Below are 56830 nucleotides of genomic sequence, written 5' to 3'. Positions count from 1 at the left end.
TGCTGACATTTCGCTGCTTCTCGATTGCATCGAGGCTATCGAAGAACGACGGCATCGTCTTGAGCATGAAGTCCACCGCATCGTTGTACTTGCGGTTCTGCATCATCCGGATGTTCACGCAGATCTGTTGCTGCTGATCCTTCCAATCGCCCTTGAAATTGAAAACGACCCGGGTCGCGAGAGTCTTCAGGTCGGTGCCGATTCCGCAGGTCTCGGCAACCAGATAATTGGGTGGCACCGGCGTCAGCGGGGCGGAATCCGGCAACCCGAAGGAATTCACGATGCCCTGGATCTGGACCATCGTCTCCTGGTACTCCTTGATCGTCTGCGCCCAGTCCCGTGCCCACTGGGTGTTCTCCTTGACGAACTGGTACTTCTCCTGGAAACGGGCCTGGTACGTATTGATCTGATTGAGGATGTGCTGCCACAGCGCAGGACCCGTTTCCTGCACCGGGCCGATGGCGCCCGCATTGGTCGCTGAGAGGGCCAAGGCAACGCCGAGCACCTTGGCCATCGGCTTGAGTACCTTGCGGGCGCTGGCCCGACGCTTGACGTTGTTCATGGGAAAACTCCTGTTGTTCTGATTGACGTCCACTTGCCTGTCTCCTGCTCGCACGGCCATCAGGCCGCGTCGGACCGGGGTTCCTTTCCCGACCCCTTCCGGTTCTTGTAGAAATCTTCCAGCCACTGCTCCGGGCTGAGCTCGTCTACAGTGACGCGATTGCGGACCGCGGCCGTCTGCAGGACCCGATGCATGACATCGATGTTGTCGGTCGAAGCCGAGATCACCGACAGGATGTCGTCCATGCCGCGCAGGTTGAGCTGGCACACGCTGGAGGCATGGCCCTGCTTGACCAGGAAGCAGCGCGAGCGCTCGTCCAGTGCAGTCACCACCCTGAACTCGGCCTCGGTCAGCTTCAGGCCGTCCATGTAGTCGCTCTTGCTGGCATTCGGGTTCGGCAGCAGGATCAGGGTAGCGGTCTGCTCGATCAGGGCGGCGGAGATATCGCTCTTCAGCGCATCTTCCGGGCTCTGCGTAGCGAAGATGCCGAGACCGTTCTGCTTACGGATGGTCTTCTGCTTGTTCTTCGCGAACTCCTTCAGGCCACCTTCGCCGTCCAGGATCTTCCAGAATTCGTCCATCACATAGATCAGCGGACGACCGTCGATCAGCGACTCCAGGCGGTGCAGCAGGTAATTGATCACCGGCACGCGCACTTCAGGATTGTCGATGATGTCGGTGTAGTCGAAGCCGATGATGTTGGCCTTGCTCAGGTCAACGGTATCGATCGGATTATCGAACACCCAGCCCAGCGAGTTGCCCGAGGTCCAGCGGCGCATGCGCGCGTAGAGGCCATCGTCGCCCATATTGGGCAGGCTCTTCTGGAAGTTGGTCATGCTGCGCAGGTGCATCGGCGTATCGAGCATGCTCTCCACCGCGCGGTAGATATCCTCTTCCTCACGGGCGCTGTACTCGCGCTTGCCGGCCAGCACCTTGATCAGGTCAGCCAGGAACTGCAGGTTGGCTTCGTTGTTCTCGCACTGGAACGGGTTGAAGCCGGTCGGTGCGCCGTTCTCCAGGGCCAGATAGTTGCCACCGCAGGCGCGCACGAAGATCTCCGCGCCGCGGTCCTTGTCGAAGAAGAAGATGGTCGGCGACGGCTCGTACTTCTGCACCTGGCTGAGCAGGAAGTTGATCAGCGCGGTTTTACCGGTACCGGACTTGCCGATCACCATGGTATTGGCGATCGCCTTCTCACCCAGCGAATTCTCCGAGGGATGGGTCGCATGGAAATTGAAGTAGTACGGCTGGCCATTGGTGGTCTGCAGCGTGGTGACGCAGTCGCCCCACGGGTTGTTGTGCTGCTTACCGGTGGCGAAGTTGTGCAGCGGCGACAGGCCCAGGAAGTTCAGCGAGCTGACATTGGCCAGGCGTGTGCGATAGCGCCAGTTGCCCGGCAGCTGCGAATAGAACGACGAGGTAACCGCCAGGTCTTCCTTGGTCGATACGAACCCGGCGTTGGACAGCTCGGCGCGGGTCGAGGCGACGTTCTGCGAAAGCTTGGCCTGCGTGTCGCCGTAGACCGCCATGATGAAGTGGTATTCACCCAGCACGAAGTTGCCCGACGACAGCTGATCCATGGCCTGGTCCAGCTCGACGATCTGGCTGACCGCCTTGTCGCCGGAGGAGATCATCATGCCCTTGGTGCGGTCGAGCACCTTCAGCGCATCCTGGCGCCCCATCGGGCTGAACGAATGGGTGATGACGTATTCGTAGTCGAGGTACTTCAGGCCGTTGAGGATGCCCGGGTAAGTCCCCTCGGCATACTCCTTGATGTTCAGAATGGCGCCGTAGTGATTGGCACCGTTGGGAGTATTGATCGCAAAATCGCCGGTCTTGGCCGAGAACATGTGGCGACTGACCGGCAGGTAATCCTTGATCGGTGCCGACAGCACCGGCACCGGCTCGTCGATGCGATTGATCAGGTAACCGAACAGCTCCAGCGTTTCCGAGAACACCACGCCATTCTTGGCTTCGTACATACCCAGGCGATACGGCGCGTAGTCGCGGATCACGGCCTCGACGTTGCCGGCCAGTTCCATCAACTTCTCGACCGCCTGCTCCTGCTCGGCGCGCAGCTTCTCCACGTTCGCCGACTTTTCGACGAAGCGTTTGCCCGCCACCACCGGGCGATAGATCATGGTCAGGTACAGCTCGTTCTGCATGATGCGCTGCGAGGACAGCATGCCCATGTACTGGTCGGAAACGTCCTGGTTGAAGCGCTGCCTGTAGTTGCTCTTGCCCTTCAACGTGCGACGGCGACGGATGTCGTGCACCCAGAAAGCGACGTTGACAAAGTCAGGCGCGCGCAACGTCTGCAGCAGACGGTTGAACGTGTTGTGGCGATGCTCGAGCTCCCACTCCTCTCGGCCGACAAACGGCAGCCCTTCCAGATGCCAGGTCAGCAGGTAGTCGCCGCCCGTGGTCTTGACCACGTTCGGGGCGACATGCGACGACAACGGGATGAACTCACTGATGGAGGTGTCAGGGCTGAACATACGACTGCTTCCAAAGAGGTACTGCCAAGAAGTTTCAAGAGACCTGGCGGGCGCGGATGCCCGCCAGGCCGGATCCGGACCTCAATCCATTCGGGCCGGCTTGTTGCGGTAATGGTTGGGGTTGAGCACCCACATGCCATCGTGCTCCTGCACGTTGCGCACCTTCAGCTTGAACATCAGGCGCAGGCCCAGCAGACGGAAGATCATCTCGTCACGCTTGGCCATGTGCCGCATGATGAAGACCGCCACCGGAATGGTGAGCAGGAACCAGAAGTTCGTGTACATGCTGAGCAGCAACAGCCCGCCTGCCACCATGAAGAATGGCAGGTAGGGAACGCCCAGGAACATCGCTGGACGCGTGCAGCCGCGGAACACGACGTTCTTATGCACTGTAGTACTGGATCACGTGGTTGATCAGGTAGGAGGTGCTGGTGCCACCACCGCACTTGCCGTCGCTGCCATCACCCAGCAGCATGCGCGCGATCTGGCCTGCGGCGCCGATCAGCACGCCACCGATCAGGATCGGGGCGACGTCAGCGATGCGCTTGTGCGCGAAGGCGATCTGGTAACCAGCGAAGATCACCGCGATGGTGACCACGGCGATCGAGGCGATGTTCAGCAGGCCGTTGATGTTGTTGAAGAAGCTGCAGACCTTCTTGTCGGTGCCGCCAAAGTCGGTGGCGCCGTTGGCGAAGACTTGCGGGGCAAACAGTGCGCCGACGAACAGAGTGGCCATCAGCAGGGTCTTCAGCGTGCGCTGGGCCTGGACGAGGTCGAGATTGGATCGCTTCATGGATTGATTTCCTTGTTGATGGACTAACACAACTGAATCGACCAGCCGGGGGACTGGCCGTACCACGACTTCGTCAGAACACGAAGGCCGCATCCCCTGCGGGAATCTGCTGCACCGGTGCGGACTGTGCCGGTGCGTTATATGAACTGCCATTGCCGGCCACTGGCTGATTGCGCTCATTCCAGGGCCGCAACATCACAGGGCCCTCGTTGCTGCCACCTGCAGCACCTGGCAACTGCTGCGGCATGGCCATCGCCTGCGCCGGACCCTGCTGAGGCAGCTGCTGCGGCATGCCACCGGCCTGTTGCTGCGGATAGGCGGCCCCTTGGGTGGGCTGCGCCTGCGGCTGCATCATCCGATCCACCGAGCCCAGTACCACTTTGGAAAGCGCCTGGTCGGCGATGTTCAGCAGGCTGCCCCGCGCCATTGCACCGGTGGACGGATACACGACATACGCACGTGCCGGGTCTTCCGACGGCACGTACACCGGGCCACTCGCCTGCGCAACGATGCGCGCCTGCGCCGGCGAAGCGAGCTGCGGGTGATGCTCGACCTTCACGCTGCGGCGTTCGCCGCGACTCACCACGTCGATCGGTGCAACACCATTGCTGGCAAGCTGCTGCCCACGGCGCATCGAGTCATAGACCTTCTGCACATAGCCATGGCGGAAGCCAGTCTCGAAATTGCCCGAGTAGTAGCAACTGAATGACTTGCCCCAGTCACCACCGGAGCGCTTGTAGCACTCGGCGAGGATCCGAGAACCCGCTTGCAGGTTCGGGCATTGCTGGAAGGCCTTCTCGTAGGAATCCAGACCGTACTTGCCGAGGTTATAGCGGTTGACCTGGGCCAGCCCGATGGAGAAGTTGTAGCCTTTCTCTTCCAGCATCCGAACCGTCGCCAGTGCCTCGTCCAGCGCCTTGGGCTGGCGCACCAGAGCGCCGCCGACTACGCCGATGGCATAAGGGTTGCGTGACGATTCAACGTTGATGACGTGCTGCATCACGTCCATCGACACCGCCATCTCCGGGCACGCCATCATCTCCAGTCCTGGCAGCATCCTTCAGCCCTCCTGCCCCTGGGCACGCCCAGGATTGAAATCGATACCGGTGATGTAGCGCGAACCGGCGTGCGCCTTGATATGCACGACGATGTCGATGGTCATCATCAACAGTCGCTTGATCACGTTGAACTCCAGGCCCGAACCTTCGGTGGAGGCCTTCACCATGAGGGCCAACTGGTCCCAGGTCTGCTCCGGACTGCCTGCATGGCAGCTGGTGATCGAACCCGGGTGGCCCGATGCGCAGTTGCGGATGAAGTAGAACGCCTCGTCACCGCGCAGCTCGGCCAGGATGATGCGCTCGGGCTTCATGCGCAGGCAGGCTTCCATGCAGCTCTTGGCACTGACATTGCTGGTGCTCTGCCCACCCTTGGAGTACAGCAGGTGCACCACATTGGGTTGGGTCAGAAACAGCTCGCGCGCGTCCTCGATCGTGACCAGGCGTTCGTTGTCCGGAATATGATTGACCAGCGCTTTCATGAAGGTGGTCTTGCCGCTACCGGTCGCACCGGATACCACGATGTTCTTGCGGTACATCACCGCACGCCGGAAGAACTCTGCGTACTCGCGCTGCTGACGCAGCTCCAGCAGCTCGCGATCCTGCTCGCTGATGCTGCCATCGCTTTCCAGGATCTGGTTGAAGAACCCATCTTCGTGATACTGGCTGAGCGACTTGGTGTGCTTGGACGGCAGACGGATGGTGATCGACACCTTGCCTGCATCGCACGCCGGCGGAATCACGAACTGGGCACGCTGGCCGGTGGGAAACGTGAGCGAGACCACCGGATCGGCATCGGTGATGCGCTGGCCGGTGTTGCTCTCGTTCACCACCGCCGTGCAGAACTGCCGGGCCCGCTCGAAGGTCAGGCTCGGCACATCCACCCGCTGCCACCCCGCCCGGGTTTCCAGGTACAGCTCACCGGGACGGTTGATGCAGATTTCCGTCACTTCCGGGGAAGTCATGTACTCGGCGATGCCCAGCACTTCGTACTGATAGCGCAGGAAATCGCTGGAGACGAGGGCAAGGGGTGACACTTCAGCGTCCATGATCGTTCGTTGGGTTACCGGCGAGGATGCAGCACGCTCGTGAAGTCGACGTCCTTGGCGACGTACACATTCACGATGGTGCCTTGGTTGATGGTCACGGTCGGCGGGCGACGTTGGCTGAGCGACTCGTTGGCCAGGCGTTCCATGGTGCGCGCGGTGGCGCTCTCATAGGGCGACTGGATGGTCATGCCGTTGTTGGCCACCGTGGTGGTCTCCGGGCCATGTTCGGCGGCGGCATACTTGAACGCATCAGCCAGCAAGCTGATCATCAGCGCCGAGGCGATACGACTACCCCAGTGCGCGCTGTACTGGCCCGGATGACCGGCGCCACCCAGCTGATCCACGCCCGGGCTGGACATGGCCACGTCAATACCGTTCGGCGTGGTGATGCGGTCCCAGATCACTTCCACCCGCTTGCCGGTAGGACCACCGCCATAGGCGCCATAGATCTTGGAGCCCTTCGGCAGCAGCAGATTGCGGCCGTTGATCGAGTACACCGGCTCTGTCACCAGGCACGAGGTGTAGCCCGCGATATCAGTGATGATGCGGGTTTCCAGTACACAGCGCAGATAGGTTCCTCGCACCAGCAGCGCATCGGGGCTGCGGATGTAGCTGGCATTGGACACGTCATCCACGTCGGGGCCACGACGCACGCGCGCTGGCGCTGCATTCTGCTGCCCGTTCATCTGCTGCAGCATTGCCCGCGTGTATTCGTCCATGCCCGCCTGCTGCGAGCGCTCCTCATCCTGTGAACTGCCATTGCCAACGAAACCGTCGGCACTGGCACCCATCCGACGTTCGGCAAGCGTCGGACCACGAGGGCCCGCGGAGCGATCTTCCAACGTCACTGGCGGCTCAGGGCGGCTCGGCCCCAATGGGGGCGGCGGCAACATCGGAATCGGATCAACGGGCTGCATTGCCTGCGCCGGACCCGGATCGGTCTGGACAGCATCCGGCAGTGTTGGCGTGCTCGCGCGCGCAACATCCGGCACCTTCGGCGCATCGTCCTTGTCTTGGCCCTTGCGGAACAGCAGGAAGCCCATGGCAACAAGCAGCACCACGATACCGCCCAGGAACAGCAGCGCCTTGCGGTTCAATCGCTGCTCTTCAGCCGAGCGCAGCTGCGGCGCGGCCGCGTCCAGATCCGGTGCAGGCTCAGCCTGGGTCGTGCCGAAGTACGGATTCGTCTGCGCCTCCGGAGCAGCCTGTGCACCGTACGGACTCTGGCTCTCGTCGCGTCCGTTGTTCGGGTCGTTTCCGGGAGTGTTCTGCTGGCTCATTTCTTCACGTTCCTTCGCAGGCCGACGACGAAGTCGCCGTGGCGGATGACCAGGTACGGGTAGGTCCCGTGCACGATCAGCGTATTGCCTTCAACCGTGGTGTTGACCACGAAGTCTTCACCGTATTCCGTTTCACGACCGAACACGGCCGGGAAGATACCGGTCTTGTACTCGGGCGAATTCGGTAGTTTCAGGTAGGTGAAACGGCTGTCGTCGTAGGCGTTGACCGGGATCAGCCACCCCATCTTCTTCGCCTTGCTGGTCGAATAGGAGTAGTTGAAGTTGTACTGGCGGTCCTTGGCCAGTTCAGAGCTCAACAGCGGCTGCGCCTCCTCTTCCACCGCTTCCTGCGCGACGCCGAACACGGTGTCGTTCGGGTAGGTGAAGGCGATCTTGTACTGCACGCCAGCACGACGGGCCTGTTCCAGCTGGCGCCAGTCAGTGGCCACCACCTTCAGCTCGAAGATGTAGGAATGGGTCTCGGTGCGCACCATCATGTTGGTGTCGACGTCGACGTTCTTCGGCTTGAGATAGAACACGTTCTCGCGACGGGTCAGTTCCCAGCCGCTGCTGAAGCCGGTGCTGTAGTCGAGGATCTTCTCGTTCGGGCTCAACTCGATCTGGGTGGTCAGGCCCAGGCCGGTGCGAACCGGATAGATGCGGTCCTTCTCGTACTCGTAATGGTCCACCGCCTGCGCCATCGCCGCTGCTGAAAACAACAGCGACAACATCGACAGCAGCGCCAGTGCGCTTCCCCTGATATTTCGACTACTCATCGGTTGCTTGCTCCATCAGCAGTTCCGGTGGAATTGTTCGGCGCCGGCCTCATGGCCGGCTGTCCGGGCATGGCCTGCCCCGGCATTGCTTGCCCCTGCACCGGCTGACCCGGCATGGGCTGCCCCTGTACGGGCTGACCCGGCATCGGCTGGCCCGGCGTCGGGCCATTGGCCGGGACGGCGACCGGCTGGCCGGTGGCCGGATCGATCATCGTGGCCGCGGCCGGGTTGTTGGGATCGTAGACACCCTGGGCCTGCTGCGCGGCCTGTGCAGCCTGCTGCGCCTGCGCCTGCATGGCGCCGTCATCCGGCACCGGGACGCCACGGGAATAGTCGTTGTCGACGCGATACTCGGTGACCTGGAAGGCCAGCGGATTGAGGATGCGATCCTGCTCGGACAGCGCCAGGTTCTGGTTGTAGCCGAAGCGCATCGTCACCAGCTGGTTGTCCAGGTAGGTGGCAACGCCAGTGCGCTTGTCCAGCAGGCTGCGCTGGATGCGCACCGAAGCGCCGCGGAAGCTGCCGTTCGCTTCGGCGCCCAGCGGCGTGATGCTGAGGATCTTGACCCGGATGGCACGCTCGCGGCCATACATGACGAACGGGTTCTGCGGGTTGTTGCCGGCATAGCGCACGCGCATGGACTGCGCCACCGGATCGGTGGACATCACGAACACCAGTTCCCAATCGCGCAGGCCCATCACCGCCGAGTCGTACGACTCGCGCGCCAGTACGTACTGGGCCACATTGCTGCGATTGATCGCTTCGTTGCTGGTAATCGTCTCGCCCTGGAAGGTCCCGCTCAGGCGTGCGACCGTCGCGGTACCCGTGTACGCATCGGCCATCACCAGGAACGGCACCTTCTCCTTCAGCGGCAGCATGTAGTAGTAGCCGCCCGCCAGTGCGAGCGACATCAGCAACGAGCCCGTGGCGACCCACCAGGCACGGCGCTCGCTGCGACGCGCCATGTCGGCCACGGTGATCTCGTAGCTGACCGCCTTGGCGACCGACTGCTCGACCTTGGGACTGTTGCCGGGATCCTTCTTGCGGAACATGGATTCTTCCGTACTGCTGAAACATCAATGGGCATGGAGCCCCTGCGACAGGCGCGGGGAGCGGCACGTTCGATGGTTTCGAGGTGGACTCAGGTGCCGCTGCTGGAATCAGCGCCCTGCGCCGACGCGGTGGGCGTCGAGCCAGCGCTCTGCACAACGATCTGGTTGCCAACAATGGAGACGGAGATGCCTTGCGCCGAATACGCCGAAGTCAGATCGATCACGGCCTGCTGCGCATTGGTGGTGTCGATCTTCGAGACCGCGCCATACAGCGTGAAGTCCGAGCTGAGGCGGTAGTCCAGTGTTCGTCCGGAATCCTTGGCCCAGCGCTCGAGCATGGCTTTGAGCGTGCCATCCATCGGCGAGGCCTGGTAGACGTAGCTGGAATACAGCGGGATCTCGGTCGTCGCCACGGCAAAGCGGTTGACCGGCTTCCAGCGCCCACCGAAATCGGGGGCGGACTTGGTGGCACACCCTGCCACCATCAGCGCCGCAACTGCGGCGATGGAGATTTTCGCGATAAACGCCTGATTCATACGGGCTTCACTTTGACGTACGAAAAAGCAGTCCCGAGCGTTGGTTCCCTGGCCGTCCGGCGCTGCATGGCGCACGCCGGAATCGGGGAGACGCGCTGGCATGCAGCACACCTGCCCCGGCTCCCCTGCAGCCCGAAAGCTGCCAACCAGGTCGCGGGGCCGCCAGACGTTGCCGACGACACACCCGCACACCCTCACCAACGTCGAAACCATCCTTGTTTCCATGGCACAAACTCCTGGCCACCCTGCGTTACAACTTTTGCCATCCAGCACACACTTCTGGATGACGCACACAGAGTTACACAACCACGCGTCAATTCCATGTCAGACAAGTCTGAAAATCCATGAACAGATGCCGAATTTTTGACTCAGCTCACGGTTTCACGTCGGTGAATATGAATCTACGTCACAAATTTAGCGACGTGAATTAGACGTTAAGCATCGGAACGTCGACCTTCGGCAGCAGCCGCGATGTGAAATAGCGATCCTTGTAATAGCGGATCTTGTCGCACTTCACCGGATGCGGTATGCCCTCGTAGAGGAATACTTCCTTGTCCGGCCCCATCGCCTTCAGCTCCTGCGGCAGCATCAGTGCACGCCGCTCTTCGGTGAAGTTGTGGGTCTTCTCACGGGCATGGGTGACGTTCTTCTTGCGGACGGTGGTGTAGCCCAGCATGTCCGAGTAGTCGTTGGCGTCCTGCTGCTCGCGCGGCGCGTACAGGATCTGCAGTGCGTGGTTGGTGATGATCGTGCGTGACACTTCCCGGCCGTAGGTGGCATCAAGCTGGGACATGCTCTGGATGATCGGCAGCAGGCGGATGTTGTAACCGGCCATGTAGGACACCGCCGAGGCGATGATCTCGACCTTGCCGATGGAGGTGAACTCGTCCATCAACAGCAGGCACTGGTACTTCAGGTCCGGGTTGGACTTGGGCAGTTCCTTGGTGTTGAGGTTGATCAACTGGCTGAAGAACAGGTTGATGATCAGCCGGCTCTCGGCCAGCTTGTTCGGCTGGATGCCGATATAGATGGTCATCTTCTTCCTGCGCACATCGGTCAGCAGGAAGTCGTTGCTGCTGGTGGCCTTGTCCAGCACCGGATTGATCCAGGGATTGAGCGGCTCCTTGAAGGTGCCCAGGATCGAGGCGAAGGTCTCATCGGCCTGGGACAGCATGTTGGCGAATGCCGAACGTGCGTTGCCACTGAGGAATGACCGCTCCGACAAGGCCTTGAGGTACTTCTTCAGGTCTGTGCCGTCGCCCGATGACAACCGGTAGACAGCGCCCAGCGTCGGCGTGCCCGAGCCGCCCGGGAATCCGCTGCTGCGCTCGTCATCCCAGTTCTCGAACAGATACAGGGTGAAGGCCATGAACGCATTGCGCGCCTGGCTGACCCAGAATTTCTGGTCCTCGGCACCATCCGGATACAGCATCGCGGCGATGCTCATCAGGTCCGAGACACGGAACGCCGGGTCATCGGACACATAGCTGAGCGGGTTCCAGCGGTGCGTGCGCCGATCTTCGGCGAAAGGATTGAACAGGTAGATCTCCTGCCCTTGACTGGCACGCCAGCCACTGGTCAGGTCGAAGTTCTCCTGCTTGATGTCCAGCACCACCAGCGATTCGCCGTACTCCAGCAGGTTCGGGATGACGACGCCCACGCCCTTGCCTGAACGGGTGGGCGCTGCAAGGATCACGAACTGCTGGCCGTCCAGCCGCACCAGCTTGCCGCCATGGCTGCCGACCACGATGCTCTGGCCGGTCTTCTTGAACATGCCGTGCGTGGACAGGTCGGCGCCGGTGGCAAAGCGCGCGTCGCCGTGCAACGAGCGCTTGTCCTTCTTCAGCAGCAGCACCAGGCCGGTCACCAGCAGGACCAACAGCGGCAGGCCGAAGCCGAGATAGCCGGCCCACTTGATCTTGCCCACGAACGGCGCGACCTGCGGCTGGCCAATGGCGTGGTAATACTGGTAGTACGTGTTCCAGGTGAACAGCTTGGTGTCCAACCCCAGCAACAACAGGGTCAGGTAACCGGAAAACACGAAACCAAGCAGCAGGGTCGCCAGCGTGATGATGGCGATGAGCAGATACTTCTTACTGGGCAACACCCGGATCCTCCATGATGCGCACAAGGGCGCGACGGCCTAGCGGCGGCGCCAGCGCGACGCCTTCTTCCGCAGGTGGTTTTCGTTCTCCAGCCCGGGCTCTTCGCCCTCTTCACGCACCAGTGCCTGCAGGCGTTGGCGCGCTTCGGCCACCGACATCAGGTCGGTCAGACGATCCCCATCGTCGGCGACGACCGCATGGCCGACCACATCGCCCGGAGCGTACACCGGCGCGTAGGACACCGCTACCAGCTGATAGCGGCCGCGCGTCTCCAGCACATGCCTGAATTCCTGCATCGACATCCTCCTTGTTCCAGCACTCCGCAGCCCCTGTGTTTCGCATCATGCCGACGTCCATGTCGTCATTACATGCAGGACGCCGACATCAATGCGCCGAACCTGCTTTCGTACCGAGCCCGTGCCCGGCTTGCCGCAACCCCACGGATCAAACGCTGATTTACCCTCAGCATGGCTGCTGCTGTTGCGGTGCAGCAGTACAATGCACGGCTCCCCGCCCCCATCGCGCCCCCGCATGAGCCCCAACTCTTCCCTGGCTGCGCGGCTGACGCCCCGTCAGCGCACCCTGATCATCCTTGCCCTGTCCCTGGGCGGCTTCGCCATCGGTACCAGCGAGTTCGCCAGCATGGGCCTGATGCTGGAGATCAGCCGTGGCCTGTCGATCAGCGAAACCCAGGTCGGCCACCTGATCAGCGCCTATGCCATCGGCGTGGTCGTCGGTGCGCCGATCCTCGCCTTCGTCGGCGCCAGCTTCCCGCGCCGCAAGCTGCTGCTGGCACTGATGGGCTTCTATGCTGTCGGCAACCTGGCCAGCGCACTGGCACCGAACTACGGCACGATGCTGATCGCGCGTTTTGTCGCCGGCCTGCCGCATGGCGCCTACTTCGGCGTGGCGATGCTGGTGGCCGCCGCGATCAGTCCGGCCGGCCAGCGCGGCCAGGCGATGTCGCGCGTACTGCTGGGCCTGTCGATCGCGATCCTGGTCGGCAATCCGCTGACCACCTGGCTGGGCCAGCAGCTGAGCTGGCGCACCGCCTTTGCCCTGGTCAGCATGCTGGCCATCGCCACCGTGGCGATGATCGCGCGCTTCCTGCTGCCCGACCCGGACGAGGTGCGCACCTCGCCGATGCGCGAACTGCGTGCCTTCAACACCACCCAGGTGTGGCTGGCACTGGCGATCGGCGCGGTCGGTTTCGCCGGCATGTTCTGCGTGTTCACTTACCTCGCGCCGACCCTGGTGCAGGTCACCGGCGTGGCCGAATCGTGGATGCCGCTGGCCGTGGGCGTGTTCGGCATCGGCGCGATCATCGGCAACATCGCCGGTGGCTGGCTGGTCGACAAGTTCCACTTCAAGGCCGCTGCGGTGGTGCTGCTGTGGTCGATCGTGATGCTGCTGCTGTATCCGCTGGCCGCGCAATCGGTGTGGACCATCGGCCCGATGATCATCACCGTCGGCACCATGGGTGCGCTGGCTGCGGTGCTGCAGACGCGCCTGATGGACGTGGCCGGCGAAGCGCAGACCCTGGCTGCCGCCTCCAATCATGCCGCCTTCAACACCGCCAATGCGCTCGGCCCGTGGCTGGGCGGCATGGCGATCAGCGCCGGCTTCAGTCCGGCCAGCACCGGCTATGTGGGCGCGGCCACCGCCATCGGCGGCCTGCTGCTGTGGTGCGTGGCGGTGATGCTGGACAAGAAGCGCAAGAGCGCCGTCGCCGGCAGCCTCTGAACATCGCGCCGGATCGTCAGTCGCTGCCCGTGCGGCGGCGGCGATCCGGCCGCAGCAACGCGGTATCGCCGGCCGCCAGGGTCGGCCGCGCCAGCTCACCACGCTGCACCCGGTCCAGCACCCGCTGCGAATTGGCCGCGCAATCGATGCCCTCCGGCCGCGCCTGGATATCTTCGATCAGGGCCAGCAGGTGCGCACGGCTCTCTGACAGCCGCAACTGCAGCGCTTCGATGTCGGCCACCTTCTGCTGCAGCATCGTGATCAGTGCCTCGTGCTGCCATTGGCCCATGTCCGGCGGCAACAGCGCGCGGATCTCTTCCAGGCTGAAACCGGCGCGCTGCGCACCGGTGATCAGTTCCAGCAGCAGCACCGCCTGCTCCGGATAATCGCGGTAGCCGTTGGCCTGGCGCTGGACCACCAGCAACCCGGCCTCTTCGTAGAAGCGGATGCGCGACGCTGCCAGGCCCGTGCGGCGGGCCAGCTCACCGATCTTCACCTGCCTGAACCCTCGACATGGAAGCCTGTTGACCTTCAATCAAACTTGAAGGTTAGCGTAGCCCCATTCCCCTGTCCTGGAGCTGTCCGATGTCGCTGTTCTCGCCCCTGGCACTGCCCTCCGGTGCCGTCATCCGCAACCGCATCGCCAAGGCGGCGATGGAGGAAAACATGGCCGACGCCGACCACGCTCCCTCCGAAGCGCTGCTGCAGTTGTACCAGCGCTGGGCCGACGGCGGCGCCGGACTGATCATCACCGGCAACGTGATGGTCGATGGGCGCGCCATGACTGGGCCCGGCGGCGTGGTACTGGAGGATGATCGCCACCTCGACCGCTTCACTGCCTGGGCGGACACTGCCCGCTCGCGGGGTGCGCAGATGTGGATGCAGATCAATCACCCGGGGCGGCAGATGCCGGCCGCACTCGGTCAACCCGCGCTCGCGCCGTCGGCCGTTGCATTGCAGATGGGCGCGCTGTCCAAGCAGTTCGCACCGCCGAAGGCGATGACCGAGGACGACATCGACTCGGTGATCGCGCGCTTCATCCGCAGTGCCGAACTGGCCGAGCGCGCCGGTTTCAGTGGCGTGGAGATCCATGCCGCGCACGGCTACCTGCTCAGCCAGTTCCTGTCGCCGTTGTCGAACCGGCGCGAGGACCACTGGGGTGGCAGCCTGGAAAACCGTGCGCGCCTGCTGCTGGAGATCGTGCAGGGTGTACGCGCGGCGGTGGCGCCCACATTCGTGGTGGCGGTGAAGCTCAACTCCGCCGATTTCCAGCGCGGCGGTTTCTCGCCCGAGGATGCGCGCGCCGTGGTGGAGATGCTGGCTCCCCTCGGCGTGGATCTGGTCGAACTGTCCGGCGGCAGCTATGAAGCACCGGCCATGACCGGCGCCGCACGCGACGATCGCAGCGTGGCCCGCGAAGCGTACTTTCTCGAATTCGCACGCGATATCGCCACGGTGGCAACGATGCCGTTGATGGTCACCGGCGGCATCCGCCGCCGCGAGGTGGCAGAACAGGTACTGGCCAGCGGCGTGGCCATGGTCGGCATCGCCACCGCGCTGGCGATCGAGCCGGATCTGCCACAGCACTGGCAGCAGGGCCGCGACCCGGCGCCGACGTTGCGCAACATCAACTGGCGGAGCAAGCCGCTGGCGGCCAGCGCGCACATGGCCGCAGTGAAGTATCAGCTGGGCCGGTTGAGCCGGCGCCGCCCTACCGCACCCACGGTTTCACCGGCGTGGGCACTGCTGCTGGCACAGGCGGTCGCAAAGTGTCGGACCCGCCGCTACCGGCGCTGGATCAGCGCCCGCGCCATCGCACATTGAGCCGCGCGGTCTTCTCATCGCCGCAGCGATGCTCCACCATCTGCAGCGCCGGCGGCAGTCCGCCGCCGGTCGCAGCATGGAGATGGAACCCACGTGGCAGCAGGATCAACCAGGAACCGCGAGAAGCTGCTCGATGACCTGCTCTCGCTGGGCCGCAACTGGGCACTTGCCATCGCCATCGCCGGTGCCGGGGCCGCCGTCCACTACAACGAATCGGTCTACGAGGCCGGGCTCTGGCGCGGCCTGTTGCCCACGCTCTGCTTCCTGGTTGCGATCATCTGGATCGTGCTCAGCATCATCCGCTTCGACCTGACCATCCAGCAGCACTTCGAGCGCAAGCTGTCGCGCTGGCTCAGCCGCCTGCTCTACGTGGTGCTGCTCGGTACCGGCATCACCGCCGTGTTCTTCGTCACCGAGCTGGCAGAGAACAATCATATTGCGCGGATGTGCGACTCGGTAGCCAACGAACCCGGCAGCCGCATCCACAGGTCGGCCGAATGCCAGCGTTTGTATCAGCACCGCGCTGCCTACCGGCAACGGCTGGAATCGGCCGAGGGTGAGTTCGACTGAGGCCTGCGTAGGCCCTGCATCGCGTGCGCAAAAAACACATGGCGTGGATATGTGATCGGGCACAGTGGCTGCGCCTCCCTTGCAGCAAACGAACGCCGCCGACATGCGCCACCCGCCCGCCCCTGCCCGTCACGATGCCATCGCTCTGCAGGCTGGCGTGCTCGGCAGTGTGCTGGGCGTGACGCTGTTCAAGGCGATCGCACTGTCAGCACTGGCGAGTGACTCTTTGATGGTGATCGGGCTGTGGCTGCTGACCTGCGCGCTGCTGGCTGCCTGGGCACTGGCCGCCTGCCTGGCCTGCCTTGCGCTCAGCCGGCGCGTATTCGTGCTGATGCTGGCGCTGAGCATGATGCTGATGATCTGCGTCGCCTGACAGCAGCAGGCGCCGGACTATCGCGCATTTGTTATAGAATAACAAGTGTGATTGGTCGGATTGTCTGCGCCCGGTGTCACGGATTTGAATTCCATGGCCAGCCCGGCACCACCCGAGACCCTCCCATGAACCTGCAGCCCCTGCTCCGCACCACCCTCGCCGCCATCACCCTGGCCTCGCTCAGCGCCTGTGCAACCTATGACGACAGCAACATGCATCAGGCCTGCCAGGAGTCGCCGCATCTGAAGGACCTGCCGCGCGAAGTGGCTGCCCGCGAGAGCCGCTGCAACAAGAGCATGGAAGTGTGGTCGAGCGAGCGCAAGGGCAGTGACAGGCCGATCGACCTGAGCGGCAAGAAGAAGGATCTGTAACCGCACCCGGCGCAGCCCACATCGGCTGCGCCTCCGCCCTGTACGTCAGTCAGCCTCCGGCAGTCCGAACCCGCGCTGCAACGCTTGGCGCAACCCTGCCTGATCACCTCCCGCATCGCAGGCCCACGCGACAATTCCATCGGGCCTCACCAGTACCGCCCCCAGGCCGAGCGCATCGTCCACCGCCGAGGCAATGCGGGTGAACGGCTGTCGCCAACGGTCGACGGGATTGTACGAAGCGCCGTTCTCATCGAGCACAAGCAACACCCCCTGCCCCGTCCTCAGCACCTCTCCCATGCGGCGGCCATCGGCCAGCAGGAAATCCGGCACGCTGCGACCGGCCAATGGATGGCCATCGCCCAGATCGAGCTGTTGCGACACGCCCCAGACCCGTTCGGCCAGATAGGTGGCGCCATCGCGGGTGCCGGCCAGATCGGCCATGACCGCCGCCAACGCGCGCGAACCGGCTCCAGGACGCATCAGCGCAACCTGCGCGCGCGACCAGTCCAGTACGTTGGCGCCAATTGGATGCCGTTCCGCGTGATAGCTGTCCAGCAGCGCCACGTCAGCGTCACCGCGTATCACGCTGGCCAGTTTCCAGCCCAGGTTCATCGCATCGCCGATGCCCAGATTCAGGCCCTGCCCTCCCAACGGGGAATGCACGTGCGCAGCGTCGCCTGCCAGCAGCACGCGGCCGTTGCGATAGGCGCTGGCCTGGCGCGCACCGTCGGTCCAGGTGCTGTGCAGATGCAGCGCGGTGATGGTCACGTCGCGGGCAGACACACGTCGCAGCAGCGATTGCGCTTCATCCAGCGCGAGAGGTTTTCGATGCCCGGCACCGCCATCGAAATCGGCAAGCGCGAGCACACCGGGGGGATTGAAATTGCACATGCCCTGCGCGGTGTACTGACGGCCCGGGGTCAGCACGCCGGGATCTTCCAGATCGACCTGCAGCGAATGACCGGTGAATTCGGGATCCGTGCCGATGAAACTGAAACCGCATTGCTTGCGCACTGTGCTGCGGCCTCCATCGCAACCTACCAGCCAGCGACCACGTACCGCCCCGTCAGCGGTCTCGATCTCCACTTCGGTTGCACAGGCGCGCACCGCCTGTACCGCACGCCCGCGTTCGATGCGCACGCCCAGCGTGGTCGCACGTTCGGCCAAGACCGTTTCCAGGGCCTGCAGCTCCACCGCCATCTGGCTGCCCACCGGCGACGGCAGGCGCCAGGTCCACCGCGTGCGGTCGACGTCGTCCAAGGCAAACGGTATTCCGGCGAAGTGGCCGCCCAGCGCCCGCGGCTGCGCGAGCCAATGGGCGGTGCCGGGCGGCGGCGCCCCCTTCTCGGGCTTGAGCACCTGTGTCGCGGCGACCGCGTCCAACAGGCCGCGCCGATCCAATGCCTCCAGCGTAGGGGCGTTCAAGCCGCGCAGCCCGAATGGCAAGCGCTTCAACGGCGAACCGGCGGATCTGGCCTGTTCCAGCACCAGCACTGAACACCCGGCCTGCGCCAGTTCACAGGACAGGAACAGGCCCACCGGGCCAGCACCGGCAATGACGACGTCGTACAGCATGGGGAATCCTTGTGAGCGCCGGGTCGGCGCTCTGGCGGGTCAAATGTTACACTGGGTGTACGTTTCCACAAGTGAACCGCCCATGACCCCGCCTCCAGGTCGTCGCGAACAGCGCAAGGCCGAGACCCGACAAGCGATTTCGGACGTCGCCACCGAGCTGATCATCCGGCGTGGCTTCGAGGCCGTCTCCATGTCCGAAATCGCCGAAGCCGCGGGCGTCTCACGCAAGACGGTCTTCAACTACTTCGCCAGCAAGGAAGACCTGGTGTTCGATCGCGATGAGGAGGCGCGCATGCTGCTGCGCGAGGGCATGATGGCGCGCAGCGGCATGACCCCGCTGGCGGCCTTCCAGTCACTGGTGCGCGAGTTGCTGGAGGCTGGCCATCCGCTGCTGCGCATCAATGCCGGCGCTGCCGCCTTCTGGGGCACCGTGGCGGAGAGCCCGGTACTGGTCGCGCACGCGCGACGGCTGCAGGCGCAGTTGACTGACGACCTGGCGCGATTGATGGCCGACGCTGCCGGCCGGCCAGAACATGACGCCGAAGCGCGATTGGGCGCGGCCATGCTGCTGGCGTCGATGGTGGCGGCCTATGAGAAGGGATTGGCAAGCCAACTGCAGGGCGAGGACCCGCGTGAGGCCATGCTGCAGCTGATCGTGCGCGGCGCCACCGGGGTACTGGTGGCCTTGGCGGGCACCCCGTACACGGACCCCGGCGCGCGTCCATAACGCATTCGGGGGATAGGTCACGAAGTGTTGCAAATGCTAATCTTTCTCATTTGCAGACGCGCCCCCTCTCCCGATGCCTTTTCCAACGCCCCTGCAACGCGCCTTGTGCCTGGCACTGACCCTGCCCCTGGCAACCCTTGCCCATGCTGTCGAGCCCTCCACTGCCGCGCCAAAGGACCTGGACAAGGTCGAAGTTCGCGGACGTGCACAGACCCTGTACCGGGTGGACGATGCTGCGGTCGGCACCCGCACGGATACACCGCTGGAGCTGGTCCCACAATCGATCCAGGTCATCCCGCGTGAACTGATCGACGATCAGGCCGCGCGTCAGGTGACCGACCTCTATCGCAGCATCAGCGGCATCAGCTACTTCAGCTATGCCGGGGTGACCCTACGCGGCTTCCGCCAGGAGAACGTGCTGTATGACGGCCTGCGCGGCGACCCGTATGCAGGTTTCTCGGTCCCGCAGTTGTTCAACATCGAGCGCGTGGAAGTGCTGAAGGGACCGGCAGGTGCGCTGTATGGCGGTGGTGATGCAGGCGGCGTCATCAACTATGTAACCCGCAAACCGAAAGCCAGTGCCGGACGCAACATCGAGATCCAGCTGGGCGACAAGAACTTCCGTGCCGGATCGATCGAGGGTACCGGGCCGTTGAATGCCTCCGGCAGCGTGCGCTATCGCGCCGGGCTGTATGCCGACAGTGAAAAGGGCGTGCGCTGGAACACCGACAGCGAAAGCGTGATCGGCGACGCCTCGCTGGCCTTCGACATCGGCCAGACCGGCGAGCTGGTGCTGCAGTTCACCGACATCACCCAGAACCTCGGCGGCAACCGCCTGCGCGGCGTGCCGGTGAATGATGCGGGCACCTTCCTGACCGACCGCCGCTGGAACCACAACGAGGCCAGCGACTTCCTCGACATGCGCGCCAAAGTGGCGCTGGCGCAGTACCGCTTCGCACCACGTGACAATCTGGATGTGGACTTCGCCGCTCGCTGGTTCAGCAACAACGAGCACCAGATGTACCACGAGCCGATGGGCCTGATCGATCGTGACCGCGATGGCGTGGCCGAGTGGATGACCCGCCAGCTGCGCAACCAGATCCGCGACAACGAAGCATTCACTGCCAACGGCAATGCAGTCTGGCGGGTGACCACCGGCGCGGTTGAGCACAAGGTGTTGTTCGGTGCCGATGTGTACCAGCTGGATGCGGATTTCACTGCACAGACCGCCAACAGCGCCGACCTTGCCCGTGGAGCGGGGCCGGTGCGCGGTATCGACCTGTTCAATCCCGTGTACGGCGCCAGTACCTGGCACGACTACAACCTGGCGGCCCTGCCCTGGCGCAGCACGTCCACCCGCAGCAAGCGCTATGGCGGCTATCTGCAGGACGAGCTGGCACTGGGCACACGCTGGCATGTGCTGGCCGGGCTGCGCTGGGATGGCTTCAAGGACGACGACCGCATTGCCGGCAGCAGTGTGGACGGCAACGATCTCAGCTGGCGGCTGGGAAGCACGTTCACCGTGCGCGAGGGCCTGAATGTCTACGCCAACGTGGCCAGTGGTTTCGTGCCGCAGAGTGCCGCCAACCAGAATCCGGCCGCTGGCGGACCGTTCGATGCCGAGCGCAGCAAGCAGTGGGAAGTGGGCATGAAGTCCCTGCTGGCCGACCGTGTGACCTTGAACATGGCCGCCTACCGGATCGACCGCAGCAATATCGTGCAGGCCACCGGCGAAGTGATCGGTGGCGTGAACCAGTTGGCCGCGCTCGGCCTGGTGCGCAGTACCGGCATGGAGCTGGATCTGCTGGCCGACCTCAGCGAGCGCTGGGTGCTGAATCTGACCTACGCCTACAACGATGCGCGGGTGAAGGATGCAGGCCCGAATGGCATCACCAACGCTTCCGGCGACCGATTCGCCAATGCGCCGCGCAACAAGCTGGGAATGTGGACGCGCTACGACCTGCCGTCGATCAATTCGGCCATCGGCTTTGGTGCTGACCATGTGGGTGAGCGCGTCAGTCTGGACGGGCAGACGGTCAAGGCCTACACCGTGTTCGACATGAGCTGGAAGACCACATGGAAGCAGTGGCAGTTCCAGGCCAACGTCAAGAACCTGTTCGACAAGGTGTACGCGGCCAGTGGCTTCATCGAACGCAACGGGCATTTCCCGGGCGAGCCACGGCGGGTGTATATGCAGGCGGCTTACAGCTTCTGACGCAGGGCTGGGAGCGGTGATGATGGGGAGGTGGCACCCCACCTCCCCTGTGGGTGTCAGTGCGAGCAGGCCACCAGCATCGAACGGGTGGCCATCTGGGTGGAAGTGAAGCCATTCTTGTTGCCCACCGCGATGGCGTTGCCGTCGTCGCCATCCTTGCTGAAGACTACATAGCCGCCTGGGCACATCTGTCCGGCCTTCTCGTAGCAGCCACTCCAGGCACTGGAGCCGCTGCAGTCGATGGAGACGCCGCGCCGGCCATCAGGGGTAACGGTCATCTTCGCGGTGGTACAGCCACTCAACGCGGCCACGAGCAACAACGGAACGAACAACTTCATGGGTACTCCAGGGGTTGGGGGGCAGCGAGTGGCCGCCAAGGCTGGAGTGCCTGGATTGCGCGAACCTTGCGCCGACAGCGTGTTTCCTGCGTCACCACAGCCGTGCGGAAGATCGGGAAGGCACGCCATGTTCACGCAATGTTCCTGTAATACGGTGCCGGCGCGTGCCGAACCGCCCTGCCACGCCCTTCCTGCCCAAGCCCTGCCGATGCACATCCTGCTGATCGAAGACGAAGCCGAACTGGCCGCCACCCTGAAATCCGCCCTGCAGCGCGAGCGCTACGTGGTGGACCTGGCCAACACGCTGGCACTGGCCCGCGAAGCGGCCCTGTGCGGATCGCACGATCTGGTGCTGCTGGACCGCACCCTGCCCGACGGTGACGGGCTGGGATTGATTTCCCTGCTGCGTGAGCGCAACCCAGGGGTGCCGATCATCGTGCTGAGCGCGCTGGGGCAGCTGCCGGACCGCATCGCCGGCCTGGATGAGGGCGCGGACGACTATCTGGCCAAGCCCTTCGCACTTGAGGAACTGTTCGCCCGCATCCGCGCTGCAGGGCGCCGGCCGAGCGGCATGCAGGTGGAACTGGTCAGCATCGGCCGGTTGGTGTTCGACCCGGCATCGGGTGAAGCCAGTGTGGGCGGGCAACGGCTTGAGCTGCCGCGCCGCGAGATCCGTGTGCTGACCGCGTTGGCCCGGCGCCTGGGGCGCACCGTGCTGCGCGAGTCGATTGAGATGGCAGTGTATGGATTCGATGACGGCATCCATTCCAACACGCTCGACTCGCACGTCTCGCGCCTTCGCCGCAAGCTGGCCGATGCCGATGCAGGAGTAGAGATACACGCCATCCGCGGCGTCGGCTATCTGATGCGGGAAGCCAAGTAATGGCGCGTCGTCCCTCGCTGAAGCGCCCGTTGATCGTCAAAACGCTGATCTATCAGCTGCTGGCGTTGCTGGTGGCGTTCTTCGCGCTGCTGATGGTGCTGATACGTGCCGACAGCGGTGGCTACTACACCATCCAGACCTTCGCGCCGGTGGCGGCCGACGCGGTGCACCGCGACCGCAATGGCGACCTCTACGTGCAGAACACGCCGGAACTGGCCGAACTGCTGAAGGTTGTTCCCGGTGCATGGTTCATCGCCGAGGATGAGCACGGCCACCACGTTACGTTCGGGCCTGTGCCGCCGGCCTATGCCTCGCTGGTTGGCGCACTGGATGGCATCCCCTTTGGCGACCTGCGCGGGCGCGACCGCAGCGATGGCCTGGCCGTCGTGGTCCGCCAGCACAGCGGGCCGGCCGGCAAGCTGACCATCATGGCCCATGGCGAAACCGATACGCTGACCTGGCAGATGGCGTTGGCGGCACACATCATCACCCTGCCGATCTTCCTGCTGCTGGGCCTGGCCACCATCGTCCTGACACCGATCATCGTGAGACGAGCCCTGGCCGGGGTGGAGCGCATCGCCCAGGAAGCCCGCAACATCTCCGCCAGTCGGCGCGGTGTCCGCCTGACAGAAACCGCGGTGCCGGTGGAGATCGCTCCGTTGGTGACGGCGGTGAATGAAGCACTGGAGCGGCTGGACGAGGGGCACGAGCGGCAACGCCGCTTCATCGCCGCCGCCGCGCATGAGCTGCGCACCCCCATTGCGATTCTGAGGGTGAAGGTCGATGCGGCCGACGACGCCACCTCGCGCAACCTGGCCGTGGAAGTGGCACGGTTGGCGACGCTGGCAGAGCAGTTGCTGGATCTGCACCGCATGGACGAAGACGGGCCGAAGGAAACCATCAACCTGGCGCGGGTGGCCAAACGGGTGGCCGCCGATCTGGCGCCGCTGTTGATCCAGTCGGACAAGACCGTAGCCGTGGCGGTGGAATCGCACTTCCCGGTGTTCGGCGAGACCGGCGCAGTGGAGCGGGTAATCTCCAACCTGGTGCTGAATGCTGCCGAACATGGCGGACGCCAGATCATCGTGCGCGTTCAGGGCAGCTGCCTGGAGGTCGAGGACGACGGCCCCGGCATACCGGTCGACCAGCGCGAACGGGTTTTCGAACCCTTCCAGCGGCTGCGGCCGCGGCAGACAGGCGCGGGCCTGGGGTTGAACCTGGTGCGCCAGGTGATCGACCGCCACGGCGGCCACGTCACGATTCTGGATGCGCCTGGCGGTGGTGCATTGATCCGTGTTGAGTTTCCACTGCACCCGGGCGTAACCAGCGCGTCACCGCTGGAGCACTGAACACACCGCGTGCACCTGTGTAACTGGCACCTGTCCATGCGATGCCGGTAGCGAGGACAGGCAAGGTTGCGGCAATGTTCGCTGCACAGCATCGGGGTGTGGCACCTGCCGTGCCACCGCGTTCCGATCTGACAGGAAGCCTGCATGTGACCCAGGGAGCTCCTCCACCATCCTCTTCCACGCGCACTGTGCCACCGCGGAATTCGCCGGGCCTTACCGCTGCCGCGTGGAATCGCCGCCCGCGTAGTGGCCGCGCGCTCGGCCTGGAACATTGGCCGCTCTGGCTGCGGGAAGTTCCCGAAGCCGAGCGCGCAGGTGTATTGATGCGGCTGTTCGGCGCCTTGTTCCTGCTGCTGCCCGGCATTGCACTGGTCGCTTCAACGTATCGGCACGCGAGCGCAGCGGCGGCCGCTGCCGTGCTCCTGTTCGTTGCCGTGCATGCCGCGCTGCATGGGTTGGCGGCATGGCGCGCGGCAACCTCGCGCCCGATGCCACCACTGCTGCGCGCTCTGGATGATCATGCCGCTGGGATAATGATTGCCAGCGCGCTGTTGATCGCCATCGGTGCAGGAATGACGAAGCTGCCTGTTCCAACATTCTTCTGGTTGTTGGCCGGCGTGGTGAGTCAACTCTTCGCTGCGCGATTGTCAGGTCACCGGCTGCGCAACGCACTGCTGGTTCTCGGTAGCGCCCTGCAGTTCATCGCCGTAGCATTGCTCGCCCTTCTTGCCGCACGCTGACACAGCGACAGCCCCGCAAGGTTCACGCAACCCAGCGCATCGAGACTCGACGGCCAACCCCGTCTGCCACGCCAGACGTGTGTCTCTACTGCCGCGAGGACCCGCGATGACCTGTCTCTACTGGATGCTGCGACGATGAGCGCCGCACCACGCAAGCGCCGCCGCGCGCTCATGATTGCTACCGCCCTGCTGTTCAGCGCACTGATTCTGTTCGCATGGTTGCGGCCCGCACCACCTCCGCAACTGCAGGTTGCGCCGGTCGTTCGCGGCAGCATCGAACAGGTGGTGGAAGCCACTGGCACGCTGAAGCCCTCGCGACTGGTAAGCGTGGGCGCGCAGGTCTCCGGCCGCATCGACACCCTGCATGTGAAACTGGGCGACAAAGTGAAAGCCGGCGATCCCATCGCCGATATCGATTCGCGCACGCAGCGCAATGCATTGCTGAGCGCGCAGGCCGCACAGCGCACCGCGCGCGCCAACCGCGATGCACTGGCGACCGACCTGCGCCAGTTCGAGTTGACACTGCATCGGCAGCAGCAACTGGCTGCCGTGCAACTGGTGGCCCGCGCCGACTTCGATGCAGCCCAGGCCAAGGTCGACGCCACCCGTGAACAGATCGCTGCGTTGAACGGTGAAGTTGCACGCCGACAGACCGACGTCGATGTCGCGCAGACCAATCTCGAGTACACCCGCATCACCGCCCCTACCGACGGCACCGTACTGGCCGTGGTCGCGCGCCAGGGGCAGACCGTGAATGCGGTGCAGAGCGCACCGACCATCGTGATGCTGGGCAATCAGGACGTGATGACGGTGTACGCCGAGATCTCCGAGGCTGACGTCGTACACACCGCTGTTGGGCAGGAGGCGTTCTTCACCATTCTTGGTGATGCCGGCCGCCGCTACAGCAGCAGGCTTCGGGATATAGCACCAGCACCGGAATCGATCACCAACGAAGACAGTTCCAGCCTCGCCGCACCGGCGGTTTCGGGTGGCAGCCGCACGGCCATGTACTACAACGGCCAGTTCGACGTGGACAACGCCGATGGCCGCCTGCGCAGCTACATGACCGCGCAGGTTCGCATCGTGCTGGGCCGCGCCAACGATGTACTGACCATTCCCTCGGCCGCATTGGGTGCGCGCGCCGCCGATGGCAGCTACAGCGTGCAGGTCCGTGGTGCCGACGGCCGCGCCAGCACGCGGCGCATCACCACCGGGCTGGATGACCAGATCCAGGTGGAAGTACGCGACGGGCTGAAGGAAGGCGAACAGGTCGTGCTGGCGCAGGCCAACGACGAAGCCACCAGCGCACCCGAGCAACCCGAATGAGTATGACCATGACCGAGCCACTGCTGCGCGTTCGCGGCGTACGCCGTGAATTTGCCGCAGGCGAGCAGACACTGGTGGTACTCGACGGCATCGACCTGGATATTCACGCAGGTGAACTGGTGGCCATCGTAGGCCAATCCGGTTCTGGCAAGTCCACGCTGATGAACATCCTGGGTTGCCTGGATCGCCCTTCCGCCGGCGTCTATCAGATCGCCGGGCGCGAGACCGCGCAGATGTCGCCTGATGAACTGGCCGAACTACGCCGCGAGCACTTCGGCTTCATCTTCCAGCGCTACCACCTGCTGACCGATCTGACTGCACTGAGCAATGTGGAGGTGCCTGCGATCTACGCCGGCATGCCTGCCGAAGCACGCCATGCACGGGCAGCCACCCTGCTGTCGCGGCTGGGTCTGGGCGAGCGCATGCAGCATCTCCCTGGCGAGCTCTCGGGCGGCCAGCAGCAACGCGTTTCGATTGCGCGTGCGCTGATGAATGGTGGCGCGGTGATCTTCGCCGACGAACCCACGGGTGCGCTGGATACGCATTCCGGAAAAGAGGTGATGAAGATCCTCGGCGAGCTGCACGCCGAGGGCCATACTGTGGTGCTGGTCACGCATGACATGGCCGTGGCCGAGCATGCGCAGCGCATCATCGAAATCCGCGATGGGCGGATCGTGGATGAGCGTGCAACCGGTACAGCTCTGGCAGCGGGCGTGGCGACGCCAGCCGCGCCCCAATCCGTGGGTAGCAGCGGCTGGCAGGTCTGGCGGGACCGGTTCGCTGAAGCCTTCCGCATGGCACTGCGCGCGATGAACGCCCACCGCATGCGCACCTTCCTGACCATGCTCGGAATCATCATCGGCATTGCTTCGGTCGTGGCGGTGGTAGCACTGGGCACCGGTGCACGGCAGGCCATCCTGTCCAACATCTCCTCGTTGGGTACCAACACCATCGAGATCTATCCCGGTTCCGGTTTTGGCGACCTGCACTCGGCGCGGGTGGAAACACTCACCCCCGGCGACAGCGTGGCCCTGGCCCGGCAGCCATTCGTGGACAGCGCCACCCCGGGTGTTGCCACCAGCGGCACCGCCCTGCGCGGCAACCGCTCTGCCAGTGTGCAGGTGCAGGGCGTCAGCGAGCAGTACTTCCGCGTGCATGGCCTGAAGCTCGGCGAGGGCGCCTTCTTCGGTCCACCCGGCGTGGCCGGCTACCAGCAGGTGGTGGTTATCGACGCCAATACCCGCGCACGCTTCTTCGCCGCGACCGACAATCCGATCGGGCAGACCCTGCTGCTGGGCAATGTCCCGGTGCGCGTGGCGGGTGTGGTGAAGAAGGACGCCGGTACGGCCGGTGATGCATCGCTGCTGCGAGTATGGCTGCCCTACACCACCGCAATGGCGCGCGTACTGGGGCAGAGCCACGTCTCCAGCATCACCGTGCGCGTCTCGGATGCGATCAGCATGGAAGCGGCTGAGCAGGCCATCGGGCGACTGCTGACTCGCCGCCACGGCAGCACCGATTTCTACATGAGCAACAACGCGCAGATCCGTAGATCCATTGAACAGACCACTGGCATCCTGACCATGATGATCAGCTCCATCGCTGCCATCGCACTGGTGGTGGGCGGGATCGGGGTGATGAACATCATGCTGGTCTCGGTGACCGAGCGAACCCGCGAGATCGGCGTGCGCATGGCGGTGGGCGCGCGACGCAGCGACATCCTGCAGCAGTTCCTGATCGAATCGGTGCTGGTCTGCCTGCTCGGTGGCGTGCTCGGCATCGGCGTGGCGCTGGCGCTGGGCGCGGTGATGGAGCTGGCCGATGCGGGCTTCAGCCTGGTGTTCTCCGTCAATTCGATTCTGGCTGCATTCGTGTGTTCCAGCCTGATCGGCGTTGGTTTCGGCTTCCTGCCGGCACGCCGTGCCGCACAGCTGGATCCTGTGGAGGCGCTGGTTCGATAGCCGCTGCAATTGCTCGCCCTGACGGCAGGTTCGCGCAATGTCTGCAGGGTGTACTACGGCTACCAACGATGTCCGCACAGGAGCTGGACGATGTTTCTGAAGACAGGAAGAACCGCGCTGATTCTGGCGGTCACTGCGCAGCTGGTGTTGATGCCGTACGCCGGCGACGCCCATGCGCAGCGTGGCGACCGCTACAACCCGCAGTGGAACCAGGACTACCGCGATCGGGAGCGCGATGCATGGGAACGGCGCGAACGTGAGCGGAATCATGAGCGCGAACGCGAGCGCCGGCACGATGCCAAGACCGCCGGTGTCGTGGTGGGCGTGGTAGGTGCAGCGGTGGTGGCCGGCGTGATTGCCGCTGCCGCCAAACGCGAGCGTGAGACCCGCGAGCGCGCCGACTACTGCATGAACCGCTACGGCAACTACGACCGCCGCAACGACACCTATCGCGGCGCCGACGGCTACACCTATCCCTGCCGCTGACTTGTATCTCTCAAGGAAAAACCACCCATGACCAGGATCACTCTATTGATCGCGCTGTGCGCTGCTCCGTTGCTGGCCCAGGCCTCACCGACCGACCCGAAGCAGGCCTACATCGACGCCACATTCACCGCCATGGATGCCAACAACGACGGACGCGTTGACAAGGTCGAGTACGCGAAATTTCAGCAGGAACGTTTCAGCAAGCAGGCCGATTCCATCGACGCCGCGTTTTCCGCGATGGACAGGAACAAAGACGGCAGGATCAGCAAGGAGGAAGCCAACGTGGTGCCGGAGATCGCGAAGTACTTCGCGGGCCTGGACACCGATGGTGATGGCTATCTGTCGCTGAAAGAGATGCAACAAGCCATGGTGGCCGCTCAGACTGCAGACGCGCCAACAAAGTAAATCCAGGGCGGGGCGCTGAAGATGGATACCCATCCGGGCGCGGTGCGGGTTGAATACACCCTCTTCCCACGTTAGCCTCCGAGGTGCCCAAGGAGGGCTATCAACGGAGTGAAGCATGAAGATTGGATTCAAGCTGTCTGTTGCTATTGCGGCTGCTGCACTGACCCTGGGAATCGGCAGTGCCTCCGCGCAGTCCCGCTGTACCCCGTGCTACACCGCGTACGAGGCCTGCCTCGCAGCGGGCAATGGCGAGAAGGTGTGCTACCCGGCTTTTGCCCGCTGCCTGCGGAACAGCGGCTGCACCATCCCGTAAGTCACGCACTGCCGTGATGTGTGCCGGCCCCCATTTCGGGGGCTGGCATTGGCTGCCAGGCGCTGCCCCTTGCTACTGAAGAGGTTCCATACGCGTGGGCGGAGTGATTTCATCCCATCCGCATCGCGTTATTTTCGCGCGCCTGCACTTCGATATCCTGCTGGTGTTGCCCGACGGTCTGCTGCCGCTCCAGACTGGCGGCTTCCATCTGCTGCAGCGACTGCGCAACCGGCGTATGCACTGCTACATCTGTTGGCATTGAAACGCGCAGGTGGGCGGGATCGTTCATCTCGCCCTGCACCACGAACACGTTCCGCCCTGCGGGAGTGTCGGCCGTCTGGGCGCTCAGCAGCACGTGATCGGCGCGTTCAAGCTGGTTGCGGCGGGCCAAGGCCATCACGCTCGCCACAAGACGCTCGCTGTTCTCATCGTGGGTGCGCCCGGCGCTGGCATCGATCGCGGCAACGCCTTCGCGCACCTGCTGCATCAGTGCGTACTCCCGATGGCCTGGGCCGATGTCCGCCAGGCGGGTCAGCGCCTGTGAGGGATCCGGCACGTCGTCCACCGCTGCGGTCAGCGGGCTGCGGGTAATGGTCCGATACGGGTCGTCCGGGTGGAACTGGGTACGTTTTTCCTGGCGTTCCAGACGAACCTCGCGCGCGTCGTTGAGTTCAGCGATACGGGCGGGATCGGTGATCTCGCGCAGCGACATGTGACCGCCGCCCGCATTGACGCTGGCCCATTTTCTGTCCGCTTCGAAGTACATCGCGTAATAGCTGTTGCCACCGATGATGTTCGGATCGACCGCCGAGCGCCCTTCCAGGGCCTGGGTGGCTTCCAGCACACTCAACCGGGTCAGGTACTGGCCGCCCTTCGTCCATCCCATCTGGCTGATGGCATCGACGCTGGTGTTGCCTACGCGGGGGCCTCCGGCGTAGTCGTTGTTGAGCATGTTGGTCCAGATCTGTTCCAGCTTCTCGGGGCCGCTCTTCTGCTCCGCCGCCTGCAGCAGCACGCGCGGCGTCCAGCAGTTGGGATCAAGCTCATGCCGTTCAAATGCCCGGTCGTGGGCCAGCATCACATCCTTGCCGGGAAGATTCAGTGCCAGGTCTGGGCGGCGTTCGTTCATCCACTGCCGCCGCAGTTCAAGATCTCTTTCGAGCAGGGTCTGCCCGAAGGACTCCCATTGCCGCTCGGTCAACTGTGCATTCGAGAAACGGGATCCCTCTTCCTGCTGGGTCTTCGCGTAGCTCTGTGCATAGCTGTTCGCTACGCGCCCCGGCAGGCTGTCATTGCGTACAACACCCAGCGCCAGTGTCCCGTACCCATCGGCGCCCGGCAGCTGCGACAGGTAGTTCCAGTAAAGCTCGCGGTTGCCATCTCTGGCATAGCTGCCAAGGATTCTGAGATCGTGTTCGGTCAATCCACTCATGCCTTACCCCTTCTCTTCCCTGAACCACCGATCACTTGGACCGGGTGCGCGCGATGACATCCCTGACGGCCTCTTCCATACGCTTCCAGTCCTTCAGAAACGCTCTCTTGTAGTCCAGGCTGATGGACAGCCTGTTGTCGATGTCCACGAAATAGTGAACGCAGCCCGCTGCCACTTCTCCCGGCTCGCTGATCACCTCGCCCCCCTCCAACCGCACGCCATCGCGTCGGAATTCCTCGCCGTCACATTTGATGAACGAGCTGATCCGGCCATCGCCCTGGCGTGCGATGTACCAGTCTCTCTCATAGGCCGGATTGCGGACAGGCGGCTTCCCGTACCGCGCCTCATGCTTCTTCGCGTACAACACCATCTTCGCTTCATCGATTGCATAGGGCGTCAGACCCAAGGTCTCCGGCTGTGCAACGCGTTGATCGAGACGGTCCCTGGGATCCTCCCTTTCCACAGAGCCCTCCTCCGTGATGGCTTCATTTGACGACAGCCTTGAGAGCAGTGTTTCGACGGGAACCCGATCAACGTAGTTGATCCGAATGGGAATCTCCTTCCGGAAATCATTCGTACGTGGGTTCGCCCGGGCGCCCGGCGGCGTCGGCTTCATGTCCGGCCATTCGATGACCAGGGTCACACCTTCTCCGGGCCACGGTGCGATCTGGCTGTCCAGATAATTGGCCGGAATGCGGAAGGTATTCGGCCCGAGCTTCACGTCCACGGGCGCATCGGTATAGGTGTGGCCGTTGATCGTGCGGCCGGTCTGGGTTGCGCCGGACATGGCGGGATTCCTTTCATTCTCGGTGGACGGCGGCCGTGCACACGCGCTGGCACTCACTGCGACGGCAAGTGCCAGCGGCAGACAACGGCGGGGGGACATCACGTGCATGGGCATTCCATTGCAGGGCTCCTGGGCCACTATAGGCAAGCGGGCGTCAACGGAACAGGAACCGCATCGCGGTCTTTCACGGAACCAGGCAGCATTCCAGCTGCAGCGACAGGGCCTGGCAGGCGTTGAACAGCCCGTCGACCAGCGCTGCGGACGGGCAGCAGGCGGGATCGTCGCTCTCCCGCGCCACATGCGCGGCATGCAGCAAGGCGGTAAGCGCAGTGATGCCCGACGCGCTGCGGGTGCCCAGGGCCAGATCGAAGGCTCGGCCTGGGCTGAGCCGGGTTTCGGTCCAGGGCTGGCCGTCGGCGCGCAGATTCCCGCCATACGATTCAAGGTGCGCGAAGAACGCTGAGGGCACGACGGACTCCGCAGATTCACAGAGCGCGCCTTCCAGCTTCTCGGCCAGGGCCGCGGGAAGATCGCGCACTGCGGTGCCGAGCAGCTCGCGCAGGCGGGGAACGTCAGGGGTACGGTCAGGCATGGCGACAACCTCACGGTGTGGCCACCTGCAGATGCAAGGTGGCGGACGGTGCGGGTTGGCGTGCCGGATACGTACCACTAAAGCCGGCGGATCAGGAGATCCCCACGCACCGTCCGCCATGAACTGGCAGGCGGTGCATTGTCGCGGCTGCCGCCAAGGCAGCAAGCACGACCGGTAGTGGTACGTAAGTTCGGGACGCCAATCCCGGCCAGGGCGAGTGCCTTGGCGCGGGCATGATTGCCGCACTGAACCTGCACTGAGAAGTAGGAAAATCCCGCTCTGACGCGGTCTTACGCCGGTAGCGTCACGGCATGGCGGGTTATCCATCGACTGATGCACTTCGCCAGCAAACGTGCCCGGCTGGCGTGCGCTATCTGGACACCCTATCCAGCCATACACGACACGTCCATCGAGACACACGCTGCCCACTGGTGACCGCGGCCGTTGGCGAAACCGAAGTGCGCGCGCAGCGAAAGCACGTACGCGGCCCCTTCATCCTTCAGCTGTTGGCGTCCTCGCTCTTATGGCCGCGATAGGTTTCACCCCACTCGCGCATGGCAAGGAGTACCGGCACCAGCGTGCGCCCGAATTCAGACAATTCGTATTCCACCTTCGGCGGCACTTCCGGGTACACGTGGCGGATCACCACGCCGTCAGCCTCCAGTTCCCGCAGCTGGCTGGTCAGCATGGACTGGGTGGCGTTGGGCACACGCCGCGTCAGCTCCATGAAGCGTCGCTTTCCTGTCATCAGGTGAAACAGAATGATCGGCTTCCACACGCCGCCCATCACCGACAGCGTGACTTCCACCGCGCAACCGCTCTTGCCGTCCCAACGCCTGCTACGCATGCATACTCCGGAAAACCATAGTACCTACGGAAAATCATCGTTCTTGTTGCGATAACGGTGCGAGCCTAGCATGGGCTCATCCACTGAACGTGAGACCGCACCATGAGTTTCAAGGCACTGCTGACCCGCAAGACCAACGACGGCGTTTCCACGGAGCTGGTCGATTTCGATGAAGCCAACCTGATGGATGGCGACGTGCTGGTGCAGGTCGAGTACTCCACGCTGAACTACAAGGACGCGCTGGCCCTCACCGGCACGCGCCCGGTGATCCGGACGTTCCCGTTGATCCCTGGCATCGATCTGGCTGGCGTTGTACTGGAATCGGGCAATGCCGGTTTCCAACCCGGTGACCGCGTGGTGTTGAACGGCTGGGATCTCAGCATGGGCCACCACGGCGGCCTCGCCCAGCGTGCCCGTGTTCGCGGCGAATGGCTCAACAGGATTCCCGCCAACCTGAGCACCCGCGACGCCATGGCCATCGGCACAGCAGGCTATACCGCCATGCTGTGCGTGCTGGCACTGGAAGATGCAGGCGTGACGCCCGGGAAGGGCGATGTGCTGGTCACCGGCGCCAACGGCGGCGTCGGCTCGATTGCGGTGGCGATCCTGTCCAAGCTTGGCTATCGCGTAGTGGCTGCCACCGGGCGACCTGAACACGCCGAGTATCTGCACAGCCTGGGCGCCGCCGAGATCATCGACCGCGCGCAGCTTTCAGCCCCGCGCGAGCGGCCGGTGAGTGCCGAGCGCTGGGCCGGCGTGGTCGATGTGGCGGGCGGCCCCACCCTCGTCAACGCCATTGCCGAGACGAAATACCGTGGCGCAGTGGCCGCCTGCGGGCTGGCGCAGAGTGATGATCTGCATGGCTCGGTGCTGCCCTTCATTCTCCGCAACGTGACGCTTGCCGGCGTGGATTCGGTGAATGCGCCGCAGGCCGTCCGCCAGCGCGCCTGGGATCGTCTTGCCACCGATCTGGACCCGCAGAAGCTGGAAAGCACCGTGCAGTTGATCGGGCTTGCCGGCGTGCTGGACGTCTACGACCAGATCATTCCGGGCAAGGTGCGTGGGCGGATTGTTGTGAATGTGAATGCGTGACGGCAGGCAGTCCCGCGGTGGCACGCTGCCGCCGCGGGGCCGATGCCGTGCTGTGCGTCAATGCAGCGCTATTCTGAAACTTCAATCGGCAGCTTGCATTCGCTGCGGAACTTCCCCGCTTTCCGGTCCAGTTCAGCACGTAGCTTCGGAATCTTCGCCAGCTTGCTGCGCATCGTCGCGATGGGCAGCACGCCCTTGGCGTAACTTTCCGTCACACCCAGAGCGTTAGGCGCACCGCGGATGTGCCACACCAGTTTTTCCAGGCCCGTACCGTAAGCCAGCAGCGTATCCAAAGACAGAAAAGCCCTTCCGCCGAGGTTTCCGTTTCGGAGGCGATTCCAGTCCATATTGCCTGTCAGGCTGGTGGAGTAGACCGAAAACTGCTTGTTCGGATCTTCCGACCGATACAGGTGTATCCAGGTGTGTCCGGGATCCTTCGGCTCCTGGCCGATTTCCTTGGCGTCAAAACGGAAACCCATGACCACTACGACCTCAGCCTCTGGAACAGCCTTCTGGCGCGTCGCGTCTTGTGGCCAGTAGTAATTCAGGGTCCAGCTGCTGGCCATGCCAGTGCCGAATGGCGTGCTGTTTGACGTCCATTCGTAGGTGTCGCGCGATGCGGTGGCACCCGTTGCTGCGTCCACCTCCCGGGACACACTCCATGTTCCGTCCGCCTCTTCAGTCCAGAAGCCACAGAACAGTGATGGGGTGGGCGATTGCGCCGCCACAGGCAGTGCTGCCAAAGACAGTACAACAGCCAGAAGGCAGTTGCGGCCAGATGTAGAGAACATTCCTGCAGGCATTGGATTCCTTCCCGGGGCGCCATCCACGGAGTGGTCGCAGCCATCCGCTACGGCATGGCGACAGCCTAACCCACTCCGACCGCACGGCAACAGTCACGCGCCTGATCAAGCCCCCTTATCATGGGGCTGTAAGGGCGCTTTACGCCCAGTGACGTACGCAAGGCAGTATCTTGATGTCTATGGAATGGCGCCCCTCGGGCTGGGGCCAGCGTGTGACCCGCTCGCCGGACTGGCGGCTGCGGCTGGATGGCGAGCATGTCGAGCTTCTGATTGAAGGCCGGCAGTACCGCCAACACATCGATGATGACCAGCGTGTGCGGGTTCTTCCGGGCCTGTTCTGGGCCAGGGTTGCGCTGCAGAGCGAGGACGGCGAAACGCTGTCCGTGGACGGCCTGCCCAACGGCCAGGCTTCCCGCCTCGCGGCTGCTGTCCAGCAGGTGCTCTTCGCGCGCACCACACGCGGGCGCAAGGCGCTCTTCGAGGACATCCTGGAGCAGATCCAATCGTGGCTGGCCGAGGCCGACGCCCTCACTGACCGGGGCAGTGCCGGCCGCCGCTGGATCACCCACGAACAGCAGCACATCCTGCTGGCCGAGCGCCCCTCTCTGCCCTTGTCGCCTGCCGAGCTGGAACGGCTGTTCCTTGATGAGGATGTGCACGACGACCTGCACTCCCATAGCCATCGTGCCGCATTGGATGCCCTGCACGACTGGCAGCTGGATTGGCCCGCCGTATGGGGGGACGCCAATGCGACCATGGCGACGCGGGAGCTGGTGCTGGCCAAGGCCTTCCTGGACCGGGTCGAGAGCAAGCCGCTGACCGAGGAACAGGCCCGCGCCGTCATCTGCTTCGACAACCGGGTCCAGGTCGTGGCCGCGGCCGGTTCCGGCAAGACCTCCACCATGGTCGCCAAGGCCGCGTATGCCATTGACCGCGGCTTTGTCGAACCCGAACGCATCGTGATGCTCGCCTTCAACAAGGATGCTGCCAAGGAGCTGGAGGAGCGCGCGCAGCGATCCTTCGATCGGCTCGGCATGGGCGACACCGTGGTTGAGTCGCGGACCTTCCACGCCCTGGGCCTGGCCATCATCGCCAAAGCCACCGGGCGCAAGCCCGATATCCCGGAATGGGCCACTGACGCCACATTGGGCTTCAACAAGCTGGCCGAACTGGTGGATGACCTGAAGGACCGCTCGACCCACTTCCGCACCCAATGGGACATGTTCCGCCTGGTGTTCGGGCGCGACCTGCCGCCATTCGGTGCGGAAATGGAGGCCGACGGCTACGACCGCGATGGCACGCCCTACATCCGCGCCCTGCAGGGTGAGCGGGTGAAGAGCCTGGAAGAGTGCGTCATCGCCGACTGGCTCTTCTACAACGGCGTGACGTACGACTACGAGCGGCGCTACGAATTCGATACGGCCACCGACACCCATCGCCAGTATCGCCCCGACTTCTATTACCCGGATGCCGGGCTGTATCACGAACACTTTGCGCTGGATGGCGATGGCCAGCCGCCGGCGCACTTCGCCCATTACGCCGAAGGTATGCACTGGAAGCGCCAGCAGCACGCGGCACGCGGCACCGCCCTTGTCGAGACCACCTCGTTCGGTCTTCGCAGTGGACATGCCCTGCAGGATCTTGCGGAGAGGCTTGACGGGTCCGGTGTCGAACTCGACCCCAACCCCGACCGCGAGCTACCCGAACAGGGCGCAAAGCCCATGCCGGACGCGGACCTGATCGGGCTGATGCGCACGTTCATTGCCCACGCAAAGAGCAACTGCCTGACGCTGGATGACATGGCCGAGCGCCTGCGGCAGATGCCCGAAGATCAGTTCAAGGAACGGCATCGGCGCTTCCTGGAGATTGCCAGCCCTGTTTTCCAGGCTTGGGACAACGCACTGGCTGACGAGCACGGCATCGATTTCGAAGACATGCTCAACATGGCGGCCGGACTGCTGGAACAGGGCCGCTATGAATCGCCCTACGAACTGGTGATGGCCGACGAGTTCCAGGACGCCTCGCGTGCCCGCGCCCGGCTCTGCCGCGCCTTGGTCAGTAAACCAGGGCGCTACCTGTTTGCGGTGGGCGATGACTGGCAGTCGATCAATCGCTTCGCCGGCGCCGACGTTTCAGTGATGACCGGATTCCGCGAATGGATGGGGCAAGGCCAGGTGCTGAAACTGGAGCAGACATTCCGCTGCCCGCAGGCGCTCTGCGATGCGTCCAGCCGCTTCATCAGCCGGAATCCAGCGCAGATTGCCAAGACGGTTCGGTCTGCTGCACCGGCGCTGGGCCCGGTGCTGCAGGCCTTCCAGATGACCCGGCGCGAGGAAATGCAGGATGGTGTTCGCCAGTACCTCGCCAGACTGCATCAGCAGTTGTTGTCCGGGGCCTTGCCGCAGGGACGCAACGGACGCGTGACGGTGTTTATCCTGGGGCGCTACCGCGCGGATCGCAGCACAGTACCTTCAGACTGGAAGACTGCGTTCGGCAGCACGATGGACGTCGAGTTCCTGACCGCACATCGATCGAAGGGACGCGAGGCGGATTATGTGATTCTGTCCGGGATGGTGAATCGCGGCTTCCCTAGCCTGCGGTCGGATGATCCTGTGCTTTCCCTGGCGATGCCGGATGGGGATACCTATCCGCTGAGCGAAGAGCGGCGGTTGTTCTATGTGGCGCTGACGCGTGCGCGACGGTCGGTTGCGATGTTCACACTGCAGGGGAAGCGTTCGCCGTTCCTCGATGAGCTGGTGAAGGATGGGGCAGTGGAAGTGACGAGCCTGTCTGGCGTCGCCATCAACGAGGAACGCTGCCCGGTGTGCAAGGTGGGCGTGTTTGTGGAGCGGAATGGACCGCACGGGGCCTTCCGGTCGTGCTCCAGCTATCCGTTGTGCCACAACAAGCCGAAGGGTGGGCATCGGGGATGAATGCATCCCGCTACCTCCACGTATGCCCGCCTGCATCAGCGCACACAGGCACCGTCTCGGTTTCGCCCCCGGCATGGTGCGCGCCATGGCGTTTCCGGGAACGAAAAAGCCCCGGCAAGACCGAGGCTTTTGTCTGGAGGGTGGCAAGGTTGCAGGGTATCGAAAGGCCCCCACACGTCCCCGCCGCGCCCTGCTACGGAATAATGCAGCCGTTCAGACGCAAGCATTGCATATAGTTCCGGGTACAGATACTCAGATCTGTACCTGACGCCTCGCATGCAATGTATTGGACCTCGCAGACGGAACAAGGGCCGGGCGCTTTCGCCGTGGCGCTGCTGATTCCAAAGGTCAACGCACAGGCCGCAACAGCAACAGAAAGCTTGAATCCAATCTTCATGCCATGACTCCGTTGGTCGCCCTCCTTGGGCATCCGAAGCCTAGCGCGGGTGGATGGCACATTCAAATTGCCTGGCACCAGCGTCAACGTCAGCGTTTGTGCACCTGGAACGATTACCGTCCTTGAATGAAGCAATTCCCTGTTGGCAGAGGAATGCACCGGTTTATTCGTTTACCTGACCCTCGTGACCGGATGGTTGGCCAGCGAGGGGCATGGATGAAAAAAGCCCCTGTTTCCAGGGGCTCTTTGAAACAACTGGCGGAGAGAGTGGGACTTCCTTGAGAAGTGCCCTCACCCCTTGGACGGCTTGGGTTTCACGAATCTGGGAGGTGCCCTTGAATGTGCCCGCGATGAGCATACCCCTTGCGGTGCAACGGATCCAGCCGTTTTTGCCGCCCTTGGGATCGCCAATCTCGATCTTCTCCAAACCGGCGCGATCAGGGCAGATGACCCGTTCGCCCCCACTCTCCGCCGAAAAGGGAAGCAATCCGGTGGACCGCTTCCTCATGTGTGCCTCAGGGCAATTGGGGCCATGGGACAGGACGCCTCAGCAAACGGTTCTGGACGGAGTCCTTTCAACGGCGGCCTTACGCCATAGCTCCATGGCCGGCTCACCGTCGCCCACGACACACTGCAAAGCACGGATTCGCACGCCCAGTCCGGCGCCAGCTCGGAATCGACGCTCCAGGCCCAACGGGGTGCTTTCGGTGCGTCAGACACTGACTCGGCCTTGGCAATCACTGTTTGCAGCGATCGGCGGGGGGCAGATCCGCCACGAATGGCTACCAGGCACTCGCTGCGCATCTCGACGTGGGGCATGTCCTTGAAGCTCTTCCAAGCCCCGCCCCACCTCAATCCCGCCTGCTGGGCGAGCTCACCGAAGCGTTGGTAGCCCTGCCGCACCTGCTCGTCCTTCAGGTCCCAAGAAGGGCGCCCGCGCTTGTAGATGACCATGTCCGCGGCCCAACCGTGGTTGTGGCAGCTGCTGCCTGGCCCCACCTGGGTCACGCCCTTTTGGCTGGCGAGCAGCTCGGCCTGGCGCTGTTTAGAACGGTAGCCCTCCATCAGCCGCAGGTCGTAGCCCTCGTCCTTCATCTGCAAGGCGATGCGTTCCAGCGCTGAGCGAAGCTCGGGCTGGACACCGTCCCACTGCGGGGCGTCTTTGTGGCGGTGGAACAGGCGTTTGAAAAACCCAGGCTTCTTCCCGTGGACCTCAACGGAATCGGTGGCTGCCGCGTGCGCGTGGACCAAGACGGGTGCGCTGGCCAGTGCGAGCGCGAGCAACAAGCGTTGAAACATGAGTAGGCCTCCTTACTCACATGAGCGATACACCCATGCAAGCGGAGAATCGAAAACGCGCAAGGGGGCTTGCGGAATTTTTTCCCTGTCGTAGAAGAACAGGGGTGGGGAAAAGTCGGCCCCACCGCTTCCTGGCGCAACGGCCCCTCCTGCCGTTGCGCCGGGAAGTTTCGTTGGGGGGGGGGCTTGCGCATTCCAGGATCTGATCTATTCGTGAGTGCACACGCTCACTCATTTCAGACCCAGGAGGCCACCCCATGAAACGCTCCCTCATCCACTGCGCTTTGCTGGCAGGCCTTGTTGCTGGCACGGCGCAAGCCCAGGTTCAAGTGGGCAACGGTGCCGTTGCCACCAAACCCGAGACCACTGCGGTAGGCGACCGCGCCCAATCGTTGACCGTTGGGGCCACGACCATCGGGGCGGACGCCCTCGCCGACGGCGGGATAATGGTGGATGAAAATGGCGTTCCGGGTGAGTGCCTGGGGGCCACTGCGGTGGGCAATCGCGCCACCGCTCGCGGATGCCATACAACCGCTCTGGGGTTCTCGAGCGAAGCGCAGGGCTCAAATGCGCTCGCCATTGGCTCTCGCGCACAGGCATTTGCGGTTTACGCCGTCGCCGTCGGAGCCCAAGCCCAAGCCACCGGCGATTCCGCGGTGGCCATTGGCGGGCACAGCCTGGCCAGCGGGATCACCGGTGTGGCCATCGGCTCTAGTGCCCGCGCGCTCGGGGATGGCGGGACCGCTGTAGGCTCAACCGCAAGAGCCGATGGAAACGGCGCGGCGGCTTTCGGGGCCGGGGCGAATGCTCAAGGCGATCGCAACCTCGCGTTGGGCGCCGCATCCCAGACCGAGGGCGAAGGTGCATCCGCCGTGGGGCCCGGTGCCAACGCAACCGCCGACTTTGCCGGCGCCTACGGTTACAGCGCTGGCGTTGCCGGCGAGGCCGGCACCGCCGTGGGTCCATGGGCACAGGCGTTTGCGCCCTACTCTGCCGCCTTCGGCGCGTCTGCCACGGCCAACGCCACAGAAAGTGTGGCATTGGGGCCCCGTGCCGTGGCCAACGCATGGGGATGCGTGGCCGTGGGCGCCAACACCACGTGCGATGAAGAAGACACTGCAGCCTTTGGCAACCGCCGCTTGACCCAAGTTGCCTTGGGCAAAGCGGACGACGACGCCGTGGCCGTCAGCCAACTGCGGACCGCCGTGGAAACCTTGGGCGCTGGCGCCTCCATGGTGAACGGCTTGATCGTGGCGCCGAACTACCAGCTGAGCAGCGGTAACAACTACACCACCGTGGCCGGTGCCATCTACGATCTCGATGGGCGCGTTCACCAGCTGGAACAAAACCCTGGCGGCGGTGGTGGCACCCCCGGTCCACAGGGCCCCACCGGTCCGCAAGGCCCAGCAGGCAAGGACGGTAAGGACGGAGGAAGCAGCACCACGGTGGCCGGGGCCAACATCGAGGTCACTGACAACGGGGACGGCACCCAAACCGTTGGCTTGAAAGACAACGTTGGACTGTCCGAAAAGGGCTCGGTCCAGGTGGCCAAGGCCATCCACAACAGCGACGGCTTCACTGTCCAGGGCGGTCCATCGGTCACCAGATCCGGGATCAACGCCGGCAACCAGCGGGTAACCGGGGTGGCAGCGGGGGCGATCGCCGCAGGGTCCTCGGACGCGATCAACGGTGGCCAATTGTGGGATTACCAGCGGCAGCAAGACGACCGCTGGAACCTGACGGACCGCCGTTTCCGCCAGCTCGACAAGCGGGTGAGCGGTATCTGCGCCATGGCCCAAGCCAACGCCCAGATGGCCACCTCGACGTCGGCCATCCATGGGGAGAACCGCAACCGCTTGGCCGTAGGCGTAGGTGGCTGCAGCGGCCAAGCCGCCATTTCCATCGGCTACACCCGCGACGTGACCACCCCACGCGGATCCCCATCGGCCTTCTCGATCGGGGTTTCCCGCAGCGCGCAGGACACGGCCGTGGGCGCAGCCTGGGCCATCGGTTGGTAACGAATATCAGCAGCGAAAAGGAGGTGATCGTGTCTCGGCAAGGGCCCTTCGGGGCCCTTGTTCGTGGCGTCAATTTATTGAAATTGTATCTATATACAATAACTTACGATTTACCAAGGCATTGGAAGCTGGTAGCATCTGCACCGCTAAGCAGTGTAGGAGCCGGACTGACAATCCCGCCTGCAGTGATTACCGCTGTCGTAGCACTACTCACGCCAATGCTTGCCATTGCCCTAGAAGCCGTCAGGGAATGGTTGACCAACCACGACGCAAAGGAAGATGACACATGCAGCACTAACAATTACAGGAACACTTCAATGAATAAAGAAACAACTAACAGCAACACGCTCGCAACACGCTTCAAGAAACACCCGCTTTGCAGAGCCCTTGGCGTGGGCTTCAAGGTGATTTACGACACGACAATTGCTGTAGGAGCAAGCGCGCTCCTTACATTACACAGGTCAACGCGCGGTGAGCCATGCTCCCCGTTGACCGATATGAAAAGCCCGGGCCCAGCCCGGGCTTTTTCTTTGGAACGCTGCTGCTATCCGCAGCGCCTCCGCTCCGGAAGAGCCGAAACCGCCCAAACCTAGCCCCGTCCTTTCTCCGTTGCCACGAACGCACCATCGGAATGAAGGAGCGCGAACGTGTTCCCCTGGACGTGCTCTGGCCAAACCTGTCCCGGCAGGCCCACGAACTCCAGCGGGAGGTTCGCCTCTTGGTCTGGCTCGAACCCAGCGAACGGGTCAAAGCTCTGCGGCTGCCAGTCCTCGAACTGAAAGTCCCTGTTCCAGACCATTGCAAAGGCCAGCGGATAGGCCTTCAGGACATAGATCGCCGAACTGCCTTTCCCGCCCAAGATGCCCAGCCCGAAGTCGCGAAGAACCGTTCGACCACTGTAGGGATACACCCAGTAGTGAAGCCGAACCTGGCGTAGAAGATCTGACCGGTCATCGAACAGGTGCTGGCTGTGGCGTTCGTCGTAGCGATTCAAGCCCACCGATGACAAGTGGCCCAGAACTCCCCTTGCCACAAGCTGCGGCTGGATGCGGATGCTCTGGTTGTAGGTGACCTTGCTTCGATCACGCAAGATCTCCGTCACCTGCCGGCTCATCGATACAAGTGCCTTGTCGTATCGAGAAAGCACCGAGCCGTTGCAGGTCCTGCAGATGCTCCTGAAGCAAACACCATTGGGCATCTTGTGGGACCGCGGCTTCTTCTCTCCACTGATTGCGTCGGCGACGCTGGACACCCTCAGAGCGATGCCTTGAGCCCACGCCTTGGGTGGCACGTGGTTTTCGGTCAGGTCGGTTTCCTGCCCGCATATGTTGCAACGCCCCTTGGAAGGTCCAACCGGGAACTTAAAGGTCACTCGCCCGCCCCATGCTCGCCATGAACTGCGAAGAGATTACACGCAAGCGACGTGTGGCCTCTCACGTCCTTCGCAGCAGGCTTGCCAACTTCAAATTCTGATCTATTCGTGAGTGGGTCGTTTTACTCACGGAGAGACCATGACCCACCGCCACAACCTGGGACGCAGCGAGAAGTATCACGCCCTGCCCCGCACCCTTTACGCCCTGCTGTTCGACGACGGGGGCTGTTACATCGGCCAAAGCTCAAACCCCCAGCAGCGGGAGAAGCAGCACCGCTCCCCCAAAGGCGGCTGGCACCGTCCCTTCCGGTTCCATGCGCTGGAGGTGGTGACAGCCACCCGGGCGGAAACCGAGGCGTATGAGCAGGCGTGGCGGGTGAAGGCCTCCCGGGAGGGATGGCGCATCTACGCCAAGCCACCGGGGATCGTGGTCAACCCCCACCGGCGGGCCACGGCCCACGTGCGCGGGTTGGCCCACCAACGGCGGTGGCAGCTGGGAACACCGGTCAAAGCGCCTTCCGAACGCGTGGGGTGGTGGCCGTGGGTAGTGGTGGTGATCAGCGTATTGACACTGGCCCGATGCGTCACCGGGTAAGCCTCATCTCGCGCCGTTCCGCGTTTGTGATTGGCACCTGGGTTTGCGGTTTCAATCCTGCCAACAGCTCTTCCACGTCCTGGACCAGGTTGCGCACCGGAGCAGCCTGGGTCTCGGACAAGCCGACGCTCAGCGCCATTTCCTTGTGCCGTTCGGTTCCCAGCCGTTCGGCCATGCGCTCCATCATCTCGTCGGTCGTATACATGCGGTAGCTGCCCTTGGTGAGGCGGGTGAACGCCACCAAGGCCGACTGCTGGTCGAGCATGCCCATGTTCGTGGCCAGGTGGTAAACCTCGGATTTCCCCTGCCCCTGCGCCTTGTGAACGGTCATGGCATACCGGTGGGCCAAGGCGTTGTGCTCGCTGGTGTTGAACTTCAAGATGCGCCCGTCCTCTTTCGGGTTCGAAGAGTCGATGCGCACCACCAGGTCGTAGCCACCGGATTTGTCCTTCCGAATGCTCTCAACCGTGCCCTCGGTGCCGTTGATGACGCCCAAGTCGTTGTTGGTCGCCGTGAACATCACACGGTCGCGGCGGGAGAGCGTCAGGTCCTCCCACTGCCCTTTTACGATCGAGCGGAAGGTGAACTCCTCTTTGTCCAGCACGCCTTGCTCCTGGAGCCCCTTTCGGATGCCCGTGGTGAGGGCTTTGACTTCAGAGCGCGTGTGGGCCAGAACCAACTTCTCGTCCATCGGGGTGGGGTCTTTCAGGTAGTCGTCCACCAACGCCTTGATGGCCTGCTTTTCCGTGCCGAAGTCGTCGATGCAATTTCTCTCCTTGAGATTGCGAAGGGTCTGCGCACCCATATCGAGGGTGCCTTGGCGGCTGCGGTGCCCGCGGCGCATGTCCTTGACCTTCCCCTGGTGGTCCCGCTCGTAGAAGCTGTTGGCAGTGATCAGGTCACCGGCGTTCTTCTGCCGGCGGATTTCGGTCAGCTTCGTGTCGCCCAAGGCAATCTTCGCCAGCTCAAAGCCGTTGCCCGCAGCGATGGGCTGAAGCTGGTCACTGTCTCCCTGCATGACAAGCTTGGCACCGACCCCCTGGCAGTAGGTCATGAGCTTCAAGGTGTCATCGGTAGCCACCATGCCGGCTTCATCGAGCACCACCACAACATTCTTCGTCAGAGCAACCTTGCCCTGCCGGAGCTGGGAAAAGAACTTTGCAACCGACATGCAGAGCATGCCGGACTCTTCTTCCAGCTTAGCCGCGGCTTTACCCGACACGGCCAAGCCCATCAACTGCTTTCCTTCGGCTTCGAAGCACTGCTTGTAGACCTCGGCCACGGTGGTCTTGCCGGTCCCGGCCAACCCTGACATAACGCCGACACCTGCCGTTCCATGGGTCAAATGACCAATGGCAGCCTTCTGCTCTTCGGTAAGGGTGAACCCCTTTCGCTTCTCATAGGCGGCGATTTCCCGGTCTACGGTGGAGCGGAACAGCTTCAGGTCCGTCTCGTTCTCCCGCTCCTTCGAACGACGGATGATCTCGGCTTCCCATTCGACCATCCAGGTGGCGCAGAAGCGATCCTCCCGGTGCTTGCGTGCCAAACGAGTGCCACGGTCGTCTTTGTGGAGGTGTTCGGCTTTAACGCGCACCAGGTCGTCCTGTTCGGTGAACTCCTTCACCATTTTGAGGATCTCCTCCGCGTTCTTTTGCCCGGCGAACTCCATCCCCAGCTCCCGGACCAGGTCATGCTCGCAGAACATCGCCTCGTTCTCGTGCATGCGCTGCAAGACCTCGTCAAAGGTATGCGGGTCCAGGTGCTGGCCTTGGGTCTGCTTGAGCGACTGGGTGGTGGGAACCAGGTCTGGCCTTTCTCGGGCAATGTTGGCGAAGGTTTGCTGCCAGTCCTTGACCACCTGCTCGAAGGGCGGTTCTTCCTTCTTTTTGCGGGTGGCCTTGCAGGCCTCGTCGTGGCTGGCGTTGGGGTGTTCTTTGACGTAGTCCAGGATTTCCTGGCGGCGGGTCTTCGTCTGAAGCACCAGCTCACGGTCGATGCCGGCAATCGTGGTGAGAATCTGGCCCGTCTCGCGCCCTATCACGTCCACCTCGCGCTCCCGCTGAATCCCATAGCCCAGCGCTTTCATCGCGCTGTAGAGCTCGGCCTTGTAGAGGTGATCGGCCGCATGGCGGTGGCGGTAGATCTCGATGGCATCAAACGTGCCCCAACGGCCGTCCTCCCCCTTCGAAACACCAAAGACAAGATGGTGGGTGTGCAAATCGCACTGCACGTTCCGGTTGCTTGTGTGATCGGCGGCTGCCCACACCAACCCCTGGGTGTCTATAACGTCTTTCCCCGCTCTTCCGCGCCGGGTCTCTACCTTGCTCTCGATGTAGCGCATCGCCACGGCGCAGGCCTGGCGGTGCGCTTCCAAGATGGCCAGCTTCTCGCGTTCATCCGCAAGGGCAAACGCCACGCTCACGTCCCCGGGGGCGGAAATGGTCAGATCGAACCCCACCCGGTGGCCGCCCTCCCACTTCTCCATCGGCTTGCCGTCGTCGTCCAACCGCACGTTTCCCCAGCGATCCGTCTTGATGCCCAATCGGGCCTCCTTGCCCGCGTTTTTGCACAACGGCCTTCCGGTGGGTGAAAAGCCCTTCCCCAGCTTTTCCATCACCTCGCGGGTGACCGGCTGCCCTTCCAGGCAGAGCTCGGCGGCAAGGCTGCCGCCCCAATTGAGCGTCTGCCTCGGATCAGGACCGCTGCCCGCGTAGTAAGCCACGGCGCTGTCGATGGATAGGCGCTCGGTGGCCAGCATGTAGTCGAACATGTTGCCGTTGCGCTTGTTGTGGCCGCGGGCATCGATGCGGGTGCAATTGATCACAGGGACCTCCTGGAACGTTGATTGAACCAAGGTCCCAGAAAACCACCAATGCGCAAGGGGGGTTTACTTCTCCAGGCGCAGCGTGACCCAACGGCGTTTTATCTCCTCCACGACGGCGGTTACTGGCTCTTCGCCGAAGACTCCCGCGTGCTTGGACTTGGGCACCGAAAGCACCTTGAAACCCAAGCCGATGCTCTGCGCGTTGCTAAGGTAGTAGTTGACCGTGGTCCAGGAGTCCGTGGTCCAACCCTTGGTGCGCTGTTTCGGATGGAGGTGGCCCACCGCATCGTGCGGGATCCAGCACTTGAAGCGATATGCCCCATCGGTGTCCTTCTTGAACTCCGGGTCAGCGGTATGGCGGACCATCTCGGGATGAGTGACGAGGTGATCCGGATGCGGGTCGATGGACATGTCCAGGTCCACTTCCAAGATGTAGTCGTAAACCTTGTCCGTGGTCACCAGCCCGCCGGACAGAACCGCCTCACACGCAGACACCATGTGTTCGTAGCCGGCCTGAGCCATGCGCTGCCGATATTCTGCGGCCACCTCCCGTGGCAAATACCCAAGCATCCTGGGTGGCGCCTGTTGTGTCATGACGGCCACCGCGTTTTGGTCCGCCGTGTTGGTGTTATCGGGATACAGGACGACCAAAGTAAAAATCCGACTGGTGGAGCCCTTTCGATTGTTGGCCACCTCGTCCAGCTCCTCCCGAAAACGCGAGGTCAAGGCTGCCTTCACAGCGTATTTGGCGACTGGCTTCCAAATCGGCACGGTGATCGTTGCCATACTTGCTTCCCTACATGGTGTTCAACGGGAGAATAGCGCGTCGACTTCCTCGGGTGTCATGGTCAACACCCGCTGCACCGCATCGATGCCTTCGGCGGTGGTTGGGAAGGCCGACGCGCCAGCGTTTGAAGGGGACGTTGCCGGCGACGGCCCTTCAGGTCCGGCTGGCTTGGTGGTCCACGCAGCGGCCACCTGCCCCTCGCGAACCGTTGGATGGCTCTTCCCGGGCCATGTCAGCAACAGCACGTCCCCGCCCATCTGCACGATCGCCTCGATGCCCCACTTCTCGGGACCGTAGCGATTGCCTTTGCGGAAACCCAGCCGGTCGGTGAGCTCACCGCTGGAAACCAACGCGCGGCTTTCTTCGTGGACCTGGGCCTTGTTCTCGTGCCCGCGCCACGCGATTTTCCGCTTGCCGAGCTGGCTGGCCAGCTTGTCCCTGGTGGCTCCCATCTGCACTTGGCACACCACGTGGGTGCCCACCAGGGACGAGAGGGCCTGCGCGGTCTTGTCCCCGTAGACCAGCTCAACCTGGGAGTGATCCTGGACCGCCATGATGGCCACCACGCCTTTGCTGCGCCCCAACGCCAGCAAGGGATCGATGTTCAAGCGCCCGGCGCTGGTCAGCTCGTCGAACACGAAGTAGAGCCCACGCCCGCCCTCGTCGTCCGGCAAGCCCGGCCCAATGAGATCCGGGACGGCCACGTTGATCATGGCGGCGATGTAGGCCTTCGTCAGGGTTGGGTCCGGTCCGGATTGAACAATGACCTGCTTGCGCCCGTTGTAGTCGTCCCGTATCCACTCGGTCATCGAGAAACGGCGCTTGCCAACCTTGGGCCATGCGGTGGCCAGATCGTCGATAAGGCGGGTGAAGCCCCCCAGGGAAGACAGCACGCTGGACGTGGTTTGGCTCTCCGGGTCACGCACCAGTGCGGCACCGCGGGGGTAATGCGGGCGCATGCCTGCGGCCATCTCCGCGGCCGGGCGGCGCACCAAGGCCGCCAGATCGGGCCATTCCCACTCGCCAGGCCGGGTGTTTTGGAGCTCGCGCACGCACCCAATCAACAAGTCCTGGGCGGCCATGCTCCAAAATTTGGCGTTCCCGTCGCCCTCTGGGATGAGAGAGGCGGCGAACGCCGCCGCTTGGGTCGGGGTCCGCACGTCGGCGGCGACGTCCCACACGTGGGAGCGCGCATCGAAGGGCGACACGATGATGGGCCTTTTGAAAATCGACGTGAAATCACCCTTGATGTCGTAAAGGAACAGCTTTGCGTCCCTCTTTCGCGTCAGTTGTTCCAGGATGTGCTTGAGGATGACGCTCTTGCCCGACCCCACCGAGCCGGTGATCAGGACGTGGCGCGCCCAATGCTTTTTAGACAGCAACAGATCGGGGTGGAGGGACAGGGCGAAGGGATCCGCCTCGGCGTCTTTAGGGGTTACCGAGCGGTGCCGGGCTTCGTCCACGGCCTCCTTTCCTTCCAACAACCGCGGTCCGGACAGGTGCCAGGTGTTGCTCACCGGCTCGGTCGCCTTGAGGAACACCCGCAGACCGAGGCCCGCCGCCAGCAGAAGCGACACCCCGATCCGGGACCACGTCGCCACTGGGTGATGGTAGGACACCAGTTCGATGAACTCCCGTGCCGGGGCGCGAGCCGAGATGCCGACGGTCAGGAAGTGGTAGGCGGTCACCAGACCGCCTTTCAAAGCATCGGCGAAGCGGATGAGCGAGCCATCGGGATTCGGGATGAGCCAGGCAACGCCCATGCTCCCCACGTAGGCCAAGCCAAAAACGAATGCACCGGCAAGAACGGCGCGGTGCCAGTATCGGACCGGCTGGGAAGGCGCAACGCTGCCGGGCACGTCGCCCAGCGCGTCAAAGGGCTTGGGTTTGCTCATGTCGGTGCATGCGCGTTGGGGTCCGCCCCCGCCACCCTGGCTGCTCAGGATTGGCGCCGTGGGCCATCAGGTGGAGGCAGGCCCGGGCGTGCTTGTGGAGGGCGGCAAGGTGGAGCGGCGCCCACCCGTGGGCGTTGAGGGCCGCCACGTCGGCGCCGGCTTCGACCAGAGGCGTGACCAGCGAGAAGTGACCAAACCGGGCCGCATGATGCAGTGGTGTGTTGCCGCTGGCATCGGGCAGCCGGGCGTCTGCGCCCATGCCGATGCAGGCCAGCAGTGCTGCTTCGTGGCCCGCCCGGGACGCCCCCACGAGCCAGCCCTGCCACGGTGCGTTCTCCCGCAACCGGTTTGCGTCCGACCGCCGAGCCCGCGCCTCCTCTACCGCCATCGCCATGCCTTGGAAGAGCGAGGTGTGCTCAGCCATGGACCCAGCCACCCTCTCTGCCAGGGTGCTGTAAACCATCGGTTCGTTACGGTCTGCCAAGCGCCTCTCGTAAGCACGCACCAGGTCCCGGGTGGAGGCCCGTGAGGGTGCGTCCAACCCCAGCCGATGCAAGCCCCAACGCAGGTCCACTTGCGGTGCCCCATCGTGCTCCCGCTGGCGCACCTGCCAAACCAGATCGCCCAATCGACCCTCGACAGGGGCAACGCTCAGGGCGTGGGCACGCGCCAACACTTGCGAATCGTGAAGGCCTTTGGACGCGCCGGCTTCGCGCGCGAGCGCGCCCGCCAAGGCCTCCGCTCGTTGGAGGCCCAGGGGACGCAAGAGGCGCAACAGAGATTCTTGGATGTCCATCTCCATTGTTGTAAAGCCGAATCCGCGACCGTCAAGAGAACGTGTTAGCTGTTGAGGCGAGTAGCCACCGCAACACTGAAATGCCGAAGAATCTCTGTGTCATGCCAGAGCTTCTGCCCTGGGCTACTGCTGTCCAGTTCCTGAAGCACACCGTCCAAGCTCCTTCCAGCCAGAACCTGGGAATCCACATACCCGCCGACCAAGGCGAAAGAACTCAAATGCTCGGGAGCAACGTCGGGAAAACGGTGGAAGTTGGTGTTGTTGATATTCATCGGGTCCTCCTGCAGTGGTAAGCCGATGTGCCTCATCGGAAAGGTCCAGCTCGATCGCTGGTGAATTAGTGGGCTAACGGGTTAAACGCTGTCGGGCGGGCCAAAGACGACCCAACCCAACATGTAGAAAATCAGCGCGGGATAGAACCAGAGATCAAACCCCTCCCAGTCAAACCGGCGCCAACGCTTCCTGCACCGCGCGCGCAGCTTGAGCCAGCGCCGCCTGCTCACCGGAAGGAACTCTGGACCACCACCCCGATGGTCACAAAGCCCACCGCCGCTATGGCCATTACCTTGAGCAGAACCGGAACGGCCGGAGGGTAGGCGAGGACAGCCGTTGCGAAGGCCGCGATCAGCAGGAACAAGCCGGTCAGCAGTGGGACCGCGTTCTCGAAAGCGAAGTCTTTGAGGGCATTGAACAACGTGGACATGGTGGCTCTCCCTGGGTTTTGTATGAGTAGGTCTACCTACTCGTTACTTAACCAGTAAAGCACCATAAAACTGGACGTCAAGACGCAAAAATGCCCGATTCTGCGAAGAACCGGGCAGATCTGAACATCGGTAAAGATTACTGTCGGAAGACGTTCGGCTGGGCCTGCTTTTGGTGCTTCTCCCAATCGTAATTTGCAGCGTAGTCCTTCATGAAAGCCGCCTCCTTCAACGAACTGCGGGCGTAATCGGCGTATCCCAGGCGCCCAGGTCCGTTCTCCATCCGCTGCTCACGGGTCAACATGGGAGGACTCTCCTCCCGCTGGGCCCCGCGTTGCTGCCGCCACTGCGCAACGGTCGCATGAACCACCTGCTCGCGCTTGTCGTCCGGCTTTGCATCACGAACGGCTTTGTCGGCCTCCTGGATCTTTGCCTGGAGCGCAGCGATCTGATCGGGCGAGGCCTTCTCTGCCCAATCCAGAACACGCTGTCGGCGTTGCTCGATGGCGGCTTGGTCTTGGGCCACGTTCTGCTCGAAGTCTGCCCGCGCCGCGCTGTCCTTCTGGGGCGGTGGGCGATCGCCCAGAAGCCGCTCGTTGCGCTGCGCCTGGAGTGCTCGCAGCTCGGTCATTTCTTCGATGGGTTGGGAGAGGGTGTTGCTCATGTTTGTTTCCTCCGCTGGGGTGAATAGGCTCATCGTTGATCAATCCGCAGGTTTGGCAAGGGGGCAAACCCCCTCGCCTATCCGCATCAATCCGCGTCGGGCAGCAGCTCCGCCAGGTCGAAGCGCTTGATGCCGGCACGGCTCAGCGCCACGATGGCGTGACCGCGGGGCTCAAGAAGAGCGGAGTATTCTTCCTGCAGGAAGAGCGGCTGCACCTCGCGCTTGCCCCCGGTGGGCATGTCGATGTCGCGCGCGATCTCGTCTTGGCCCAGCGTGTCCTCCGATCCAATCCGCCAGCGGCGACCCGTCACGGCGTCGATGCGCGAAGCCGTCAACCGCCCCGCCCCTTCCATGCGCATCTTGTCGTAGGCGGACGCGTATGCATGATCTGGGTCGTTGAGCACAGAGTGGCGCCAGTTGTTCATACCGCCTTGGTAGTCGATGCCCCGGGTGCGCTGCTTGAAGGTGGTCAATGTGGCCTGCCCGAACCGCTTTTCCAGGTATTCGTGGGTGTTGTGCGAGCACTTTAGCGCGATCACCGACTGCATCGTGTTGGCCATCAGCTCCGCCTCGTTGACCGACCCAAAGGCGTTGACCAAGCTCTCAAACCCTTGCGTTGCAAGCACGGGCATCAACCCCAGCGAGCGCGAAACGGAGAACAGGTTGATGTCATCGGCCGTCAACAGCAGGTGGGCCTCGTCCATCATCAACATCACTTCAATTTGCCCAGGCAACACTTCGCGCCACTTGTCGCCGAATGCACCACGCGCTTTGATTCCATTCATGACTCGCTGTTTGAGCAGGCGCATCATCATTTCACCCGCTTCACCGAATTGGGTCGGGGGCAAGAAGAGGCCTACCATGGCTCCGTAGAGCGCATCGGACACGTCCACCTCGCCCTTCTCGATCGAGTGCCATGGCATGTCCGTTCTGCTGTCACGCAGCTTTTCGCCTCGCAAGAGCTTCTCCAGCAGCCCTCGTGAGTTGAGCGTGAACGATTGCCTCTGTTCCGGATGCATCGCGGGAATCTCAAGGAACGCCCATTCCAGCGAGCTCTGCAGCTGAGACATGGGACGGAAGAGATCCGGGTGGATGGTCTGCGGAGCGCTCTCTTGACGAAGGCGGTGCTGTTGCAGGTAGGCCGCGTAGGCCAGCCGCCCTTCTTCGTCATGGCTCGTGTCCGCCTCTTCCAAGCCCAAGTATTTCACCACCTCCATCAGCTTTGCATTGGCACGAGGCGCGGGGCTGGCGGGAATCACGCGTTCCACAATGGACAACAACTTGGCGTGGTGGAATGGCGTGTATTGCCATTGTCTGTCGTCGCTCACAGGGATTCGATGGATGGCGATCTGCTCGGCGATGCGCTCGAGCAATGCCTCAGTCTCGGCCACGTCCTCGTCCAGCTTGCGCTGTTTGACCAGCTCAAACTCCGCGTCCAACTGTGCACGCTCCAGCCCTTCCAGCTTGGCCGAACACCAAGACCTGTAAGCCATCTCGTGATCCACGAGCGCACGAAGGATGATGCCGGTGTGGTAGAGAAACGCGTCACCGCCGTCCGTCCAAAGCTTGGATTTCTCGTCCACTCGCCCACCGGCTGCACCGCGCAATGCCCGGACGACCTGATCGGGCGCCAACCCCTCGTATGGCGCCACCCGCATCCCGGGTTTGACGACGATATCGAACAAACCTTCCAAGTCCGAGATGATCGCCCCGTCTTTGCCGTCGGCGATGAGCGCGCCACCGCCGGCAAGCTTCTGCTGCTTCAAGCGCTCCCTTGCATCTGCGTGGCCTGGCGCCACACATGCCATCGCCAAAGCGGCTCTACGGAACCGACGAGCGATGGGTCTGAGCGCGGCGAAGGATTTGCCAGATCCGATGGCTCCGAACACGAGCAGGCCCTGCTGACAATCCCTCCACGAGAACATCATCACGGTGCCCAGGTCGGGCGAGTAGCCATAGCCCTTGTCGGAAAGGTGTCCCGTGGCGCGCCCAATGGTGATCAGCGGGGTCTTGTCCCGCAGTGCCGCCTCAGCTTGCTGTTCACGCGCCTTGACGTGCGCGTTGATCAGCGCCCCCTGGGTGGCCAGGTTGTTGTCGTTGTTCTGCAGGTAAAGCCGGGCGGCGTTTTGGACAAAGTTGCCTTCGGCGTATTGCATCGCATACATGCATGCCAGCACGTAAGGCGCCGCCTCGCCCAAGCCAAACGGCAGGACCTTGGCGACCACCAGTGTGGCAAAGATGAGCCCCACCCACTTCATCGCTTGAATGAAGCGCGCGGCTGTCCCGCCAATGACGCCCCGGTGCGGGTGCGAGGCCGCCGCCACAAAGCAAACCACAAACAGGATGCCGACCAAGCCAAAGGCCCACCACAGGTAGGTCTTGGCCATCTGGGCATACACAGCCATGCCGCCGGCTTGCATTGCCACCTCGGTGCCGCCCTTGCTGCCGCCGACCATGAACTGAAGCGCCATCGGAACCCATTGCAGCAGCACCAGGGCTTTCAGGGCCTCCTTCATGCCCTCGCCTTGCTTGAGGGCGATGAAGTATGGAATGGTCAGCAGCAGCGCGGCCCAGCCTGCCCAGCCGATGAGGCTCACTAGGAAGGTCGCCAGAACGCCGATCACGGGGAAGGCGAGATACATCAAGGGAGTGGCCAGGCTGTCGCCGCCCTGCCCCATGTCGTTGCCCTGCAAGAAGCCCTCGGCACGCCGTCCAAGCTTCGTCGTGATGATCCGCGATTGGGTGTCGCGCAAATCTTCCGAAACCTTCGGCCACCACTCCTGGAATTCGTCCTCACTGCGTCCGTCGGGCACCTTGAACCCCTGGGCGTTCTCGTCCCAGACGGCGCCGCACTCCAGCGCGAAATCCCGGTCAGCCTCTGGCACATCGAGCTCTCGACTGCGAACGCGATCGGTCACGTCAAAGCGCCCCACCAGGTTTTCATACTCCTCGGCGGATCTGACGATGATTTCTTCCTTCACGTTCCAAGGCTCGCCGCTCTTCCGGCGGAACTTGCGCCCCAGGCCGCTCGTCCAGTCAAGCACGTTGAACAAACTGATTGCTGCCATCTCTGTCTCCCTCCCCTGTCAATTCAACGAAGCCAATGCGCCAAGACGGCAAGCACCAAGCAAAGCGGCGCGCACGCCAGAAAGCCCGCTTTGGCCACCCAGCGCTCTGCGACCTGCTCAACCTTGCTCGCGTAGAGCCGATCCTTGGTCCATGCGTCATACGCGGCGTCGTCTCTGACCGGAGGCCTGCGATCGGCGCGCAAGTAGTAGAAAGTGCGGCGGACGCCTTCGCTCAGGTGGCCCATGCCAAACGATTCAGGGCTGCCGAGGAACAAGCGCCCGTGCACGTTCAGCCACTTTGAGCCGAAATGAAGTTTTCCGGGCTCCCGGTATTGCGTGAACAGCCACTTGAACATGCTTCCCCCTTATTCGTGAGTAGGTCACTTCTTTCTAGATCGAATCCGCGGATGCGCAAGGGGGATCAGTCGATCCCCGACTTCTTCGCCCAAGCGTCTAGGTCTGCATTGGCTTTTTGCTGCCAGTCGTTCCGCGGTTCGGCGGCGGGTGCGGGGGGCTTCCTCGGCAATGGGGCGGTTGCACGTTTCGGCGAAGGCATTGGCTGGGGCGCAATTGGCGCTGTCGTCGATACCGGGGGAGCGGCGACAGGTGCGGGTTTCTCGATCGTGGCTTCTGGCTTGGCCTGTTCTGAAAGCACTGCTGGAGCAGGCGCAACCACGGGGACTTCCACCACCTCGGGCAACTGCTCGGGAGCGGCTGGAGTGGCAACCGGTGCCATGGGAGCCGGTGTGCTTGGAGGCACTTGGTTGTTCTTCCCAAGCAAGAAGTAGATCGCCCCCACGACCAATGCCACCGCCACCACACCGGTCAAGACCCAAGGCAAACGAGAGCGGGGGCTGGGTTGGATTGGAGTTACTGGCTGCTCTGGTGACGCGGCCTCCGGGGGCCGGTTGGACCCTTCAGGCCCCGCGGAAACGGACAGGACTTCCACCGCGTCCTGCTGAGACAGCTTGACCAAGGCTGCCGTATCTTCATTGCTCAACGCCTTGGCGTCCACCGAAGGGCCACCCAATCCATCTGCAACCTGTGCGCCGGGCTCTCCAAATTCATCAACCAGCTCCCAAACGGTGCACATTCCCTTATCACCCGCTCCTACGAGAACCGGTGCAGCTGCATCGGACGTCAGTTGCCTAACCAACATTTCCTCCTCCAAGGTGAGCGGAGCGTCTTGAGGCTTCTCTTCGACAGCACGATGTTCCTGGGCTTCCCGGGCGCGCTTCGCGTCCAGCTGTGCCTTGGCTTCCTTTGCCTTCTCTGCAGCGGCAGCAACGCCCTTCTGGGTCAACTCGGCAGTGCGCTTGCTGATCACTCCAGCCCAGTGACTGGCCGCTTTCAGGTTTTCTTTCATGCCGTCGGAAACCAGCCGCTCTTCTTGCGTGGGCGATGCGGTCGGGGTTGCGTTGGCACGCTTCAGCAATTCTTCGCGCTTGCGCTTCAGGATTCTCTGGTTCTTTTCTTCTGGGGTCATGTGGGCTCCTCGGAAGGGGGAAGGAAGCCCGAGCATCGAGCGACACCCGGGCACTGAGATCACCGGACGTCAGGCACCGGGGTAACGACGATCACGGGCTCACCGCTGCCGCAGCGGTCGTCCACCGTGACCTTGGACAGCGCGCCACGCTTGGCCAGCTCAACGATGGGCACTTGGCAGGCGGCCTTGTCGGCTCCTTGGAACACCACCGTCAACCCGTTGCTGGACTTGTTCAACAGACCTGCGAACTTGTCGAGGAAGGCCCGGGTGTCGCTGTTCAACCGCTTCATGTCGGTGGGGTTGTAGTTCAAGCGCAACGAATCCAGGACGGCTTCCTGCTTGCCCTCCACGGTTTCGGTCTTGGTGACCACTTCGGCCTTCATGCCAGCCGCACGGGCAGCGTCGGCGGCCTGCTCGGCGTGTTCCCGCTGCTGCTTCACGTAGGACGCGGAAGCACCCACTGCAGCACCCGCGGCGCAAGCGCCCAAGGCCTTGTCTTTCTTGCCCGTGAGCAAGGCGATGGCTCCGCCGGCCACGCAACCGATGCCTCCGGCCTTGAACAGGCGCCTCTTATCGGCCTTGGGCTTGCCATCGTCCTCTGCGGCATGGACCGCATCAGCGGCGGCCTGGGCGGAAACGTGAAGCGGCATGAACGCCGCCAGGCAGAGAGTGAGAGAAAGGGAAAAACGTTTCATGGGTTGGATCTCCTGCTGTGGGGGAAAGTTAGGTGCGTGGAGCAGTCATGGGACCGGCTGCGGGCACCTTGGCCGCACCAGAACCTTTGGGAGAGGGTTGCGAGAGGGCCGCCGTCACCACCTTGCGAAGCGCTTCTTCGTAGCGCTGGATGGCGCTGTCCTGTTCCGCCTTCGTTTCGTCTCGCAGCCGCCGCAGGTCTTCCTGGAGCGCACTCCGGAACAACGCGTTCTCTTCCCGCAACTCGTCGATGAGCTGTTCCAAGTGAGCGTTAGAGTTCTCCAGCACACTCGCCACAGACATGGAAGTGTTGTGTCGCTCCAGCGCCTCTCGCACGTAGGCGCTAAACCCACTGCCCGATTCACGGGCAAGCCGCTGAGCAAGTTTCAGTTGCCCACGGTCGAGGTTTACGTTTTGACGAACCAACGCCATTGGTCGAGTAACTCCGTTTCTGGACTACTCCACCGATACCGCGAATCTCGGAGTTGGCAAGGCCCCACGTCAGGAGCCTGAAAAACATGGGCCAAACGAGCTAACAAGCACTGACACTGTCTCCATTCAGTGGTGACAGGGTCAGGCCTTGATTGCATTGAGGTTCCGGCAGATGTGAGGCCGATTTTTGGGCGAAAAGCGCACTCCCACTTCAGTGCGTCATGTGTATGACGACTCTGGGGAACCGTCCGGGCTCCTGCTTCTCTGCCCCTGCCGACACTGCTTCCACCCACGTTGGGCTCTTGCAGTTGCTTTTCGGCGGCCCCTTGCGTGTTGCCCCAACTGCGCTATTGGTGGTCTACGCCCCCTCGCCCCCACATGACCACCGCCCACGCCATGCCCACGTAACGCT

54 protein-coding genes (1 of these 54 cut by a window edge) are annotated in these 56830 nt (G+C 63.2%); 19 read left to right on the top strand and 35 right to left on the bottom strand.

The features are described from left to right. The 12 genes from QRO95_RS10915 to QRO95_RS10860 form a co-directional block, all read right to left on the bottom strand. Window positions 1–562, bottom strand: the 5' portion of a protein-coding gene (locus tag QRO95_RS10915; protein WP_049398226.1) for a hypothetical protein. The gene continues 236 nt to the left of window position 1, outside the view; only the first 562 of its 798 coding nucleotides appear in the window; its start codon is at window positions 560–562; its stop codon lies beyond the left edge, outside the window. Between the two features lie 59 nt (window positions 563–621). Beyond that, window positions 622–3060: a VirB4 family type IV secretion/conjugal transfer ATPase gene (locus tag QRO95_RS10910; protein WP_032129524.1), complete on the bottom strand. Its 2439-nt coding sequence runs from the start codon at window positions 3058–3060 to the stop codon at window positions 622–624. 81 nt (window positions 3061–3141) lie between these two features. Beyond that, a complete protein-coding gene (locus QRO95_RS10905; RefSeq protein ID WP_006374695.1) occupies window positions 3142–3450 on the bottom strand; it encodes a type IV secretion system protein VirB3 in 309 nt (102 codons plus the stop codon). Next, the gene (locus tag QRO95_RS10900) at window positions 3443–3853 is read right to left on the bottom strand and encodes a TrbC/VirB2 family protein (protein ID WP_006374697.1); all 411 of its coding nucleotides are present in this window, start codon (window positions 3851–3853) and stop codon (window positions 3443–3445) included. The genes QRO95_RS10905 and QRO95_RS10900 overlap by 8 nt, the downstream gene beginning before the upstream one ends. 73 nt (window positions 3854–3926) lie before the next feature. Beyond that, on the bottom strand, window positions 3927–4910 hold the full coding sequence (locus QRO95_RS25375; RefSeq protein WP_071227599.1) for a lytic transglycosylase domain-containing protein: 984 nt from the start codon (window positions 4908–4910) through the stop codon (window positions 3927–3929). 3 nt (window positions 4911–4913) lie between these two features. Next, a complete protein-coding gene (virB11, locus tag QRO95_RS10890; RefSeq protein WP_032129526.1) occupies window positions 4914–5957 on the bottom strand; it encodes a P-type DNA transfer ATPase VirB11 in 1044 nt (347 codons plus the stop codon). Window positions 5958–5971: 14 nt separating this feature from the next. Beyond that, window positions 5972–7237 (bottom strand): TrbI/VirB10 family protein, encoded by a 1266-nt coding sequence (locus tag QRO95_RS10885; RefSeq protein ID WP_032129527.1) that lies wholly within the window; start codon window positions 7235–7237, stop codon window positions 5972–5974. Then, on the bottom strand, window positions 7234–8013 hold the full coding sequence (locus tag QRO95_RS10880; protein ID WP_006374751.1) for a TrbG/VirB9 family P-type conjugative transfer protein: 780 nt from the start codon (window positions 8011–8013) through the stop codon (window positions 7234–7236). The genes QRO95_RS10885 and QRO95_RS10880 overlap by 4 nt, the downstream gene beginning before the upstream one ends. Beyond that, window positions 8010–9065 carry a virB8 family protein gene (locus QRO95_RS10875; RefSeq protein WP_285302536.1) on the bottom strand — a complete coding sequence of 352 codons (1056 nt, stop codon included), beginning with the start codon at window positions 9063–9065 and terminating at the stop codon, window positions 8010–8012. The genes QRO95_RS10880 and QRO95_RS10875 overlap by 4 nt, the downstream gene beginning before the upstream one ends. A gap of 89 nt (window positions 9066–9154) precedes the next feature. Continuing rightward, the gene (locus tag QRO95_RS10870) at window positions 9155–9601 is read right to left on the bottom strand and encodes a hypothetical protein (RefSeq protein ID WP_285302538.1); all 447 of its coding nucleotides are present in this window, start codon (window positions 9599–9601) and stop codon (window positions 9155–9157) included. 427 nt (window positions 9602–10028) lie between these two features. Beyond that, window positions 10029–11708 (bottom strand): type IV secretory system conjugative DNA transfer family protein, encoded by a 1680-nt coding sequence (locus QRO95_RS10865; protein WP_285302535.1) that lies wholly within the window; start codon window positions 11706–11708, stop codon window positions 10029–10031. A gap of 36 nt (window positions 11709–11744) precedes the next feature. Continuing rightward, entirely contained in the window at window positions 11745–12002 is a 258-nt protein-coding gene (locus QRO95_RS10860; protein WP_285302534.1) for a hypothetical protein, read from the bottom strand. A gap of 235 nt (window positions 12003–12237) precedes the next feature. Between QRO95_RS10860 and QRO95_RS10855 the strand changes: the two genes are divergently transcribed. After that, window positions 12238–13449 (top strand): MFS transporter, encoded by a 1212-nt coding sequence (locus tag QRO95_RS10855; RefSeq protein ID WP_285302533.1) that lies wholly within the window; start codon window positions 12238–12240, stop codon window positions 13447–13449. A gap of 16 nt (window positions 13450–13465) precedes the next feature. Here QRO95_RS10855 and QRO95_RS10850 read toward each other — a convergent pair whose 3' ends face one another. Continuing rightward, window positions 13466–13945, bottom strand: a complete 480-nt coding sequence (locus QRO95_RS10850; RefSeq protein ID WP_285302532.1) for a MerR family transcriptional regulator — start codon at window positions 13943–13945, stop codon at window positions 13466–13468. Between the two features lie 89 nt (window positions 13946–14034). On the opposite strand from QRO95_RS10850, the gene QRO95_RS10845 reads away from it, so the two are divergent. From QRO95_RS10845 to QRO95_RS10830, 4 genes are all read left to right on the top strand, one after another. Further along, on the top strand, window positions 14035–15273 hold the full coding sequence (locus QRO95_RS10845; RefSeq protein WP_285302531.1) for an NADH:flavin oxidoreductase/NADH oxidase family protein: 1239 nt from the start codon (window positions 14035–14037) through the stop codon (window positions 15271–15273). Between the two features lie 93 nt (window positions 15274–15366). Then, entirely contained in the window at window positions 15367–15843 is a 477-nt protein-coding gene (locus QRO95_RS10840; protein WP_049398236.1) for a hypothetical protein, read from the top strand. 103 nt (window positions 15844–15946) lie between these two features. Continuing rightward, window positions 15947–16216: a hypothetical protein gene (locus QRO95_RS10835; protein ID WP_285302530.1), complete on the top strand. Its 270-nt coding sequence runs from the start codon at window positions 15947–15949 to the stop codon at window positions 16214–16216. 125 nt (window positions 16217–16341) lie between these two features. Then, on the top strand, window positions 16342–16587 hold the full coding sequence (locus tag QRO95_RS10830) for a hypothetical protein (protein WP_197615117.1): 246 nt from the start codon (window positions 16342–16344) through the stop codon (window positions 16585–16587). Between the two features lie 45 nt (window positions 16588–16632). Here the strand turns inward: QRO95_RS10830 and QRO95_RS10825 are convergent, their stop codons facing one another. Then, window positions 16633–18162 (bottom strand): FAD-dependent monooxygenase, encoded by a 1530-nt coding sequence (locus QRO95_RS10825; protein ID WP_285302529.1) that lies wholly within the window; start codon window positions 18160–18162, stop codon window positions 16633–16635. A gap of 82 nt (window positions 18163–18244) precedes the next feature. Between QRO95_RS10825 and QRO95_RS10820 the strand changes: the two genes are divergently transcribed. Together QRO95_RS10820 and QRO95_RS10815 are read left to right on the top strand one after the other, a co-directional pair. After that, on the top strand, window positions 18245–18889 hold the full coding sequence (locus QRO95_RS10820) for a TetR/AcrR family transcriptional regulator (protein ID WP_049398239.1): 645 nt from the start codon (window positions 18245–18247) through the stop codon (window positions 18887–18889). A gap of 73 nt (window positions 18890–18962) precedes the next feature. Further along, the gene (locus QRO95_RS10815) at window positions 18963–21104 is read left to right on the top strand and encodes a TonB-dependent siderophore receptor (RefSeq protein ID WP_285302528.1); all 2142 of its coding nucleotides are present in this window, start codon (window positions 18963–18965) and stop codon (window positions 21102–21104) included. Window positions 21105–21160: 56 nt separating this feature from the next. On the opposite strand, the gene QRO95_RS10810 is transcribed toward QRO95_RS10815, so the two are convergent. Beyond that, entirely contained in the window at window positions 21161–21442 is a 282-nt protein-coding gene (locus QRO95_RS10810) for a hypothetical protein (protein ID WP_049398241.1), read from the bottom strand. Between the two features lie 208 nt (window positions 21443–21650). On the opposite strand from QRO95_RS10810, the gene QRO95_RS10805 reads away from it, so the two are divergent. The 8 genes from QRO95_RS10805 (at window position 21651) to QRO95_RS10770 (ending at window position 28905) form a co-directional block, all read left to right on the top strand. Further along, a complete protein-coding gene (locus QRO95_RS10805; protein WP_049398287.1) occupies window positions 21651–22325 on the top strand; it encodes a response regulator transcription factor in 675 nt (224 codons plus the stop codon). Next, window positions 22325–23674 carry a HAMP domain-containing sensor histidine kinase gene (locus QRO95_RS10800; protein WP_049463026.1) on the top strand — a complete coding sequence of 450 codons (1350 nt, stop codon included), beginning with the start codon at window positions 22325–22327 and terminating at the stop codon, window positions 23672–23674. The genes QRO95_RS10805 and QRO95_RS10800 overlap by 1 nt, the downstream gene beginning before the upstream one ends. Window positions 23675–23997: 323 nt before the next feature. Further along, window positions 23998–24414, top strand: a complete 417-nt coding sequence (locus tag QRO95_RS10795) for a hypothetical protein (protein WP_180845091.1) — start codon at window positions 23998–24000, stop codon at window positions 24412–24414. Between the two features lie 135 nt (window positions 24415–24549). Continuing rightward, the gene (locus tag QRO95_RS10790) at window positions 24550–25740 is read left to right on the top strand and encodes an efflux RND transporter periplasmic adaptor subunit (RefSeq protein ID WP_285302527.1); all 1191 of its coding nucleotides are present in this window, start codon (window positions 24550–24552) and stop codon (window positions 25738–25740) included. Between the two features lie 2 nt (window positions 25741–25742). Continuing rightward, on the top strand, window positions 25743–27701 hold the full coding sequence (locus tag QRO95_RS10785; RefSeq protein WP_343237328.1) for a MacB family efflux pump subunit: 1959 nt from the start codon (window positions 25743–25745) through the stop codon (window positions 27699–27701). Between the two features lie 90 nt (window positions 27702–27791). After that, on the top strand, window positions 27792–28187 hold the full coding sequence (locus tag QRO95_RS10780) for a hypothetical protein (RefSeq protein WP_285302525.1): 396 nt from the start codon (window positions 27792–27794) through the stop codon (window positions 28185–28187). A gap of 27 nt (window positions 28188–28214) precedes the next feature. Further along, window positions 28215–28592: an EF-hand domain-containing protein gene (locus QRO95_RS10775; RefSeq protein WP_071227579.1), complete on the top strand. Its 378-nt coding sequence runs from the start codon at window positions 28215–28217 to the stop codon at window positions 28590–28592. Window positions 28593–28707: 115 nt separating this feature from the next. Beyond that, window positions 28708–28905 (top strand): hypothetical protein, encoded by a 198-nt coding sequence (locus QRO95_RS10770; RefSeq protein WP_032128612.1) that lies wholly within the window; start codon window positions 28708–28710, stop codon window positions 28903–28905. Between the two features lie 109 nt (window positions 28906–29014). Here QRO95_RS10770 and QRO95_RS10765 read toward each other — a convergent pair whose 3' ends face one another. The 4 genes from QRO95_RS10765 to QRO95_RS10750 all read right to left on the bottom strand — a co-directional run bounded on the left by QRO95_RS10765 (window position 29015) and on the right by QRO95_RS10750 (window position 32563). Continuing rightward, window positions 29015–30337: an XVIPCD domain-containing protein gene (locus tag QRO95_RS10765; protein ID WP_201116622.1), complete on the bottom strand. Its 1323-nt coding sequence runs from the start codon at window positions 30335–30337 to the stop codon at window positions 29015–29017. A 31-nt stretch (window positions 30338–30368) separates the two neighbouring features. Beyond that, window positions 30369–31232: a hypothetical protein gene (locus QRO95_RS10760; RefSeq protein ID WP_032128614.1), complete on the bottom strand. Its 864-nt coding sequence runs from the start codon at window positions 31230–31232 to the stop codon at window positions 30369–30371. Between the two features lie 76 nt (window positions 31233–31308). Beyond that, window positions 31309–31716 carry a hypothetical protein gene (locus QRO95_RS10755; RefSeq protein WP_285302524.1) on the bottom strand — a complete coding sequence of 136 codons (408 nt, stop codon included), beginning with the start codon at window positions 31714–31716 and terminating at the stop codon, window positions 31309–31311. Window positions 31717–32215: 499 nt separating this feature from the next. After that, on the bottom strand, window positions 32216–32563 hold the full coding sequence (locus QRO95_RS10750; protein ID WP_049398249.1) for a helix-turn-helix domain-containing protein: 348 nt from the start codon (window positions 32561–32563) through the stop codon (window positions 32216–32218). Between the two features lie 102 nt (window positions 32564–32665). Between QRO95_RS10750 and QRO95_RS10745 the strand changes: the two genes are divergently transcribed. Further along, window positions 32666–33655, top strand: coding sequence for an MDR family oxidoreductase (locus tag QRO95_RS10745; protein ID WP_032128616.1), 990 nt, complete (start codon window positions 32666–32668; stop codon window positions 33653–33655). A 68-nt stretch (window positions 33656–33723) separates the two neighbouring features. On the opposite strand, the gene QRO95_RS10740 is transcribed toward QRO95_RS10745, so the two are convergent. Further along, window positions 33724–34458: a hypothetical protein gene (locus tag QRO95_RS10740; RefSeq protein ID WP_285302523.1), complete on the bottom strand. Its 735-nt coding sequence runs from the start codon at window positions 34456–34458 to the stop codon at window positions 33724–33726. 179 nt (window positions 34459–34637) lie between these two features. Between QRO95_RS10740 and QRO95_RS10735 the strand changes: the two genes are divergently transcribed. After that, window positions 34638–37391, top strand: coding sequence for a UvrD-helicase domain-containing protein (locus QRO95_RS10735; protein ID WP_285302537.1), 2754 nt, complete (start codon window positions 34638–34640; stop codon window positions 37389–37391). A 560-nt stretch (window positions 37392–37951) separates the two neighbouring features. Here the strand turns inward: QRO95_RS10735 and QRO95_RS10730 are convergent. Continuing rightward, window positions 37952–38296 carry a hypothetical protein gene (locus tag QRO95_RS10730; RefSeq protein WP_285302522.1) on the bottom strand — a complete coding sequence of 115 codons (345 nt, stop codon included), beginning with the start codon at window positions 38294–38296 and terminating at the stop codon, window positions 37952–37954. Then, window positions 38293–39087, bottom strand: a complete 795-nt coding sequence (locus QRO95_RS10725) for a M15 family metallopeptidase (protein ID WP_061478910.1) — start codon at window positions 39085–39087, stop codon at window positions 38293–38295. Before QRO95_RS10725 ends, QRO95_RS10730 begins: the two co-directional genes overlap by 4 nt. A gap of 257 nt (window positions 39088–39344) precedes the next feature. On the opposite strand from QRO95_RS10725, the gene QRO95_RS10720 reads away from it, so the two are divergent. Next, window positions 39345–41105, top strand: coding sequence for an adhesin (locus QRO95_RS10720; protein WP_285302521.1), 1761 nt, complete (start codon window positions 39345–39347; stop codon window positions 41103–41105). Between the two features lie 589 nt (window positions 41106–41694). On the opposite strand, the gene QRO95_RS10715 is transcribed toward QRO95_RS10720, so the two are convergent. Then, window positions 41695–42477, bottom strand: a complete 783-nt coding sequence (locus tag QRO95_RS10715; RefSeq protein WP_125893882.1) for a hypothetical protein — start codon at window positions 42475–42477, stop codon at window positions 41695–41697. Window positions 42478–42616: 139 nt separating this feature from the next. On the opposite strand from QRO95_RS10715, the gene QRO95_RS10710 reads away from it, so the two are divergent. Next, window positions 42617–43072 (top strand): GIY-YIG nuclease family protein, encoded by a 456-nt coding sequence (locus QRO95_RS10710; RefSeq protein ID WP_012480680.1) that lies wholly within the window; start codon window positions 42617–42619, stop codon window positions 43070–43072. On the opposite strand, the gene mobF is transcribed toward QRO95_RS10710, so the two are convergent. The 12 genes from mobF to QRO95_RS10650 all read right to left on the bottom strand — a co-directional run bounded on the left by mobF (window position 43062) and on the right by QRO95_RS10650 (window position 56418). Continuing rightward, on the bottom strand, window positions 43062–45896 hold the full coding sequence (gene mobF, locus QRO95_RS10705) for a MobF family relaxase (protein ID WP_285302520.1): 2835 nt from the start codon (window positions 45894–45896) through the stop codon (window positions 43062–43064). The genes QRO95_RS10710 and mobF overlap by 11 nt on opposite strands. 63 nt (window positions 45897–45959) lie before the next feature. Continuing rightward, entirely contained in the window at window positions 45960–46682 is a 723-nt protein-coding gene (locus QRO95_RS10700; RefSeq protein ID WP_012480682.1) for an HIRAN domain-containing protein, read from the bottom strand. A 21-nt stretch (window positions 46683–46703) separates the two neighbouring features. After that, a complete protein-coding gene (locus QRO95_RS10695; protein WP_061478913.1) occupies window positions 46704–48578 on the bottom strand; it encodes a helicase HerA-like domain-containing protein in 1875 nt (624 codons plus the stop codon). Beyond that, window positions 48556–49002, bottom strand: a complete 447-nt coding sequence (locus tag QRO95_RS10690) for an ankyrin repeat domain-containing protein (RefSeq protein ID WP_230548553.1) — start codon at window positions 49000–49002, stop codon at window positions 48556–48558. Before QRO95_RS10690 ends, QRO95_RS10695 begins: the two co-directional genes overlap by 23 nt. Window positions 49003–49418: 416 nt before the next feature. After that, window positions 49419–49646, bottom strand: coding sequence for a hypothetical protein (locus QRO95_RS10685; RefSeq protein ID WP_099475959.1), 228 nt, complete (start codon window positions 49644–49646; stop codon window positions 49419–49421). A 227-nt stretch (window positions 49647–49873) separates the two neighbouring features. Then, entirely contained in the window at window positions 49874–50077 is a 204-nt protein-coding gene (locus tag QRO95_RS10680) for a hypothetical protein (RefSeq protein WP_012480686.1), read from the bottom strand. A gap of 137 nt (window positions 50078–50214) precedes the next feature. Continuing rightward, complete coding sequence (locus QRO95_RS10675; RefSeq protein WP_061478969.1) at window positions 50215–50739, bottom strand: hypothetical protein; 525 nt, start codon at window positions 50737–50739, stop codon at window positions 50215–50217. 86 nt (window positions 50740–50825) lie between these two features. Continuing rightward, a complete protein-coding gene (locus QRO95_RS10670; RefSeq protein ID WP_012480688.1) occupies window positions 50826–53807 on the bottom strand; it encodes a TraM recognition domain-containing protein in 2982 nt (993 codons plus the stop codon). A gap of 23 nt (window positions 53808–53830) precedes the next feature. Beyond that, window positions 53831–54163 carry a hypothetical protein gene (locus QRO95_RS10665; RefSeq protein ID WP_061478914.1) on the bottom strand — a complete coding sequence of 111 codons (333 nt, stop codon included), beginning with the start codon at window positions 54161–54163 and terminating at the stop codon, window positions 53831–53833. Window positions 54164–54228: 65 nt separating this feature from the next. Beyond that, window positions 54229–55293: a hypothetical protein gene (locus QRO95_RS10660; RefSeq protein ID WP_232503858.1), complete on the bottom strand. Its 1065-nt coding sequence runs from the start codon at window positions 55291–55293 to the stop codon at window positions 54229–54231. A gap of 59 nt (window positions 55294–55352) precedes the next feature. Beyond that, complete coding sequence (locus tag QRO95_RS10655; RefSeq protein WP_012480691.1) at window positions 55353–55988, bottom strand: hypothetical protein; 636 nt, start codon at window positions 55986–55988, stop codon at window positions 55353–55355. A 28-nt stretch (window positions 55989–56016) separates the two neighbouring features. Further along, window positions 56017–56418 (bottom strand): hypothetical protein, encoded by a 402-nt coding sequence (locus QRO95_RS10650; RefSeq protein WP_012480692.1) that lies wholly within the window; start codon window positions 56416–56418, stop codon window positions 56017–56019. Window positions 56419–56830: the final 412 nt, after the last annotated feature.

Origin of the sequence: Stenotrophomonas maltophilia group sp. Smal13 (assembly GCF_030236855.1) — a bacterium.
Lineage (GTDB): Bacteria > Pseudomonadota > Gammaproteobacteria > Xanthomonadales > Xanthomonadaceae > Stenotrophomonas > Stenotrophomonas maltophilia_A.
Note: the sequence above shows the minus strand (reverse complement) of the source record. Positions and strands in the feature narration are given on the sequence as shown.

Bases quoted from the DNA above. Each gene is read 5' to 3' on its own strand.
- QRO95_RS10860 (WP_285302534.1), bottom strand. From the start codon at position 12,002: ATGCAGGAATTCAGGCATGTGCTGGAGACGCGCGGCCGCTATCAGCTG.
- QRO95_RS10830 (WP_197615117.1), top strand. From the start codon at position 16,342: ATGAACCTGCAGCCCCTGCTCCGCACCACCCTCGCCGCCATCACCCTG.
- QRO95_RS10815 (WP_285302528.1), top strand. From the start codon at position 18,963: ATGCCTTTTCCAACGCCCCTGCAACGCGCCTTGTGCCTGGCACTGACC.
- QRO95_RS10790 (WP_285302527.1), top strand. From the start codon at position 24,550: ATGAGCGCCGCACCACGCAAGCGCCGCCGCGCGCTCATGATTGCTACC.
- QRO95_RS10700 (WP_012480682.1), bottom strand. From the start codon at position 46,682: ATGGCAACGATCACCGTGCCGATTTGGAAGCCAGTCGCCAAATACGCT.
- QRO95_RS10675 (WP_061478969.1), bottom strand. From the start codon at position 50,739: ATGAGCAACACCCTCTCCCAACCCATCGAAGAAATGACCGAGCTGCGA.
- QRO95_RS10885 (WP_032129527.1), bottom strand. From the start codon at position 7,237: ATGAGCCAGCAGAACACTCCCGGAAACGACCCGAACAACGGACGCGAC.
- QRO95_RS10750 (WP_049398249.1), bottom strand. From the start codon at position 32,563: ATGCGTAGCAGGCGTTGGGACGGCAAGAGCGGTTGCGCGGTGGAAGTC.
- QRO95_RS10770 (WP_032128612.1), top strand. From the start codon at position 28,708: ATGAAGATTGGATTCAAGCTGTCTGTTGCTATTGCGGCTGCTGCACTG.
- QRO95_RS10680 (WP_012480686.1), bottom strand. From the start codon at position 50,077: ATGTCCACGTTGTTCAATGCCCTCAAAGACTTCGCTTTCGAGAACGCG.
- QRO95_RS25375 (WP_071227599.1), bottom strand. From the start codon at position 4,910: ATGCTGCCAGGACTGGAGATGATGGCGTGCCCGGAGATGGCGGTGTCG.
- QRO95_RS10665 (WP_061478914.1), bottom strand. From the start codon at position 54,163: ATGTTCAAGTGGCTGTTCACGCAATACCGGGAGCCCGGAAAACTTCAT.
- QRO95_RS10825 (WP_285302529.1), bottom strand. From the start codon at position 18,162: ATGCTGTACGACGTCGTCATTGCCGGTGCTGGCCCGGTGGGCCTGTTC.
- QRO95_RS10655 (WP_012480691.1), bottom strand. From the start codon at position 55,988: ATGAAACGTTTTTCCCTTTCTCTCACTCTCTGCCTGGCGGCGTTCATG.
- QRO95_RS10820 (WP_049398239.1), top strand. From the start codon at position 18,245: ATGACCCCGCCTCCAGGTCGTCGCGAACAGCGCAAGGCCGAGACCCGA.
- QRO95_RS10775 (WP_071227579.1), top strand. From the start codon at position 28,215: ATGACCAGGATCACTCTATTGATCGCGCTGTGCGCTGCTCCGTTGCTG.
- QRO95_RS10685 (WP_099475959.1), bottom strand. From the start codon at position 49,646: ATGAATATCAACAACACCAACTTCCACCGTTTTCCCGACGTTGCTCCC.
- QRO95_RS10670 (WP_012480688.1), bottom strand. From the start codon at position 53,807: ATGGCAGCAATCAGTTTGTTCAACGTGCTTGACTGGACGAGCGGCCTG.
- virB11 (WP_032129526.1), bottom strand. From the start codon at position 5,957: ATGGACGCTGAAGTGTCACCCCTTGCCCTCGTCTCCAGCGATTTCCTG.
- QRO95_RS10755 (WP_285302524.1), bottom strand. From the start codon at position 31,716: ATGCCTGACCGTACCCCTGACGTTCCCCGCCTGCGCGAGCTGCTCGGC.
- QRO95_RS10805 (WP_049398287.1), top strand. From the start codon at position 21,651: ATGCACATCCTGCTGATCGAAGACGAAGCCGAACTGGCCGCCACCCTG.
- QRO95_RS10660 (WP_232503858.1), bottom strand. From the start codon at position 55,293: ATGACCCCAGAAGAAAAGAACCAGAGAATCCTGAAGCGCAAGCGCGAA.
- QRO95_RS10810 (WP_049398241.1), bottom strand. From the start codon at position 21,442: ATGAAGTTGTTCGTTCCGTTGTTGCTCGTGGCCGCGTTGAGTGGCTGT.
- QRO95_RS10800 (WP_049463026.1), top strand. From the start codon at position 22,325: ATGGCGCGTCGTCCCTCGCTGAAGCGCCCGTTGATCGTCAAAACGCTG.
- QRO95_RS10795 (WP_180845091.1), top strand. From the start codon at position 23,998: ATGCGGCTGTTCGGCGCCTTGTTCCTGCTGCTGCCCGGCATTGCACTG.
- QRO95_RS10695 (WP_061478913.1), bottom strand. From the start codon at position 48,578: ATGAGCAAACCCAAGCCCTTTGACGCGCTGGGCGACGTGCCCGGCAGC.
- QRO95_RS10730 (WP_285302522.1), bottom strand. From the start codon at position 38,296: ATGAGGAAGCGGTCCACCGGATTGCTTCCCTTTTCGGCGGAGAGTGGG.
- QRO95_RS10740 (WP_285302523.1), bottom strand. From the start codon at position 34,458: ATGCCTGCAGGAATGTTCTCTACATCTGGCCGCAACTGCCTTCTGGCT.
- QRO95_RS10765 (WP_201116622.1), bottom strand. From the start codon at position 30,337: ATGAGTGGATTGACCGAACACGATCTCAGAATCCTTGGCAGCTATGCC.
- QRO95_RS10875 (WP_285302536.1), bottom strand. From the start codon at position 9,065: ATGTTCCGCAAGAAGGATCCCGGCAACAGTCCCAAGGTCGAGCAGTCG.
- QRO95_RS10835 (WP_285302530.1), top strand. From the start codon at position 15,947: ATGCGCCACCCGCCCGCCCCTGCCCGTCACGATGCCATCGCTCTGCAG.
- QRO95_RS10845 (WP_285302531.1), top strand. From the start codon at position 14,035: ATGTCGCTGTTCTCGCCCCTGGCACTGCCCTCCGGTGCCGTCATCCGC.
- QRO95_RS10745 (WP_032128616.1), top strand. From the start codon at position 32,666: ATGAGTTTCAAGGCACTGCTGACCCGCAAGACCAACGACGGCGTTTCC.
- QRO95_RS10760 (WP_032128614.1), bottom strand. From the start codon at position 31,232: ATGCACGTGATGTCCCCCCGCCGTTGTCTGCCGCTGGCACTTGCCGTC.
- QRO95_RS10910 (WP_032129524.1), bottom strand. From the start codon at position 3,060: ATGTTCAGCCCTGACACCTCCATCAGTGAGTTCATCCCGTTGTCGTCG.
- QRO95_RS10855 (WP_285302533.1), top strand. From the start codon at position 12,238: ATGAGCCCCAACTCTTCCCTGGCTGCGCGGCTGACGCCCCGTCAGCGC.
- QRO95_RS10690 (WP_230548553.1), bottom strand. From the start codon at position 49,002: ATGGCTGAGCACACCTCGCTCTTCCAAGGCATGGCGATGGCGGTAGAG.
- QRO95_RS10880 (WP_006374751.1), bottom strand. From the start codon at position 8,013: ATGAGTAGTCGAAATATCAGGGGAAGCGCACTGGCGCTGCTGTCGATG.
- QRO95_RS10650 (WP_012480692.1), bottom strand. From the start codon at position 56,418: ATGGCGTTGGTTCGTCAAAACGTAAACCTCGACCGTGGGCAACTGAAA.
- QRO95_RS10900 (WP_006374697.1), bottom strand. From the start codon at position 3,853: ATGAAGCGATCCAATCTCGACCTCGTCCAGGCCCAGCGCACGCTGAAG.
- QRO95_RS10720 (WP_285302521.1), top strand. From the start codon at position 39,345: ATGAAACGCTCCCTCATCCACTGCGCTTTGCTGGCAGGCCTTGTTGCT.
- QRO95_RS10735 (WP_285302537.1), top strand. From the start codon at position 34,638: ATGGAATGGCGCCCCTCGGGCTGGGGCCAGCGTGTGACCCGCTCGCCG.
- QRO95_RS10710 (WP_012480680.1), top strand. From the start codon at position 42,617: ATGACCCACCGCCACAACCTGGGACGCAGCGAGAAGTATCACGCCCTG.
- QRO95_RS10785 (WP_343237328.1), top strand. From the start codon at position 25,743: ATGACCATGACCGAGCCACTGCTGCGCGTTCGCGGCGTACGCCGTGAA.
- QRO95_RS10870 (WP_285302538.1), bottom strand. From the start codon at position 9,601: ATGAATCAGGCGTTTATCGCGAAAATCTCCATCGCCGCAGTTGCGGCG.
- QRO95_RS10780 (WP_285302525.1), top strand. From the start codon at position 27,792: ATGTTTCTGAAGACAGGAAGAACCGCGCTGATTCTGGCGGTCACTGCG.
- QRO95_RS10725 (WP_061478910.1), bottom strand. From the start codon at position 39,087: ATGTTTCAACGCTTGTTGCTCGCGCTCGCACTGGCCAGCGCACCCGTC.